This is a genomic window from Kocuria soli, assembly GCF_003797835.1.
Lineage (GTDB): Bacteria > Actinomycetota > Actinomycetes > Actinomycetales > Micrococcaceae > Kocuria > Kocuria soli.
In genome coordinates, this window is the sequence record NZ_RKMF01000007.1 from 1 (window position 1) to 57,671 (window position 57,671).

Below are 57,671 nucleotides of genomic sequence, written 5' to 3' on the forward strand. Positions count from 1 at the left end.
GGAGGAATCCGCGGGGCCGACTCATGAGTGACCTGGTTATGCCCCCACGGGCGGGAGCAGGGGGATCAGGCGTTGGGGCCCGTCATGGTGGTGACGTCCAACTTGGCGTCCAGCTGCTCCTCGGTGAGGTTGGTGCCGTCCACGTAGCCGAGCTCCACGGTGGCTTCGCGCACCGTCACCTTGTTCGCCACGGCGTGCTTGGCGATCTTGGCGGCGGCCTCGTACCCGATGGCCTTGTTCAGCGGGGTCACGATCGACGGCGAAGCCTCGGCCAGGAAACGGCAGCGCTCCTCATTGGCGGTGAGGCCATCGATCATCTTCTCCGCCATGACCGTGGAGGTGTTGGCGAGCAGACGAATGGACTCGAGTAGGTTGGCCGCCATCACGGGGATACCAACGTTGAGCTCGAACGCCCCGTTGGTCGAGGACAACGCAACGGTGGTGTCGTTGCCGATGACCTGCGCCGCCACCTGGATGGCCGCTTCACAGATCACCGGGTTGACCTTGCCCGGCATGATCGAGGACCCCGGCTGCAGGTCCGGAATCGCGATCTCGCCCAAACCCGTGTTGGGGCCGGAACCCATCCACCGCAGGTCGTTGTTGATCTTCATATAGGAGTAGGCGATGTTGCGCAGCTGCCCGGAGGCCTCGACCAGACCGTCACGGTTGGCCTGGGCCTCGAAGTGATTGCGGGCCTCCGTGATCGGCAGCCCGGTCTCTGCAGCCAGCAGTTCGATCACGCGGGCCGAGAACCCGGCGGGGGTGTTGATGCCCGTGCCCACCGCGGTGCCACCGAGGGGAACCTCGGCCACGCGGGGCAGGGACGCGTTGATGCGCTCGATCCCGTAGCGGACCTGCGCCGCGTAGCCGCCGAACTCCTGTCCGAGCGTCACCGGGGTGGCATCCATCAGGTGCGTACGCCCGGACTTCACGACGTCCTTGAACTCGGCAGCCTTCTTCTCGAGGGAGGTCGCCAGGGTTTCCATGGCCGGGATCAATTCGTGGGACAGCGCCGCGGTCACGGCCACGTGCACGGAGGTCGGGAAGACGTCGTTCGAGGACTGCGAGGCGTTGACGTGGTCGTTCGGGTGGACCTCGGTGCCGCTGGACTCCAACGCCTTGGTGGCCAGAGTCGCCAAGACCTCGTTGGTGTTCATGTTCGACGACGTGCCCGAACCGGTCTGGAACACATCGATCGGGAAGTGCTCGTCGTAATCGCCGGCGGCGACCAGGTCCGCAGCGTCCTGGATGGCCTGCGAGCGCTCGCCGTCGAGCACCTCGAGTTCCAGGTTCGCCTGCGCTGCCGCCTTCTTGACCTGCGCGAGCGCCTTGATGTGCTGGCGCTCCAGGGTCTTGCCGGAGATCGGGAAGTTCTCGACCGCGCGTTGGGTCTGGGCACGATAGAGGGCGTCCACCGGGACTTTGACCTCGCCCATGGTGTCGTGTTCGATGCGGAATTCAGCGTTGTTCTCAGCCATGGGGCCAGTCTATGGCCCGGACCACATGTGTGACGACGAATGGGCTTGCGCCGCTGCGCCCGGCTGCAGCGGAACCTACTGGTCGAGTTCCAGCCAGGACCCGTGGCCGTACACCAGCTCCGCCTGACCGTCGCTGAGGTGGTAGAACATCCCGACCAAGGCGACGTCGCCGCGGGAGACTGCTGCAGCGATCGTGCGTGACTGGTCCAGGATGCGCTCGGCGACCAACCGCACGTTTTCGACCACCATGTCGTTGACCGAGTGCTTGTGGGAGCGCTGACTGTCCAGGACGGCGGGGGTGATCCGCTCGATCAGGGAACGCTGGAAGCCACCCGGGAGATTGCCGTCCTCGACCGCGTTCTTGGTGGCTGTGACCGCACCGCAGGAGTCGTGGCCGAGGACCACGATCAACGGGACCTTGAGGACCTCGACCGAATACTCCAAGGTGCCCAGGACGGCGTCGGCAATGACCTGACCGGCGGTCCTGACCACGAATGCGTCGCCGAGGCCGAGGTCGAAGATGATCTCGGCGGCCAGCCGTGAGTCCGAGCACCCGAAGATGGTGGCGAACGGGTGCTGCGATTGCGTCAGGGATTCGCGGCGGCTGGCGTTCTGGTTGGGGTGCTGCGCGCTGTCGTCGACGAAGCGCGCGTTGCCGGCGCGCAACCTGTCCCAGGCCTCCCGGGGGGTGAGCTGCCGGTTCGTGCGGTCCTCGGCGATGTGCAGGTTCGTGGGTTCCTGCGCATTGGCTCCCTGACTCATGTGCTGCTCCTCAGACATCGTTTCCCTGGCTTTTGGGTTCGTGCGTTGGTGAGTTCCTGCGTGACGGTCTTGAGTCGCCGTCGTCGGTCAATTCTGTGTGGCCTCGGTGGCCTGGGCGTCCACCACTGCACCGGCCACGTGTGAGATCTCCTCTTCTGAGGCCGTGCCGGTCACGACCACGGTGCTGTCGTCGAGTTCGCCGACCCACGAACGGGTGATCTTACCGTCGTCGTCCTCCGCCTGGTAGGTGTCCCAGTCGATCCCGTGGGCTTCGCGGGTGCCGGTCTGCGGTGCCTGGCCGACCTGCTCGACCAGCCAGGTCGGGTTGGCCTGATCCGTCTGCACGAGCCCCACGAAGCGGGAGGACGGGGTGACCCATCCCGCTTCCCATCGGTCCACGTCATCGGCCGAACTGCCCTGCCACCTGGCGTAGTTCGGGCTGTAGCCGTCCCCGAGTTCGGGGGCCACCGGGGTGAACTCTGCGACGTCCGCGGCGTAGGAGGCCTCCTGCGCGACATCCACGTCCGGGCGGTAGGTCTGCCCGTCCGGGCGGGGCTGCAAGAGGAAGAACGGAAGGGTCAGCAGGACCAGGACGGCCATGGAGATGATCATTCCGCGGGCCGGGGCGTAGATCCGCTGGGCCTGCTTGGTCGTGATCTGGGGCGTGACCTGGGAGTCCCCGTCGGGGTGGGCGGTATCGCCGGACGTGCTCGTGGGCACATCGGGTTGCGCCGAGGGATCGTCGGAGGGCTCGGGGTTGTACTGACTCACGGGCTCCATTGTGCCCGTTCCGGCGGTAGTGTTCTCACCGTCGTCGTCGCGTCACCATCGGTCGTACCCGGGACCGCGGCAGTCTCGCCCGTTAGGCTGGTCACAAGGTCGACGACGACGTCGATGCTCCCATGCACTCGAAGGCGAGGAAACGCTGTGTCACAGCAGACAAAGTCCACCAACGCACCCGATCGCAACTTGGCTCTGGAACTGGTTCGAGTGACGGAGGCCGCTGCCATTGCCGCCGGCCACTGGGTGGGTGCGGGTGACAAGAACAGCGCCGACGGCGCCGCGGTGGATGCCATGCGTTCGTTCCTGTCCACGGTGGACTTCAACGGCACCGTGGTGATCGGCGAGGGCGAGAAGGACGAAGCCCCCATGCTCTTCAACGGCGAGCAGGTCGGCGAGGGCTCGGGTGCGAACTCGGACATTGCAGTGGACCCCATCGACGGCACGCGTCTGACCGCACTGGGCATGAACAACGCACTGTCCGTCATCGCGGTGGCCGACGGCGGTTCCATGTTCGATCCCTCCGCCGTGTTCTACATGGAGAAGCTCGTGGTCGGGCCCGAAGCCGCCGATTTCGTGGACCTGCGACTGCCGGTCAAGCAGAATCTGCACCTGGTCGCCCGCGCCAAGGGAGTACCTGTCAACCAGCTGACCGTGTGCGTCCTGGACCGTCCGCGGCACGCCGATCTGGTGGAGGACATTCGCAAGACCGGTGCGCGCACCCGGATGATCCTGGACGGCGATGTCGCGGGCGCCATTGCCGCGTGCCGCGAAGGCACCGGCGTGGACGTGATGATGGGCACCGGCGGCACACCGGAAGGCATTGTCACCGCCTGCGCCGTCAAGGCGACCGGCGGCGTGATCCAGGGGCGGTTGGCCCCGATGAACGACGAGGAACGGGAGAAGGCCGCTGCCGCGGGTCTGGATGTCGACCAAGTCCTCACGACCAACGACCTGGTCACCAGCGACAACTGCTTCTTCGCAGCCACCGGCATCACCGACGGCGACCTCCTGCGCGGCGTGCGCTACCAGGGCCGTCGTATCACCACGCAGTCCCTGGTCATGCGCTCGCATTCCGGGACCGTGCGTGTGGTCGAGGCTGAACACGTCGCCTCCAAGTGGGAGAAGTACGCCCGGCACTGAGCCGATACTCCTGCGAACCACGCCCTGAAGGGCCCTTTCCCGTGGCGCGAATGTGAACACATTCGCGCCACGGGCGTACAGCCACACGGGCCGCATAGACTGTGCAGACAGAATGTTCATGGTTTCCGGGAACATTTCGGGTTCGCCCCGGAACGGGACCATCCCTCCGCTCAAAGGAATTCGCGCGCCGTGGCTCTGACCGTCAGTTCCAGCCTCAACCAGAAGACTTGGGATGCCACCGTCCGCGTGACGGGCGGTCACCCCAATCAGCTCTGGGGAATCGGCGCGGTCCAACAATCGGCCGAAGGGGAAAAACTCACGGTGGACCGCATTCTGGTGCGGGACGCCGACGAGCGCATGGTCGGTTACGGGCAGCTGCAGATCCGCCGTGACAACGGCCGCGTGGTGGTGGAGGGCAACCAGGTCCACGTCAACCGGGCCGCGATGGTCCCCGGTTTCATGGAAACCGTGGCGGGATACGTGGAGGACCGCTACGGCGCCGAGCGGATCACCCTCGAGGTGGACGCACAGGGAGCTCAACCGCTCAACGATGCCTTGGAGGAACGCGGCTGGAAGCGGCAGGACCAGGTCGAGGAATCCGAGGTGGGACCCAAACGCCTGCGAGTTCCGTTGGGGGTCACGGAGAAAGCCCTGTCCTCGAGACTGTCCGCGCAAACGCTGGACCGTTGCCGCGCGGGACTCAAGGTTTCCGATGTCACCGTCCGGGAAATCACGGCGAATTCCGGCGGGGTGCGCGCCGTCGGTTTGAAAACCGGTCAGATCAATCACCTGCTCAAGGACCTGGGTCAGGATTCCCTGCTGCTGGTCGCCGCGCAGGAACGCCCCGACGAACAACCCGAAGCCCTGGGATACCTGTGGTTCGTTCACACGGTGGGCTTGGCCATGCTCTACCGCGTGGGTTTCACCAGGAAGGCCCGGGAGCTCGGCATCGATGACGCCCTGCTGCTCACGGGTGCCGTGGAACTCCAGAAGCGCGGCGTGCAGCGCATGGACGGCGGGAACTCCCGGGACAAGGACGTTCCCACCGTGGTCCGTGAGATGGCGGATCACGAGCGCAGCGTGCTGGGGACGTGGCGCAAGGACCTGGTTGAGGCCCCGGAGGCCGCACCGGCCCCCGCGGACGCCCCGACCAAGAAGCGTGGCCTGTTCGGGCGGCGGAAGAAGCAGCCCGAACCCGCACCCGTCGTGGAACAGGTCGAGCAGCCCGAGCCACGCCGCGTGGACGAAGTGCGCCAGCAGGTCAGCCAGGATCTCGGCATCGAGATGACCGGAATGACGCCGCCGCAATCGGAGGCACCGGATCCGGTTCCGGCGCAGGTGAGTGAATCCGGCGGGGCCCGGGCTGAGGAAGGATCCGCTCCTGCGGCTGCAACCGGCGCCGCGGTGGGTGCTACGGCGGCCGCCGATGCGGCGTCGACGTCCACTGCGGACAAGAACGGCGAAGCGGTCTCTCAGCGCCCTGAAACGGCCTCCGAGGAAACCTCCGAGGGTGAGCCGAAGATGTCCAAGGCCGCTCGACGCAAGCAACGCCGCCAGGAGAAGCGTGCCGCGAAGGCAGATCCAGAGCCGCAGTCCGAGGCTTCGGCACCCGCTGCCGCGGTCAGCACGGGGGACGACGACACCGCGACCGCTTACGCGGTCCAGGACACCCCCGACGCCGGTGACCGCGCGACGGACGCGGAACCGACGAGCGAACGATCCGAGGGGCAGGAAACGACCCAGGGCGTCGACTCAGAGGAACCGGGGGAGCCAGCCACCGACGAAGAGACGGGTTTGACCCCCGATGAGCCCGTGGTTGCTGGAGAGCTGCGGGACGACGAGCCCCATGAGAACACACCTCGGGACGGTGAGGCTGAGAAGGCCCCGACCGAGGACGAGGCGCAGCAGGACGATGCGCCTCTGGAGGACGAGCCCGCCGAACCTGTAGAGGACCCCGCCCGCGTGGAGGCCCGTGCCAGGGCCGATCAAGAACGTCAGGACCGGCCCGAACACAAGGATGGCGACGCCGTCGCACGCACGGCGGATTCGCTGTCCGGGCCGGAGCCCAAGAAGTCCCGGGGACCGTTGGCCTTCGGGAAGCGTCTCTACTCGGAGAGCCTGGAAGCGTTCAAGGACGCCGCCGGCCGTTGAGGTCCGTGAGCTGACCACAGGCGAGGGCCCCAGTGCAACGCGTGAGCGCGTGCACCGGGGCCCTCGGCGATCAGGAGGACCTGCGCTTGGTGACCGAGCGTGCCTTCTGCTTGAGGCCGGAGAGGGCGCCGGGAGCCTTCTCCCTGAGCCCGGCGACCAGTGCGGGCGCCTTGGTCTTGGCCGTTGACACGGATTCCCGGGCGCCGCGGATGCCCATGTAGGCCGCGTACTTGGCGGGTGAGACCGGCAGGTCCCAGGTCCCGGGGTAGGCCACGGGCTCCCCGCCGAACTCCTGCTTGAACTTGGTGAAGCCGTACCACTCATGCTCGGGCCCCGCGCCTTCCGGTGCGGTGCCGAACAGGTCGAAGTGCTTGAGGCCCTTCTCCCTGGCGTCCACGATCATGCGGACCACCAGCGCGCTTCCGGCCGAGAGCTTCCGGTGGGTGGAGTCCATGGCGGCGTGCGCATAGGTGCGGGTGTCGTCCGAGTCGTAGGCGAAGGCGGCCCCGATCGGTTCGCCGTCCAACCGGGCGATGTAGAGAACGCCCGCGCCCTGTGGTACGAGCACCTCGGCGGCGGTGCGGAGGTAGTCGTCCTGCTGGCGGTTGAAGTTCTTCCGCTCGGCCGTCTGGTCCAGGTACTTCAGCAGAACGGCCACGTCCTGGGGGTCCGTGGACGGTGTGAAGGTCACGCCCTTCTTGTGGATGTTGCGGTGCAGATTGCGCTTGGTGGACTTCATGTCCTTGAGGATCGCGTCCTCGTCCCGGTCCAGGTCGATGATCTGGGTGTGGCCCGGCTGCACCTGACGGGGCGCGATTTTCAGGCCACGACGACGCAGCGCGGCCTCCGGGGTTTCCAAACCGTCCTGGATCTGGGCGAAGGCCGGTTCGACCCGCACGAACCAGCACCCGTGTTCATGAGCTGCGGCCTTGAGCGAATCCAGGGCAGCGTCGAAGGCCTGCGGTGAATCGGCGATCGGCCCGTAGGGGGTGTAGAGGTACCGGCCGGTCGAGTTGCCTTCCACGGTCGCCTGCCAGGAGAATCCCTGACCCTCACCGTGGAGCACCGTGTGCCCCAGCGCGGTCTGGAAGTCGGCCCATGCTTTGCTCTGCAGAATGTTCGTCACAGTGGCTACTGTACCGGCGTCGCACGACGCCCCCCGGACAGCTCAACGGGTCAGGGGACCGAGCAGGTGCCGTTCTCCGAGAGCTCTGTCGGGGCGGTCGTGCCTTCGGTCTCCGTGCGCGTCACGGGCAGTGCCTGCGACCCCAGACCGCCGCCCAAGGCCAGGGTGGTGCCGGCTGAATCGGTTCCCTGTGCCGTGGTGGAGGCGGCACCGGCCGGTGCGGGCTGGGCGTCCTCGGAGCCATCGGCGTTGGCCAACATTTCGGCCACGTCCGCGTGGAGCAGGTCGTAGTCCGGGTAGGTCGGGAACATCGCGTCGTAGTAAGGCGGCCCCGCTGCGTATCCGACCAACTCGTAGTCCTGGGCCTGAACGGCGAGGTCCACGAAGGACCCGATTGAGGACTGTGGGATGTCGGTGCGTACGACTTGGGTTCCGGCGGCGGCCATCTCCTCGAACTTGGCGACCACGTTGACGGGGTTCAGCTGCTTGAGCATGGCGGTCTGGACGCACCGTTGGCGGGCCTGCCGGTCGTAGTCGGACGCACCTTCGCGGGACCGCGCGTACCAGAGGGCGTGGTAGCCGTCCAGATGCTGCACGCCGGGTTCGATGTACCCGTCGATGGGATTGGGGAGCCCAGTCAGTTCGTTCGTGCCACCGCCGATGGGAACCTGCCCCCCGACGTCGATCGTGATCCCGCCCATCGCATCGATCAGCTGTTCGAAACCGGCCATGTCGATCATCGCGTAACCCTGCACATCGATGCCCAGAGCACCGGAGGCGGCATCCATCATGGCCTCCGCACCGGGGTCTTCGGCATCACCGTAGACATCGGCATGGTTCTCCGTGACGTCCGTGTAGACGGCATTCAACAGACATTCGTCGCCGCAGTTGTACCCGTCCGGGTACACGTCGTGCATGGGGGAGTCTTCGGGGAACGGCACGTTCTGCAGGTTGCGGGGCAAGGAGATGGTCACAGTCTGACCGGACTTGGCGTCGATGCTCAGGATCGTCATGGAGTCCGGGCGCAGACCCACCCGGTCCGCACCCGCGTCGGCGCCCATGAGCATGATGTTGTACCGGCCGTCCACGGGCCGGAAGGGCAGCCCGCCGCCGAAGATCTCGCCCACTGTCGAACGGGTCACGTTGAGCAGGTGTGCTGTGTACCCCAGCCCACCGGAGGTGACCACCATGGCCACGATCGTGCTCACGATCGCCACCGTGCGCGCTTTGGAACTCAGCAGTCCCGGTCGTGCCAGGCGCAGAGCGTCCAGGAACAGCAGTCCCCAGCCGATGGCGAGGGCCACCAGACAGATCGACACCACGGGAGAGGTCAGCCCGTTCGTGGCCAGGAAGATCAGGGGTGTCCGCCAGAACAGGGCCGACAGCAGGACCAGCAGCAACAGGACCCAGCACACGACCGTGACCGTGAGGGCGATTCGCCCCAGTCGCCGGTTTCCAGCGCTCACCTGGGCAGACCCGGGAACCAACAGTGTGCCGCCGAGCAGGAGGGCGGCGCGCTTGTTTCGTGCCTGAGGGGAGGTGAACCGCGGGTTGATCAAGGCGTCGTGCCAGGAAGCCACCCGGTTGAAGCGAGGGATGTTCTCGTCGGCCCCGACCTCACCCAAGACGTCGTCGTACTGCTCGTCGTATTCGTCGTACCGGTCGTCGTGTTCGCCGTACGAGTCGTCGTCAACGGCGTCGTACGGGTCGTCGTAGCGTCCGTAGGGTTCCTCGAACCGGAGGTCGTCCGGGTGCCGTGAGGCGCGACCGGAACGGCCCTGGTACTCGCTGTTACGGGATTCGTGGGGTCCTGTCACGTGGTTATGCGCCTGTTGCTCGGGGAAGGTCTGCTGGGGAAAGCTTGCTCGGGGAAGGCTTCTGGATCACGACGCCGAGTCAGTCCGCGAGTCGCTCACGCAAGGCAGCGCCCTTTGAGTGCGCGGCCTCTTTGAGTTCGGTGGCAAACCGCTGGAGCGCGGCGCGCAGGTCCGCGGCGTCGTCGTCGGTGCCGGCCGCCAGGATGCGCGCGGCCAGCAGGCCGGCATTGCGTGCGCCGCCGATGGCCACGGTGGCCACGGGAATGCCAGCCGGCATCTGGGCGATCGATAGCAGCGAATCCAGCCCGTCAAGGGTCTTGAGCGGGACCGGCACGCCGATCACGGGCAGCACGGTGGTGGAGGCCAACATTCCGGGCAGGTGGGCCGCGCCGCCGGCGCCGGCGATGATGACCCGCAATTCACGTTCCGCGGCTGTGGTCCCGTAGTCGATCATTTCGTGGGGCATGCGGTGGGCGGAGACGACGTCGACCTCGCACGGCACGCCGAGTTCGCCCAGGATTTCGACGGCGGCCTCCATCACGGGCCAGTCCGAGTCGGATCCCATGACAACGCCCACAACGGGCTGGCTGTCGTCCATCGCAATCTCCTCCAAGCCCGGACGCATGCGCCGGTTCACCGTGGGCGTTTTCGCAGCGAGTTCTCAGACCGGGGCAGAACGTCCCGGCATCCGGGGTTCACGGTACCCCCACCGGCTGGACGTCAGCCGACAGGACTCGCGTCCGTGGCCCCGTCGCGGAGCATGTCCGCCGCCGCCCGTGCCCGTGCACGCAGGACCGCGAAGGTCTGTCCCACCCGGTCCTGGTGGTGTTGTCCGGGCTCTGCGTCCGGACCGGGGGCGGCTTCCGATCCGACCTCGGAGTCCGTGTTCGTGGCGGTTGTGTTGACGTGGCCGACCTTGCGTCCCGGGCGGACGCCCTTGCCGTAGAGGTGAACCTTTGCCTCCGGGACACTGCTCATCACACGGGTGAAGCCACTGAAGAGGTCGGCGTTCTGACCACCCAGCACGTTCTTCATGACGGTGGCCCTGCCCAGCAGCCCGGTGTCACCCAACGGCAGATCCAGGACGGCGCGGAGGTGCTGTTCGAACTGGCCGGTCACGGCTCCGTCCATGCTCCAGTGACCCGAATTGTGGGGGCGCATGGCCAGCTCGTTGACCAGGAATCCGCGGCCCGGGACGTCGAAGAGTTCCACGGCCATCACGCCGGTGACCCCGAGTTCCGTGGCCAACGTGCGGGCCGCGGACTCCGCAGCCCGTTCCACCTCCGGGTCCAGGTCGGGGGCGGGGGCCAGCACCTCGTCGCACACGCCGTCGACCTGGATGGATTCGACCACCGGCCAGCTGCGGACCTCACCCGAAGGGGTTCGGGCCACCAGGGCGGAGAGCTCGCGGGTGAAGGGGACCGCCTCCTCGGCGAGCAGGTGGTCGAATCCGGACTCGGCAAACCAGGCGGCAGCCGTTCCGTTCCTGGCCTCCGATTCCGACGGGACAACCAGCACACCCTTGCCGTCATAGCCGCCACGCGGCGTCTTGAGCACGATCGGCCAGGTGCCGTCGGCGAAGCTCACGAGATCTTCGACACTCTTGACGGCCGCCCACCGCGGATTCGGCAACCCGAGCTTCTCGACGGCACGCCGCATGACGATCTTGTCCTGCGCGTGGACCAGGGCAGCGGGCCGGGGTTCGACGGCCACGCCGGCAGTCAGCAGTGCCTCCAGGTGTTCGTTCGGGACGTGTTCGTGGTCGAAGGTGATCACGTCCACTCCGTCGGCGAAGGACAAGAGGGTCGCCAGGTCGCGGTAGTCGCCCACCGTGTGGGAAGCGGCCGCCGGGATCGCGCAACTGTCCGGCGCCTCCGCGAGAACGCGCAACTCGACACCGAGTTCGGTGGCGGCGGGGCCCATCATCCTGGCCAGTTGACCGCCGCCGATCACGCCGACGACGGGTCCGGTGACCGGTGCCGGGGACGGGATGCGGCCGTTGGTGGACAACGGATCCGAGGTGGGTGCAGTGACGTCGGGGGTCTGGTGCGCGTGGCTCACCGCACCAGGGTAATGCTCAGGTGAGCGCTTATGATGGGCGCACGCGCAGGTCACGTAACCCTGCTTGCGCGCGGCTGAAGCGATCCACCCAGCCGACAAGCGCGATCCGCGCAATGACCCCTCGGAGTCCGGACCCCATGATCAATCGTTTCAAAGCTGCCTGGCACCTTTTCGTTGCCGAATTGATGAAGTTCGGCACCGTTGGGGGACTGGCCTTCGTGGTCAACGCCGGCGTGGTCTGGATCTTGATGCACACCGTGTTTCAGGAGGGAGGGCACGTCAAGGCCAAAGCGATCGCGACGATCGTGGCCACGCTGTTCTCGTGGTTGGCCAACCGGTACTGGACCTTCCGAGACAAGCGGCAGTCCGACACCAAACGAGAGCTCATCCAGTTCCTGATCGCCAATGCGATCGGGATGGTCATCGAGCTCGCGTGCGTGGGCGTGAGCTATTACGTGTTGCATCTCACCAGCCCCACGGCCTCCTTCGTGTCGGGAACCATTGTGGGCACGGCGCTGGGGACGATCTTCCGGTACTTCGCGTACCGGTTCTGGGTCTACGCGGTCAAGCTGGACGACGAGCCCGGTTTCGCGCCGTCAACGGCCTCCGAAATGGCTGCCATCACGGGCAGGCTTCCGGTCATCAAAACCAAGGCGGGGGAGAAGTACGGCGCCCGCATGTCCGAGGAACGGGGTGCGGACACGCAGACTCCCGGGGGACCTAGCGCCAGCTGAAACCCACGCGCTCGGAAGTCATGATCCGGTCGATGTCCGGGTCCTTCCGGTCCGTGAACACAGCCGTGGTGCCGGTCGTCCAGGCTGCCAGCAGCTGAGCGATGCTGCGCGCCGACCACTGGGTTGCCTCCAGACGGACCGCGGTCACGGGGGCGTCGTCGAGGTCGCGGGATTGCGCCGCGACCTCGTCAAAGAGTTCCCGTCGCGACCACGTCCGGCCCTCGGTACGCAACGCCGGGGCATCGGCGCCCAAGGGCGGCACTCCACTCCAGTGGTCTCCGTGCGCTCGGATCTCGGCGCAGTAGTCCAAGGCGGCCTCGGGCAACCGCTCCTCCGGCAGGGAAAGAGCCAGGGCCGGGTAGGCGAGCACCAGGACCTCCTCGGGCGTTCCCCACTGGTTCAGCATCTCGACCTTGGCCAGGGCCGATCCAGGTGCATCCGCGGGGGTGTCTCCGTCCAGGAGGGCCACCACCTGTACGTCGGACTGTACGTGGGAGATCTCGGGCACAGGAGTGCCCTGACCCGCACGGCCTGTCTCCTGAGGGGAGGCCCCGGGGTCCAGATCCGCGAACACGACGACGGCGCCAACGCGCCAGGCAGCGGCCAGGACCACCGCTGTGCGCCAGTGAGTGGTGTTGTCCACCACCACTGTGACTCCGGCCATGAGTCCCAGGTCGTCGACGAAGAGGTTCGCCGTCTTGGACACCCAGTTCTCGAACACCCGACCGGAGAGCTCCACCCGTCCGCCGTCGGTCCCGTAGAAGACCAGCACCGGAGTGGGTTGCACGGCCATCGCGTCCAGAAGTTGTGTGACGTCCTGCGGGGCGGAACCGCTTCCGCTAGGGATCAAGGGCATGAGATGACTTCCTGGGCGGGTCCGATGAAGGTCAACAATCGTGACGTGACCTGCGACGATTTCTGGAGGTTGGATCCCCGTCATGGCGTGGCGACACGCCGAGAGCGCGATCCGAAGCTCGGGTTCGGGCTTGACGTTACGGGGCTTACAAGCGTGTAATTAACGCTGTGGCGGGGCGCCGTACAGGCCTGCGCCGGCCCTCGGAGCCCCCCGAAGCGCTGACGACGAGAGTCTAGGTCAGTGTGTCCCCGAGTGGTACCGGGCGAGTTCTTGTGTGACCGCCCGAGCATTGACCGCACCGACGGTGCGGCATGAGACACGCGGCATGACTGGCCGATCGACCGGAAGGAACGCTATGGGAGAGCCCGCCTACCAGAACGCCGAGGTGGCACAGACCGCGCGGCGACGGCGGGGCAGCCGTTCCGTTCCCCAGGACTGGTTCCTGGACCCCGTGGATCCCGATGCCGCTGAGCGGCTGACCGGGGCCCGAACCTCCACCTCCGTCGCGGAGTCCTACGAGGAGGCTCCTGGTGCCGCCGGCGTTCCCGGTTCCATCTGGCAGGCCGTGGCCGGTGTCTACGGCGTCGACGGCGACGAAGGCGAGCTGGCCTGGCAGACGGACGCCCTGTGCGCCCAGACCGATCCCGAAGCGTTCTTCCCCGAGAAGGGCGGATCCACGCGTGACGCCAAGCGTGTCTGCGAGGCCTGCCCGGTTCGTTCGGAGTGCCTGGACTACGCCATGGCGCACGACGAGAAGTTCGGCATCTGGGGCGGTCTGTCCGAACGCGAGCGTCGGCGTCTGCGCCGCGCAGGGCGCTGACCAGGGAGCGTCCGACGGTGGCTGCATCGTCCTCTGAAGCGCCACTCGCGCGGTTGTGCTCCCGTCAAGGCTGCAAACGGGAAGCTGTCTCGACCCTCACCTACGTCTACTCCGACTCCACCGCCGTGGTGGGTCCACTGTCGGTGCACAACGAGCCCCACGCGTATGACCTCTGCGGTCAGCACGCGCAACGACTAACGGCTCCTCGGGGGTGGGAGATTCTCCGCGTGGAGATTCCGGAGACACGCGATCCGGAACCGGTAGCGGGCCATGCCACAGCGGTTCCCCTCCCCATAACGCGCGCGGTGTCCACACCGGAGCCCGACCACGGATCGGCACCCGATGCTGCCGATGCAGCCCCATCTGTTGAATCTGTTCAATCCACTGAATCCGCCGACGACTTGGGGACCGGCCCGTTGGCCGAGGTCCGCGCGCTCAAGGTCAGCACTGCCCCGGAGTGCCCCGTCCAGACGGGTGCACCCGCACCCGCGCAGGCCGCTGAGAGCCCGTCCCCATCGGCGGACACGGCCCACGAATTCTCGGGCGAGGACCTCGAGGACGAGGAGCACTCGTTGGTCAATGAGATCTTCGCTTCCGAGCACGCCGAGTCAGACCCCGTGACCGCGGACCAGCCGAAAGCCATGCGCATCCCGCACCTCCGGCGTCGCTCCAAGCGGGGATGAACCGAAAGGGCAGTGTGGGGTGGGGTCGGTCCCGCGTCTGGAGCGGCCGACGCCCTACCATGGCAACGCCCCCACACCACCGTCGGCTCCACGGGCCGTGCGCGTTCGGAAAGACCCGCCCATGAGTGTCACCCCCAGCCAGTTCGGCCAGTCAGACCCCCCTGAGGACAGCGCTCCCGCTGCCCGTCTGCACCGTGGCGACGGCGTCTCCTCGCTGTCCCCCGCCCTGCGGGAGGTGCTGCGCTGTCCCATGACGCGTGCCAACTTGATCCAGGTGGACGAGCACCACCTGATGAGTGAGCGGCCATTCCGTGAGGGTGTCCACCCGGTGTTTCCCGTCGTGGACGGCATTCCCAATTTCCTGCCCATCGCCCGACGGTCCTGACCGTGCCTGAGACCCCCAGGACGAGAGCACGCAGCGAAGCCACGGAGGAGGATGTGACCGTTGACGACCACAGGTGATTCCGGCCCCCACCGAGCCGCACGAACTGAACCGGACCAGGGCAACGAGTGGTCCCGTCTCGGTCCCGCCGTTGCCCGCACGCAAGACGACGTGCGCTCGTCGGAGAGCCCTGCCGGACGATCGTCGTCGGCTCCCGCAGGGGCCGAGTCCAGCTCCACGAAGCGTGCTCCCGTTGCCGGTTCCACCAGCAGTCCGTGGGCTGACGGCAACGGTTCGACCAAGTCGTCAACGATGACCTCGAAAGGGCGCAGCTCGGGTCCCTGGCAGGTGCTCTCGCGTCTGATCGTAGGGCTGGCTGTGCCGCTGGGCCTCCTGGCACTCTCGGTCCGCCTGGTCGCCTCGCCCCTCTTCCTGTGGATCGAGTACCACCGTCCCGGATTCCCCTCGGACGAGTACGGCTTCGATGCCGGCGAGCGGATGAGTCTAGGGTCCCAGGGCGTCGACTACATCCTGAACTGGGCGCCGCCGTCGTTCCTGGGGGACGTGCGCACCGCCAACGGGGTTCCCTGGTTCACCAGCGACGAGGTCTCGCACATGACCGACGTCAAGGGGGTCCTGCAGGTCGGGTTGGGCCTGGCCCTGGTCACGGTCCTGTTGGCCGCGCTGTTCTGGTTGCTCCGGCACCGCAAGGACGCCACCGGGCTCATCCGGGCCGCTGTGTGGGGCGCGTGGGGAACCCTGCTGCTGTTGGCGGTCCTGGTGGTCCTGGCCGTCCTGGGGTGGAGCACGTTCTTCGCAGAGTTCCACTCCCTGTTCTTCGCCGACGGCACCTGGACGTTCAGTGCCTCCGACACCCTGATTCGCCTGTACCCCACGCAGTTCTGGATCGACGCCGCAGCCTCCGTCGCGGCGTTGACGGTGCTGGGGTGCCTGGTGGTGATCGTCAGCGGGTACCGCAGCCTGCGGCGTCGTCGGAAAGCGGTGACGCCGCAGCGGTGACCGCCCGCTGGTGAGCCCCCGAGCAGATCCGGGCCAGATCCCGGGTCAGGTGTGCCGGTCAGATCCAGTTGGGGAACCACATGCGCTGATGCCATGCCTCGTACGGGATGACCTGAGCGGTCCAGATCGGCCAGAAGTAGGCGGCGACTGCCAGCACGAGTACCAGCCACGTGCCCACGACCGACCAGGACAGGATGCGGTACAGCCTGGGGGAGCCACGGTCCGGGAGGATCACGCTCAGACCCCCGGCAAGGACCAGCACCATGAACGGCAGGTACGGCAACGCGTAGAAGTAGAACTGGGTGCGCTCGGGGTATGCGAACCAGGGCAACCACCCGACGGCGATCAGGGCCAGCGGGGAGAGGACCCGCCAGTCGAACCGCCACTTGCGTGACACGAGGACCAAGATGAGCACGGCGGCCGCCGCTGGCATGAAGGACCACCAGATCACCGGGTTGCCGAGATTCAGGATCGCCTGTGAACAGGCAGCGGCCTCGCAACCGTGCTGTCCCCGCTCCAGGGACTCGTAGAAGTAGGACGTCGGGCGGCCCAGGATCGGCCATTGCGCGGGGCCCGCCATGTAGGTGTGGCCCGAGTCCAACCCGATGTGGAACTCGTATGCGGCCTTGTGATACTCCCACAGGGACCGTAGAGACTCCGGAAGCCACTGGGCACCCTCGCCGGGGTGTTCGGCGGCCCAGTTCCGGTCGTAGCCGCCCGAGGTCCGCAGCCAACCGAGCCAGGTGGACAGGTAGGTCAGGAGGGCGACGGGAATCATGGACACGAACGCAAACAGACCGTCCAGGACCACGCCACCCGGCAGCCACAGGCGGATGCCGGCGGCGCGCCGCGCACCGAGGTCCCACAGCACCGTGATCACGCCCAGGGCCGCCACGTAGTAGAGCGCGTTCCACTTGACGCCGACGGCCAGACCGCAGGAGATCCCCGCGGCGATGCGCCACCACCGCACACCGAGCCACGCCCCGAATCCGTGGCTACGCCCGTCAATCGTGTCCGATGCCCCCGATGGACTGCTTCGCTGGAGTTTCCGGATCAGGCGCCGACGTCCGTCGATCCGGTCCAGCAGCAGGAAAACAAAGGCCAACAGGACGAAGAAGGCCAGGAAGATGTCCAGCAGGGCCAGCCGGGAGTGGGTCAGGTGCAGCCCGTCCACGGCCAGCAACGTCCCGGCCACTGCGGCCACCACGGGCGAACGGAACATGAGCAACGCCGCGACGACGACCAGCGCGATCATGGCCGTGCCGAACACCGCGGGGAAGAACCGCCACCCGAAAGCATCTCCCGGCCCGAACAGGAGCATGCCCCAGCCGATGAGCCACTTGCCCACGGGAGGGTGCACCACGAACGAGGCCTTCCCATCGGGCGTGGGGACGACGCCGAGCGCGAATGAGTCATCGGCGTCGTCCGGCCACTCCTGTTCGTAACCGGAAGTGGCCAGGGCCCAGCCGTCCTTGACGTAGTACGTCTCGTCGAAGGCGATTTCCTGCGGACGGGCCAGTTGGTAGAACCGCATGAACCCACCCAGCAACACGGGAAGGAGCGGAAGGAGCCACATCCACGCCGCCACGGGGGGCCAGGAGGGAAGCAGCCGTTCCCGAAGGTCCGCCTCGGTGTCACCGGAGCCACGGACAGGGGTCCATGCACGCGCGACGGACGATCCTGGGGCAGGGGACTGGGTGTATCGGGGGGAAGTGGTCACGGCGGTCATGGTAGGTGAATCGCCACGGGAAGCGCTGGGGGACCGGCCTAGAGTGGGGTTCGTGACGACTTCTGCGGCATCTCCCGTGAATCCCCTCCCCGCCGGTGCATTGGTTCTGGCGGGCACACCCATCGGCAACCTCAACGACGCCTCGCCCCGGTTGCGTGACGCCCTGGCCGGTGCCGACGTCGTCGCCGCCGAGGACACACGACGAGCTCGCAAACTGGCATCGGGTCTCGACGTCGTGATCCGGGGGCGGCTGGTGGCCCACCACGAACACAACGAGGTCGCTTCCGCTGCCGAGCTCCTGGAGGCCGTGCGCTCCGGCGCCACGGTGCTGGTGGTCTCCGATGCAGGCATGCCCACGGTGTCCGATCCCGGATACCGGGTGGCCGCCGCTGCCGCCGCCGAAGGGCTGACCGTCACCGTGCTGCCAGGGCCCTCGGCCGTCCTGAGCGCCTTGGCCGTCTCGGGCCTGCCGAGCGACAGGTTCGTGTTCGAAGGATTCCTGCCCCGCAAGGCCGGACAGCGTGCCGAACGGCTGAGGGAGCTCGACGGCGAGCGGCGCACCATGGTCTTCTACGAGGCCCCACACCGCCTCGGTGCCATGATCGAGGCCCTGGCCCTTGGTTTCGGTGCCGACCGGCGTGCCGTCATCGCCCGTGAGCTGACCAAACTGCACGAAGAAGTGCTCCGCGGGAGCCTGGGTGAACTCCACGAGCGGGTGGAAACCGAGGGCATCCGGGGCGAGATCGTCGTCGTGGTCGAGGGAGCCCCTGCGCCCCCACCCGAGCGGGCCGAGGACCTGGTGGGCGAGGTGGAGGCGAAGGTTGCCGAGGGGACGCGTCTCAAGGAGGCCGCCGGTGCGGTGGCTGCGGCCCACGGGGTCTCCAAACGGGAACTCTACGAGTCCGTGCTCGCCGCCCGCGATGCCTGACCTCCGGTGGTGACCCGCCTGTCCGAGCGTCCGCTGCCGGGACCGCCTGGCCCGCGTGCCCCGGGTCGCTAGGCTTGGGCGGGTGAGTCACCCACGCACCAACGCAACCCTCTGGCCCGACCCCGCTGATCGTCCCGCGACCCTGCCCGGTGCGACACCGGAGGCCTACCGTCCCGAGCACTACGGTTCGACCGGGTCGACGGACGGGGACCGCCCCGAGCAGCAGCCCAGTGGGCCGGGAACCAACCGGAGGGACGAGAAGTCCGAGTCCGGCCACACCCGGGACCTCACGTTCCCCGTCGCGCCGGAGCCCCTTCCGGTGCCGATCGTGGACAACCACACGCACATCGACATGCAGGACGGCCGGGTACACATCGGCCTGCGCGACATCCTGGACACCGCGGAGGACCTGGGCGTTCGCGGCGTCATCCAGGTCGGCTGTGACCTGGACGCCGCACGCTGGTCCGTGCAGGCGGCGGAGGCGGACCCGCGGGTTCTGGCGGCCGTGGCCTTGCACCCCAACGAGATCCCCGCGTTGGCGGAGGCCGGTGCGTTGGACGACGCCATGGCCGAGATCACCCGATTGGCCGGCCACGAACGGGTGCGGGCCGTGGGAGAGACCGGGCTGGACTACTTCCGGACCCGCAAGACCCGACGGCACCATCAACACGACGCCTTCCGGGAACACATCCGCCTGGCCAAGTCACTGGGCAAGGCGATGCAGATCCATGACCGCGACGCCCACGAGGACGTCGTGCGGATCCTCCTGGAGGAGGGCGCCCCCGAACGCACGGTGTTCCACTGTTTCTCCGGCGACGCCGAACTCGCCCGGATCTGCAACCAACACGGTTGGTACATGTCGTTCTCCGGAACCGTGACCTTCAAGAACTCCCACGACCTGCAGGAGGCCCTGTCCGTGGCCCGGCCTGAACTGGTCATGGTCGAAACGGACGCGCCGTTCCTGACGCCGCACCCCTACCGGGGCCGCCCCAACGCCCCGTACCTGGTGGTGCAGACCGCGCGTTGGATCGCCGAGCACCTACAGACCCCGCTCGAGGAGTTTTGCGCACGGGTGGACACGACCGTTCGCGAGGTCTACGGACAACACTGACCCAGGTCCGCCCCTAGAATTGATCGCGTGAACCACCCCGAAAGCCCCGCCCCGCAGCCATTGCTCGGCCCGACCGAGATCCGGGATCTGGCGGAGCAGCTGGGGATCCGCCCCACCAAGACCTTGGGGCAGAACTTCGTGATCGACCCCAACACCATCCGGCGCATCGTGGCGGCCGCGCAATTGCACCGCGGGCAGGACGACGACGGCGCCGCGGCCGCTCCCGGGGACACCGTCCTGGAAGTCGGCCCGGGCCTGGGGTCGCTGACCCTGGGACTGCTGGACGCCGCCGAGCACGTGGTCGCGGTCGAGATCGACCCGCCGCTGGCCGAGCAGCTCCCGAGCACGGTGGCCAGGTTCCGGCCCGAGCGAACCGGGGCGATCGACGTCGTGCGCGCGGACGCCATGACGGTCACCGAACTCCCCAGGACCCCCGACGCCCTGGTGGCCAACCTGCCGTACAACGTTGCCGTTCCGGTCCTGTTGCACCTGCTGGGGAGGTTTCCGTCGATCGGGCACGGTCTGGTCATGGTCCAGGACGAGGTCGCCAACCGCCTGGCCGCAAGCCCCGGTTCGAAGGTGTACGGAGTCCCCTCCGTCAAGGCGTCCTGGTTCGCGGAGGTCACCAAGGCCGGCGTGATCGGGACCCAGGTCTTCTGGCCGGCGCCACGGATCAGTTCGGGATTGGTGCGCTTCGTGCGTCGTGCGCAGCCGGTGGCCGAAATCGGGGCCGGAGACGCCATGAGCCTGACCGGAAGCCGCGCGGAGGTGGCCGACAGGGAGGCCGTGTTCACGGTTGTGGACGCGGCATTCGCCCAACGGCGCAAGACCCTGCGCGCCGCTCTGGCCGGCTGGGCGGGATCCGGAGCGGAGGCCGAGACCGTGCTGGACGCCGCGGGTGTGCCGCCCACGGAACGCGGGGAGAAACTGGATGTCGGGCAGTTCGCGGCGATCGCGGCTGCGGGGGTGCGGCGAGGGATCCTCCCCGCGGAAGGGCAGTACCGGGCATGAGCAGGCAGCGGTGGGGGAGACAACACCGAAACCACGCGTCGAACGAGAACGGCGGCGGACTGCGTCCGGCGCAGCCGCGGACGCAGGCAGAGGCACAACCACGGGCAGAGACGCAGACGCGAGTGCGGACATCGGACTCCGGCAACGGCACGCAGACCGGGTCCGTGACGGCAGCGCAGCGGGCCGTCACGGGCGAGCCGCCGTCGTCGCGGATGGAGGCACCGGGCAAGGTCAACCTCTTCCTGGCCGTGGGGCCGACCAGGGCCGACGGCTATCACTCGCTGGCGACCCTCTACGCGGCCGTGGATGTGCGGGAAGCGGTCACGGTGAGCTTTGCCCCCGATCTTCCGGAGGGCCACATCGACTGCACGCTGGAGGTGGTCCCCGGCTCCCTGGTGGACCAGCAGGTGGAGCGCGGAAGCTTCGATCCGGTGTCGGTGCCGATGGATGAGTCGAACCTTGCCGTCCGGGCAGCCAGGACCGTGATCGAGCGTGCCGGCGGGCTCCCGGGCGGGGTTCGTGTCCACATCGAAAAGGCCGTGCCGGTGGCCGGTGGCATGGGCGGTGGCTCGGCCGATGCCGCAGCAGCGATCAAAGCCGCGGTGGAGCTGGTCTTCGCCGTCACCGGCCGCGAGACGTTGGTCTCCGACAGCCTGGAGATTGCGCGCGGCCTGGGGGCCGATGTGCCGTTCGCCATGACCGGTGGGGCCGCCATCGGCACCGGGACGGGCGCGGAGCTGTCTCCCGTTCCGGTCAGCTCGCCGTGGCCTGCGGTCCTGATCGCGGACGACGGCGCACTGTCCACGCCGTCCGTGTTCTCCCGGCTGGATGCGTTGCGTGAACAGGGGCAGGCGGTCACCCCCCGGGACGAGGATCTCCAGGTGCCGGACGAATTGCTGGGGGCGCTCGCGGGCGATCCGGGCAGCGACAGCTCGGCGTTGTCCCTGCTGCGCAACGACCTGCAGACACCGGCGCTGGACCTTGCCCCGCACTTGGTTCCTCGGCTCGAGGAACTACGGATGGCGGGGTCCATCCCGATCGTCTCCGGTTCCGGCCCCACGCTGATCGCGTTGACCCGCGATCACGAGTCCGCCCGTATTCTGGCGGCCCACCTCCGCGAGGTCGGCGCGCATGCGGTACCCGTCGTTCTCGGCTGAACCGGGCCAGCCGACTCGTGCGCTGGCGTGACGTCCCACGTCAGAACCGCTTTACGTGGGGAAGGTCATAGCCTCCAACGGTCGTCAGGGAGCGCCCGTGCCGATAGTTTTGAGAGCAGTCAAGCGACGCCGACCGCGTGTCGAGAGCCCGGTCCGTCGTCGTCGGTCCTGAACCGACGTTGCTTCGCCCATGGGGATGGGCGAGCGTTGGGGCCCGCGCAGCACGGTTTGCGGGCCCGGCACACATGAGCACGCCAAGGGGGAAGGCCGACCGTGGCCCAGAATCACAGCGCCCATGAAACAACCGTGTCCGCCGGTCGGATGTCGAGCTCGTCCTCCGGTGCCGGTCGTGAACAGTGGATGGACACCGTCAAGGGGGCGGCCATTGTGCTGGTGGTCTTCGGCCACAGCATTGGGGTGCTGACCCAGTGGGGCTGGGACGTTTTCGGCGGGTGGTCTCAGATCAACGTCCTGATGGGGCAGTGGCGCATGCCCGTGTTCATGCTTGTGGCGGGCTTTTTCGTAACGCGCTCCATGACCAAGTACGGGAAACGGTTCTGGCGTCTGCGGCCCCTCAACATGGTGTGGCTCTACGTCTTCTGGACCGCCGTGTACTTCGTGGCCTATCCCGTGATCGGGGCGATTTCACGGGGCCGGACCGCGGGGGAAATGTTCGCTCTGATCGTTGAGAAGACTCTCCTGTTCGACAGCTACCTCTGGTTCCTCCTGGCGTTGGCGATCTACTACGCCGTCCAGGGGCTCTTGGGGACCAAACCGGTCCCCTGGGCCGTGGCACTGGCCTTCCTGGTGTTCCTGTACTTCGTCCCGGGCATGGTGGACGAAGTCTCCTGGGGCACCAATCAGCTCGGAACCAACTGGCTGTTCTTCCTGGTCGGCGCCTGGTGGAGCCAGAACATCCGGTCCTGGGTGGCGCAGATCAAGCCCTGGCAGGGCGTCATGTGGTGCGTGGTCTGCCTGGCGGCCATCCTGCTGTGGATGCCGACCCGCGACGTGCCCGTCCTGCAGCACTTCGGAGGCATTCTCCCGCCACTGACCGCCGTGCCCGCGGGCCTGTGGGTCCTTTCTCGACTGGACGGCAAGCCCGGGATGGGATGGGCCCGGTACGTAGGTACCCGGAGCCTGTCCGTCTACGTCTTGCACCCCATCGTGCTGCAGCTCTTGATCGCTGCACTGAGCGTTGTGGTGCTCGACCCGACGACGAGCGCGCTCGCCACACCCGTGACCTGGATCGGTGTGCCCGTGCTCATGGTGATCGCCCTCCTGATCTGTCTGGTGATCCAGCGACTGACCGACCGCGTCCCCTACGTCTGGGGCCTCCCTGCGCCCAGGACCGCACCCAAGCGGATCACGGGCGAGGAGGTGACCGCTCAGACCAACGCCAACCGGTAGGCCGACTCCGCCACGGTCAGGCCGGCCCGGGCGGCCGAGGCGCCGCGACGTCGTCCTGCCACCCCGATCAGGGAGAGCAGTACCCCGGCGGTGCGCACCCGGAGCCCGACGGGGTCCACGACTTCGTCGAAGGCGTCCAAGTAGGCCTTGACCACGGACGGGACCGAGGACGGATCGCTCGGATCGATCGCGAGCAACCAGGTGTGCGCCACGAAGCAGGCCAGATCGTCCGCAAGCAGTCCGGGTCCCACTGCATCCAGGTCCAGCAGCCCGGTGATCGGGCCGAGCGCCGGATCGACCGGGTTGGGCCCCAGGATGAGGTTGCCCGGATGGAAGTCACCGTGGACGGGAACCGGGCCGTCGTCGTCCACGTCCTGGCCGCTGCGCACGAACACCTCGACGGCCTCGGCAAGGGTCTGGACCCGGACGCCTTCCTCTGGGAGGGCGGCCTGTGCGGACCGGGCGTAGTCGAGGGCACGATCGCTCCACGCCGCCCGCCGGGGAAAGTCCGCGACCGCAGAGGGGAACCGGTCCAACAGTGCCAAAAGGTGTTCCGGGGCCACGACGCCGGTCCCCTCTTCGCGGATCGGGCCCACGGCGGTTGGTCCCGGCAGATGAGAGAGCACCACAGCACCGTCGCCGGAACGTGCCAGGGGGCGCGGAACAGGGACGTGGTGATTCGCCAGCACCGTGTGGCGCACCACCAGATCCGCCTCCCGCGCAGCCCGTACCACCTTGACGTAGGCGGTTGTCAGGAAATCTGCGTCGGTGAGCCGGAGGACGGCCCGCCGCGTGGGGCGGTAGGTCACGGGAACGGATCGCAGGTCGGATCGGGACACCAGGCGCGCCGTCGGATCTGCGGCCTGGCGCAACCCCGGGAGCCACGGGTCGTCCGGCCACAACCAGGAGGCGAAACGGCAACCGTTCCAGTCCAGGGTGACCACGGCAGCGTCGTCGGGAAGGGCGGCTGTGCTCAGACAGACCAGGACCTCGTTCTCGTCCAGACCGAGGTGCCGGGGGAGGCCCACGGCGGGCGAGGACAGTTCGACGGCGAAGACCCCGGTCACACCGGCCCCGGGTCGGTGGTTGAGTTGCACCAGGCGCCAGCTCCCCGCCCCGAGTCCGTGGCCAGTGCGTTGGTATGGGGCCAGATCGAGCGCGTCCAGAACCTTGGACAGTGCCCGGTCCGCTTGCGTGTCCGTCAACAATTCGATCGCACGAGTTTCCTCTGACGGAGATTGCGGGGACATGCGCACATCCTTGCAGGCTTGCGCAAGGATGTGCGTCGCACGGTCGTAAAGTCGACGAAGAAACAGGCCTGGACTCCGGGCCCAGGTGTTGGTGGCTGTCATGGACGGGGAGGTTGCCGTGCGCGGTGACGAGTACGAGCGCGTTGTCTATGCCGGGTCAGGGCTGGAGGAGCTGGGACGCGGGGCCACCGGGCCAACGATCCTGGAACTCCTGGAATCCTGGTGGGCCCAGGCCGTTGCGGACCCCCGGGTGGGGGAACCCTCGGCGGCCTCCTTGGCGACCTACGACGACGCCACCGACCTGCCAGACAACCGCATCCTGTTGATCAAGGACTTCGACGCCCACGGGCTGCGGTTCTTCACCAACCGTGATTCCGCCAAGGGGCACCAACTCGCGGCCACACCCAATGCGGCCCTGGTCATGCTGTGGCACCCGATGTTCCGGCAGGTGCGCTTCCGCGGGCACGTGGAACAGACCGACCCGGCGGAGGACCTGGAGTACTGGTCCTCCCGACCACACGCCTCCCAGGTGGCCTCCTGGTCCTCCCGACAGTCAGCCCCGGTGGACCGGCGCGAGGACGTCACCGCGGGATTCGAATCAGCCGAGGCCCGGTTCCTGGACGTGGACGTGCCCCTGCCGGAGACCTGGGGCGGATACCGGCTGCGGCCCGTGGAGGTCGAGTTCTGGGTGGGTATGCCCGCCCGCCTGCACGACCGTGTCCTGTGGCGCAGCACCGACGGCACCCCGCATCCGTTGGACTCGTCTGAGCGCTGGACGCTGCAACGTCTCCAACCCTGAGTCTCAGCGGTCGGCGACGGGCGTGGTTCGAACCGCCACCGACAGTGCAGCTGCGAGTACGCACAGAGCGGCGCCGCGGAAGGTGTAGTAGGCCACCAGGAGCAACCGGGGATCGAACTTGTCCGTGAGCCATCCGGAGAAGATGGTCCCGATCACGTCGAAGACCCCCACGGCCGCCAGCAGCCCGGCCGCCGTGGTGGAGGCCATCCCGTGGTCATGGGCGGAGGGGATGAAGTGGATGCCGATCAGCCCGTTCGTCGTTGCCCCGCAGATTGCAAAAGCCAGGGCCAGGGCCCAGAAAGCACGGTGCCGGACACCGTAGGTCAGGCCCTCCAGGGCCCGGGCCACGGCACCACCGTGCTGCCGGCGCGGCGCGACGTAGACGTCCGGGTCCACCCCGAACGGTTGGACGCCGCGGTCCTCCGGGTAGTCACGGACAACGGCCCACACCAGCGGGACGACGACGATCGCCGTCGCCGCGATCAGCAGTGATGCAGCGCGCCAGCCGAGATGCTCCGCCAACGCCGCCACGGGCGGGAGGATCACCAACTGGCCCGTCGCGGAACCGGCCGTGAGAACGCCCATGACCAGTCCGCGGCGGCGCACGAACCAGCGTCCGGCCACGGTGGCCGCCAGCACGAGCGCCATGGAGCCGGTACCGGAACCGATCAACAGACCCCAGAAGGCGATGAGCTGCCAGGCATCGGTCATGAACACACTCCCGGCCGCACCAAGGGCGATCAGGCCCAGGGCGGTGGAGATCACCTGGCGCATGCCGAAGCGGTCCATCAGAGCGGCCGCGAACGGCGCCACCAGCCCGTAGAGCAGCAGGTTCACGCTCACGGCCACGGACATGCTGCCCATGCTCCAGTCGAACTCGGTCTGCAACGGAATCATGAGCGCCCCGGGTGCCGCGCGGAAGCCTGCTGCGCCGAACAGGGCCAGGAAAGCGACCGCGGCCACCCACCACGCCGGGTGGACGGAGCGCAGCTTCTCAGAGCGTGACGTCACGGCCCAGATCCTCGCACACGTCAACGGTCCCGCCCTCTCCGTGCGTCACGATGAGGGCGGGACCTTTCGGGTCGGACAACCGCGGGCGGCCGTCGGCTGCGTTTGCCTCAGTCCGTGGTCAGGAAGACCTTGGTGGCGCGGCGTTCGTCCATGGCCTTGTAACCTTCGGCCGCTTCCTCGAGGGGGAGGGTGAGGTCGAAGACCTTGCCCGGGTCGATCTTGCGGTCCCAGATCAACTGGATGAGTTCGGGCAGGAACCGGCGGACGGGGGCGGGGCCGCCGAGCGTGTGGATTCCCGCGAAGAACAGCTGGATACCGGGGATGGTCACGTCGTAGTTCACACCGACGTAGCCCAGGTGGCCACCGCCGCGGGTGGCGCCCACGGCCTGCATGAAGGACTCCTGGGTTCCCACGGCCTCGATGACCGAGTGGGCACCCAGTCCGTCGGTGAGCTCATTGATCTTGGCCACGCCGTCGTCCCCGCGCTCCTCCACGATGTCCGTGGCGCCGTAGTAGCGGGCCAGTTCCTGGCGCTGCGGGTGGCGGGACATCGCGATGATCCGTTCCGCACCCAGCTGCTTGGCGGCCAGGATGGCCATGAGGCCTACCGCGCCGTCACCGACGACGGCGACCGTCTTCCCGGGTCCGACCTCCGCGCCGACGGCTGCGAACCACCCCGTGCCGAGCACGTCGGAGGCCGCCAGGAGCGACGGCACGATCTCGGCGTCGGGCTCGCCCGGGGTCTTGACCAGGGTGCCGTCGGCCAACGGAATGCGAGCCTTCTCGGCCTGGGTTCCGATGCCGCCGTGCACGAACTCGGCGTGGACGCACTTGGACTGGAATCCCGACTGGCAGATCTCACACGTGTTGTCCGAGATGACGAAGGAACCGACCACGTAATCGCCCGGTGCGATGGTGGTGACCTCGGAACCGACCTCCTCGACCACGCCCACGTACTCGTGCCCCATCTTGAGGTGGTCTGCCGGCTCGATGCCCCGGTACGGCCACAGGTCCGAACCGCAGATGCACGTCGCCTTGATCGAGATGACCGCGTCCGTGGGGTCGACGATCGTGGGGTCCTCGCGGTCCACGACCGTGACGACCCCGGGCTTTTCCATGATGACTCCGCGCACGGTGTCCTCCTTCGCGTTCGACTGTGCCACCAGTATCGGCGCCCACGTTCTATGAAACGATCCGGAACTGGCTTCAGGGGAGGTTCTGTCACAACCCCCCACACGAACCCGTAACGTCCTGTTTACGGCGTGAGGGTTGTCGGATGCAGTGACGGGAGCCCGGGCGGGTTATCTTCTTCACCTGCGGGTTCCACAAGATTTTGCTGTGAGTTGCTGGTGAACCCCGAAGACCTAGGAAAGAGGTGGGGTCATGTCGAAGCTCGACACCCAGGCCGTCGCGATGATCGAAGGTGGAGATCACGACGGTGAACTGCACCGCGTGATCGGTCCCAAACTGCTGTTGCTCCTGATCATGGGTGACATCATCGGCGCCGGAATCTTCGCGATCACGGGACGAGTCGCCGGTCAGGTGGGCGGCATGGCCTGGCTCCCGTTCCTGCTCGCGTTCGTGATCGCCACGCTCACCGCGTTCTCCTACCTGGAGCTGGTGACCAAGTACCCGTACGCGGCCGGTGCGGCGTTGTACACGCACAAGGCCTTCGGCATTCACTTCGTGACGTTCATCGTGGCGTTCACCGTGGCCAGCTCGGGCATCACCAGCGCCGCCACCTCGGCCACGCTAGTGGGCAAGAACCTGCTGATCGGCGTGAGCCAGTACATCGACGGCATCCCGCAGACCGCCACCGCCACCATGTTCATGGCCATGGGCATCATGGTGGTGCTGGCCACCATCAACCTGCGTGGTGTGGGCGAGAGCGTGAAGTTCAACGTGGTGCTAACTGTTGTGACCCTGGCGGTCATGGCCGTGATCATCGTGATCGGTTGCATTGCGATCGCCCAGGGCGAGGGTGATCCCGGGCGCTTGGTGGTCTTCGAGACCCCGCAGGACCGCAGTGTGTTCGGCGCTGTCTCCATGGCCACGGCGATCGCCTTCTTCGCGATGGTGGGCTTCGAGGACTCGGTCAACCTGGTCGAGGAGACCAAGAACCCCAAGAAGATCTTCCCCAAGATCATGCTCACCGGCCTGGGACTGTGCGCGATCATCTACATGCTCGTGGCCGCCACCGTGATCATGGTCGTCCCCGCGGGCGACATCGCGAACCCCAAGAATCCCGACGCCGGCATCCTGCTGGACGTCGTCCGGATCGGCGCTCCCGGGATCCCCGTGGACGCGATCTTCCCGTTCCTGACCGTCTTCGCCGTGGTCAACACCGCCTTGATCAACATGCTCATGGCCAGCCGCCTGCTCTACGGGTTGGCCCGGCAGGAGGTGCTCCCGAAGGTCTTGGGCAAGGTCCTGCCCAAGCGGAAGTCCCCGTGGGTGGCCATCATCTTCAGCACCCTGCTGGCCATCGGCTTGATCGCCTACGTGAACCAGAACTCGGAGAGCGGCATCGTGTCCGCGCTGGGCAGCACCACCGCGCTGCTGTTGCTGTGCGTGTTCGCCGTGGTCAACGTCGCCGTCCTGGTGCTGCGGCGCGACCCCACACCGGAGGGCGGATTCCGCACTCCCACCGTGTTGCCCGTCCTGGGCGCACTGTTCTCGCTGTTCCTGGCCGGCCCCTGGGCTCGTTCCCGGGAGGAATGGCTGCAGTATGAAATCGCCGGTGGTCTGTTGGTCATCGGAGTCGCGCTGTGGCTCGTCGCCTGGGTGGCCAACCTGCTGCGCAGCCCGGAGAAGGAACCGACCGAGGAGATCACCCGGTTCTGATCCTTCCCGCTCACAAGCTCATGTCTGCGTGGAGACGGTGCGCCTACGAGGCCGACTCCACACAGACATAAGGGTGTTTTCGTAGGGCTTGGGTAGGGCTTGGGATCAGAGCTGTTCGGAGAGCTCGAGCCAGCGTTCCTCGAGTTCCGTGTTCTCGTCCTCGAATTCACGCAGCTGCTCCGTGAGTTTGCCGAGGCCTTCGAAGTCGGACTGGTCGTGAGCGGCCATCTCCGTGTGCTTGGCCTCGATGAGGCCCGCGAGTTTCTCCATGCGCCGCTCGATCGCCCCGACCTCCTTCTGAGCCGCGCGAGCTTCAGCCCCCGAGAGCTTCGGGTCGTCGGAAGCGGAATCGGAGGCCGCGGACGCGGCAGCCAGCGGGTTCGACGCCGCCGCGCCCGTGTCAGTCGCGGCCGCGAGCCGGAGGTATTCGTCCACCCCACCGGGCAGGTGGCGGAACCTCCCGTCCAACAAGGCGTACTGCTGATCGGTGACGCGCTCCAGCAGATACCGGTCGTGGGAGACCACCAGCAACGTGCCCGGCCAGGTGTCCAGCAGGTCCTCCATGGCCGCGAGCATGTCCGTGTCCAGGTCGTTCGTGGGCTCGTCCAGCACCAGCACGTTCGGTTCGTCCAACAGGATCATGAGCAACTGCAGTCGGCGCTTCTGCCCGCCGGAGAGATCCCGGACCGGAGTGGACAACTGCGCGCTGGTGAATCCCAGGCGTTCCAGCAACTGACCCGGAGTCATCTCCTTTCCGTCGGCCACGTAGGAGGTCTTCTTCCGCCCGACGACGTCCGAGACCCGGTCGTCCGCCACCTCCTCCAGCTCCCGCAGCTGCTGGGTCAGCACCGCCACCTTGACGGTCTTGCCGCGCACCACTCGCCCCGCGGTGGGTTCGAGTTCACCCGTGACCACCTGCAACAGGGTGGACTTGCCCGCACCGTTGCGACCCAGGATCCCCGTGCGCTCGCCGGGGGCGATCTGCCAGGTGACGCCGTCGAGCACGGTGCGCGGCTCGGTCGAGGCCACCGATTCGCCGTCGGGGGAGTACCCCTCGCGGGAGCCCATATAGGTGACCGAGATGTCTTCCAGGTCCACCACGCGCTTGCCCAGCCGGGTGACCGCCATCTTGGACAGGGCCACGGTGTCCCGCGGCGGCGGGACATCTGCGATCAGTTCGTTGGCGGCGTCGATCCGGAACTTCGGTTTGGAAGTGCGTGCGGGTGCGCCGCGGCGCAACCAGGCCAGCTCCTTCTTCATCAGGTTCTGCCGCTTGGCCTCGGCCACCGCGGCCTGACGGTCGCGCTCCACGCGCTGCAGCACGTAGGCGGCGTACCCGCCTTCGAAGGGCTCCACGATCCGGTCGTGGACCTCCCAGGTGGAGGTCGAGATCTCGTCCAGGAACCACCGGTCGTGGGTCACGACCACCAACCCACCTTGGTTCTTGGACCAGCGCTTGTTGAGGTGTTGGGCCAGCCACGCGATACCCTCCACGTCCAGGTGGTTAGTGGGCTCGTCCAGGAACAGGACGTCCCATTCCTGGGCCAACAGGGCTGCCAGTGCGGTGCGTCGTCGTTGTCCGCCGGAGAGCTCGCCCACGGGCTTTTTCCAGTCCAGATCCGCCACCAGGCCACCGATGACGTCGCGGACCTTGGCGTCGCCCGCCCACTCGTGTTCGTCGCGATTCCCGACGACGGCCTGCCCCACGGTCTGGGTCGGGTCCAACACGTCCGCCTGATCGAGCATGCCGATCCGGGTGCCGGAGCGAGAGGTCACACGGCCTTCATCGGGGTCGAGTCGCCCCGCGAGAATCTTCATGAGCGTGGACTTGCCGTCGCCGTTGCGGCCGACGATCCCGATGCGGTCGCCGCCGTCGATACCCACCGTCACACCCTCCAGGACGGTGCGGGTGGGGAAGGACAGGTGCAGGTTCTCGCCGTTCAACAAATGAGCCACCAGACAAGGGTACGGACTGCGCGCAAGGGAAAAGTCCGGTGCGGCCCGAATGATAGGGTGACTGACCGTGCACTTCGTGCACCGTCACGGAAGTCACCCCGGGAATTGACGGTCCCTTCACCGGGCTGACCACGGGGATTCCCGTGACGCTCCGCCTTGGTGTAATTGGCAGCACCCCGGCCTTTGGAGCCGTGGAGTCTAGGTTCGAACCCTAGAGGCGGAACGAATCGACACCAGTCGATGCCCGCCACCCGGCGCAGTTCTGCGGACGGGGCGCGGGCCAGTCGATCACGAGGAGCAGCCAGATCGTGACCAGCACCGACGCCGAGCAGGGCCCCGAGTACAACGCAGGGGAGGGCATCGCGCAACCGGCCGCTGTCATCGTCCTGGCTGCGGGTCAGGGCACCCGGATGAAGTCCAAACTGCCCAAGATCATGCACGAGATCGGTGGCCGGTCCATGGTGGGGCACGCGCTGGCCGCGGCCCGCACCCTGGACCCCCAGCGACTGGTCGTCGTGGTTCGCCACGACCGTGACCGCGTGGCCCAGCACGTCCTGGACTTCGACCCCCAGGCCCTGATCGCCGACCAGTCCGACGTCCCCGGAACGGGATCGGCCGTCCTGGCCGGGCTGCAGAAGCTCGACGAGAACGCCCCGGTCGAAGGCACCGTGGTGGTCACCTACGGTGACGTTCCGCTGCTGACCGCGGACACCCTGCGGGACCTGGTGGCCCACCACGATTCCCGCGGCAACGCCGTCACCGTGCTGACCGCCATCCACCCGGAGCCGGGCAAGTACGGCCGGATCCTGCGCGACGCGGACGGTTCCTTCGCCGACATCCGCGAGTTCAAGGACGCCAACCAGGCCGAACGGGCCGTGGCCGAGGTCAACTCCGGGATTTTCGCCTTCGACGCCACCGTCCTGCGTGACGCGCTGGACAAGGTCGACGTCAACAACGCCCAGGGTGAGATGTACCTGACGGACGTCCCCGCGATCGCCCGCGCCGAAGGCGGGCTTGTGGACGCCCTGACCATGGGCGACTACATGGAGTTGGAGGGCGCCAACGACCGCGTCCAGCTTGCCGAGCTGGGTCGCTACCTCAACCGGCGCACGGTCGAGTCCCACATGCGCAACGGGGTGAGCGTGATCGACCCCGCGACCACCTGGATCGGCTCGGACGTGGCCATCGCCGCCGATGCCGTGATCCACCCCAACACCCAGCTGCACGGCATCACCTCCGTGGGCGAGGACGCCGTGGTGGGCCCGGAGACCACGTTGACCAACGTGCGGGTGGGGCGCGGCGCCATCGTCGTGCGTACCCACGGATCCGACTCCACTCTCGGCGAAGGCTCCAGCGTCGGACCCTTCGCCTATCTCCGTCCGGGAACGGAGTTGGGTGCCGGCGGCAAGATCGGCACGTACGTGGAGACCAAGAACGCGCAGATCGGCGCGGGCTCCAAGGTCCCGCACCTGTCCTACGTGGGGGATGCCACCATCGGTGAGCACTCCAACATCGGGGCCGCAAGCGTTTTCGTGAACTACGACGGCGTGAACAAGCACCGGACCACAATCGGAAACCACGTCCGCATGGGGTCGGACAACATGTACGTTGCTCCCGTGACGGTCGGCGACGGTGCCTACTCGGGTGCTTCGACCACCGTGCGCAAGGACGTTCCGGCGGGGGCGTTGGCACTGACCGAAGGCCGTCAGGTCATCGTGGAGAACTGGGTGCTGGACAACCGCGCGGGAACCGCAGCAGCCGACGCAGCCCAGGCCGCCCAGGATTCGACCACCAGCCACAGCGATGCTCGAGAAAGCGAGTCACGATGACCGGGATCCTCAACTCAGGTGACAACCGTATGGTCCTGCTCTCCGGCAGGGCCCACCTGCAGCTGGCAGAAGACGTGGCCCGTGAACTGGGGACCGATCTGGTGCCCACGGATGCCTATGACTTCGCCAACGGTGAGACCTACGTCCGGTTCGGGGAGTCGGTGCGCGGCGCCGATGCGTTCCTGATCCAGTCCCACCCCGCGCCGATCAACCAGTGGATCATGGAGCAGCTGCTCATGCTGGATGCCCTCAAGCGGGCGTCGGCGCGTTCGATCACCGTGGTTGCCCCGTTCTACCCGTACGCGCGGCAGGACAAGAAGCACCGTGGCCGTGAGCCCATCTCCGCCCGTCTGATCTCGGACCTGTACAAGACCGCGGGCGCGGACCGGTTGATGTCGGTGGATCTGCACACGGCCCAGATCCAGGGCTTCTTCGACGGGCCCGTGGACCACCTCATGGCCATCCCGATCCTGGCTGATTACGTGAAGTCCATGGTGGGCGACGACGAGATCACCGTGGTCTCCCCGGACACCGGTCGCGTGCGCGTGGCTGAGATGTGGGCCGAGCTGCTGGGCCACACGCCACTGGCCTTCGTGCACAAGACCCGTGACATCACCCGCCCGAACCAGGCAGAGTCCAAGGAGGTCGTGGGCCAGATCGAGGGCCGGACCTGTGTGCTGATCGACGACATGATCGACACCGCGGGAACCATCTCCGGTGCGGTCAAGGTCCTGCGGGAGCACGGCGCGAAGGACGTCATCATCGCGGCCACGCACGCTGTGTTCTCCGACCCCGCGGTCGAGCGGTTGTCCAACTGCGGGGCGCGTTCCGTCGTCGTGACGGACACTCTGCCGGTGCCGGAGGAGCACCGGTTCGAGAACCTGGAGGTGCTCTCCATCGCGCCGCTGCTGGCGCGCGCGATCCAGGAAGTGTTCGAGGACGGGTCGGTCACGAGCCTGTTCAACGGCCACTCCTGATCGACACGAGAGCTTGCGACACGGAAAAGTGCCGATCCAGTCACTGGATCGGCACTTTTCCGTGTCGAAAGCTGCTCAGACCACCCTGCGGTCAGCGTTGGAGGTACCGCTGGATGAAGGCGGCCATCGCGTCCCGGTTGGTGGTCTCCAGTGGGCGGTAGGTGCCGTCGGACCAGCCCTTGGACACCCCCGACGCTGCCATCCAACGGATCGCCTCCGAATGAGCCTGGCCCGCTGACACGTCGGTGAAGCTCGCCGCGGAGCCGACTGCGGGAGATCCGGCCATGCGGTGGAACAGAGCGGCCGTGGCGTCACGCGTGATGTCATCGTTGGGCCGGAACGTTCCGTCAGGCCAGCCTTCGAGCAGGCCCTGGGACCTGGCCCAGGTGATCTGCTTGTAGAACGGGTGGCTCGTGGACACGTCGCGGAACGGGGAGACCGCTGGGGGCGTGAAAGCGGGGGATCCTGAGACCCGGTACGCGACGGCGGCCATGGCGTCCCGGTCGATCGGGGAGTGCGGGCGGAAGGTTCCATCGGACCAGCCCGTCAGGTAGCCCCGGTTCTTGACCCAGGAGATCGCGGAAGCGTGCTGTTGGGCGGCGGACACGTCTACGAACGGGCCGGGTGCCGCGGCCGGCTTGGGTGTGGACGTGGGTGCGGCCTTGACCGGGGCGGACTGGGTGGTGGTCGATCCGGTCACCGAACTGCGGGTGTCCGCAGGTTTGCCGCCGTTGGCGTATCCGCCACCGTTGACCACGGAGACGATGCGCCACGGTTGACCCGTCCGCGCCAGGCTCCCGTCCGCCAAGGTGACGCCGATGCCCACCACGGTCACCTTGGGATCCAGCAGCACGGCGTTGTGCGACGGGGAGCCCTTCCACCAGTTGACCAGCGCCACGGGATTGACGCTGTACTCCAGGGCCGTGATCTCCCGTTTGGTGGTCGCTCCGCCGAACCTCGAGTCGGAGAGGAAGTTGTTGGAGTGGTTGAAGTTCTCGTCACGCACCACTCGGTTGGATTCGTCCTGGGAGATTCCGCTGAGCGTGGGGGAGTACTTGACCGGCGCCAGCCCGCGGGAGGCGCGGTACTTGTTGATCTCCGTGAGGATCGTCTGCCGATGTCCGTCACGTGTTGCCTGTGAGGTGCTGACGATGTCCCCTTGGGCGGCGTGGGCCGGCGTCGTGGAGAGCAGGGGGCCCGTGACGACGGCGGCCGCGGACACCACGGCCGCGGCCAGCCAGAGGCGTGCGGGCCTGGGTGAGGCCGGGGCTGCGGCGGAGGACTGGGTGGCGCGCGGCGGCTGGGCAGGCACGATGGGCATGAGCGGTTGTTCCTTTCGGGCACAGGTTGAGATTCAACCCAGGAGAGGAAGGCCGCTGACGCGTTCCGGGCTGTCACCGAATTCGATGTTGTGGTTGTTGTGGTTGTTGTGGGCGGGTGGATGAGGTGGATCCGGACGGCGTGGTCGGTCGGGCTGTTGGGCCCGACCGACCACGGTCCGATTCCTGGCGACCGGGTGATCGCCAGGGGGTCAGTTGACGTAGCGGTAGAGGAAGGCGGCCATGGCGTCACGGTTGGTGGCGTTCAACGGCCGGTAGGTCCCGTCCGGCCAGCCCGTGGTGATGCCCTGGTTCGCGAACCAGTGGATCTCCTTGTAGAACTGTTGGCCGGGGCGGACGTCGGCGAACGACGACGTGGCCGGTGCCGTGTAGGCGGGCGAACCGTCCAGGCGGTAGAACAGGGCCGCCGTCGCATTACGCGTGATGTCCGCGTTGGGTCGGAAGGTCCCGTCCGGCCAGCCCTTGAGCAGGCCCTTTGAGCGGGCCCATGCGATCTCCTTGTAGAACTGGTGGGTGGTGGGGACGTCGGAGTACGGCGACCGGGCGGGCGGGGTGTAGGCCGGTGAACCCACCATGCGGTAGGTGACGGCAGCCATCGCGTCCCGGTCGATGTTCTCGGTCGGGCGGAAGGTCCCGTCGGGCCATCCCTTCAGATAACCCCTGTCCTTGGCCCACCTGATTTCCGTGACGAACTGGTTGGTCGCGGACACGTCCTTGAACGGTGCGGTCACGCCCGTGCCGGAGCTCCCACCCAGGGGTTTGTAGTTGGCGTTGCGGGCGAAGTCCTGCAGCTGTGACCATGAGCCGCCGTAGACGTTCGAGTCCCCGGAGAACGGGCCCGCCTCCGAGTACTGCCAGATGTCGTACGTGCTCCACCCGTTGGGCATGGGCCCGGGCGAGGTCGTCCAGTTGGCCAGGTGCAACGGGTGGTTGTTGAACATGTCCGTGTTGCCCGTGCACTGCTCCCACCAGTCCGTGGTGGTGTAGATGGCGGGGAGCCGGCCGGTGCGCTGCTTGTAGCGATCGGAGAAGCTCTTGATCCAGGCGCGCATCTCCTGCTGGGTGAGGTCGTAGCAGATGTTGCCGTAGGCCGGATACGGGTTGTACTCGATGTCCAACAGGCCCGGCAGCGTGCGCCCGTCCGCCGACCACCCGCCGCCGTTGTTCACGAAGTAATCCGCCTGGGCCGCACCCGTGGAGGTCTTGGTGGGAACGGCGAAGTGATAGGCGCCGCGGATCATTCCACTCTGGTAGGACCCGATGTACTGCTCGTCGAAGCTCGGCGACCGGTAGGAGGTGCCCTCGGTGGCCTTGATGTAGGCGAACCGGGAGCCCATGGCGTACTCGCCGGTCCAGTTCACGGACGGTTGCCAGGAGGACACGTCCATGCCCTGGATGCCCGCGGGCTGCCAGGCTCCGCCCACGGTGACCATCGACATCGCCCCGGCCGGGCCCATGGCCGCCGGGGTCGCGGCGCCGTCGTCGGCCGTTGCGGATGTGGAAGGGGAGGAGGTGGATGGTGAGGAAGTGGACGGGGGCGGCGTCGACCCGGTGGCAGGCGCGTCCTGCGGGGAGTCGGTCTCCTCGCGGATCTGGTCCATGGTTTCGGCGGAGTCCTCCGATAGGTGGCCCGCAGAATCAAGACTCTTCTGGTACATGCCCATGGTTGCTCCGGGGCTGTCGTCGCCGGTCGTGGGAGGTGCGTCCGGGAGTTCCGGTGCGTCGTAGGAGGCCACCGCGCCGGGGTCGTAGGACACGACATCGCCGTCGGTGAGGGTGAGTTCTCCCTGGGGAGTTCCTTCCTGGCTTACGTATTCGTTGACCACGGACGGGGTTGGGGCCTCTTTTGCATTGGCCGGGGCAGAGGTGGAGATGGCCAGTGTGGTGAGGATCAGGGACAGGGTGACAGCGGTCGCGGTGGCAGAGCCCCGCGACGAGTGATTGGTGTGGATCACGCGTACGCCTATTCTTCGGGGGTCATCCGGCGTCTGGGGGAGGGGAAGCTGGAAGCCGAACCGCTGCGAGTATAGCGTGATCATTTCGTTATGTTGCGGTCCTGCCCGGTTGGAACCCCTGGTGACCAGGGGTTCCAACCGGGCAGGACCGGCAGGGTGGATTCGGGCGGGTGGTTGGCGTACGGACGCGGCTGTCAGTACGCGCCCGACGGCGCGAAGACCGCCTTGACCGTCCGCAGCAGGATCAAGGTGTCTTCCAGCACGGACCAGTTCTCCACGTAATACAGGTCCAGGCGCACCGACTGGTCCCAGTCCAGGTCCGAGCGTCCCGAGACCTGCCACAGTCCGGTGATCCCGGGCTTGACCCGCAGCCGCCGGTGAACATAGTCCTCGTACTTGTCCACCTCGGACTCCAACGGCGGGCGGGGGCCCACCAGGGACATCTCGCCCTTGAGGACATTCACGAACTGCGGTAGCTCGTCCAGGCTGTACCGGCGGAGGACCTTGCCGGGCTTCGTCACCCGGGGGTCGTCCTTCATCTTGAACAGCACGTCGCCCTGGGATTCGTTGGCGGCCAGCAGGGCCGCCTTGCGTTCCTCCGCGTCCGTGTACATGGAGCGGAACTTCAGCATCTTGAACCGTGATCCGTCCAGTCCCACGCGCTCCTGGCCGAAGAACACCGGGCCACGGTCATGTGCCTTGATCATGGCTGCCACGGCGATCATGACGGGGGACAGCACGAGCAGCGCGAACATCGAGCCCAGGATGTCCATGCCGCGCTTGATGATTCGTCGTGACCGGGAAAGATGCGGTGTGGAGACGTGGATGAACGGAAGACCTGCCAGGTGCTGGGTGTGGATGCGCGGGCCGGCGATGTCCGTGAGGCCCGTGTTCATGATCAGGCGGATGCGGGCGTCGGCCAGGTACCAGCTCAGGTGCCGGATCTCCGCAGAGCTCAACGGCGAGTTGTTGGTGAGTACCAGGGCCTGGACGCGGTTGCGATGCGCGGCCTCGAGGATTCCCGCCACGGTGGGGCGTTCGCCGACGGGGAGGGTGTTGCGGATCTCGATGTCCTTCAACTTGGCCGGAATCGGTTGCTTCCCCTTGGGGTAGTAAGCGACCACCGGTGCCAGGCCGGCTTCCACGTGGTCCTGCAACGACTGCACCGTCTCCAGGGTGCCGCGTTGGCGGCCCACGACCATGGTTCTGGACATGGCCGAGCGATTACGACGACGGCGGAACAGCAAGCTGGTGCGTAGGCCCCAGCGTCCGAGAACCAGGAAGACCAGCCCAAGGGGGAGGGCGATCATCACGTACCCGCGGGCGAAGGGCAGGGACAGGGCGAACGAGATGATCGCGATCGCACTGTAGAAGATCAACGTCGCGGTGGAGACCTCGCGCGACTCCTCCACGCCGTACCCGATCAGGCGGATGGCCCGGGCCCCGCGCAGGTCGAGCCAGGCCCACCAGGTGATGCCCAGGACAAGGCCGACGAACCAGTAGCTCACGGTCATTCCGTGCCATTCGAGATCGCCGCCGCCCCTGGACCCATCGGCCCCGAAGCGTCCGAGCTGGGCCAGCAGCAGCGTCGCGATGATGGCGACGGCGTCGACCAGGCGCATGGACCACACGTAGGCGGAGCGCCAGTCGTCACGGGGCTTGATGGGCGACTCCGGCACGGAAGGGGTCTCGCCCGGAATTACTTCCGGACCGCTGGGGTCCAGGATCCGGACCGGACCGGTGCTGGGTTGCGCCTGGGTGCCGTCGCTCTCGGCGGGCATCCGGGCGGGTGCCGGGCCGCGTTGGGCGTCACGGTCGTGACGAGCGGCTCCGGTGGCCCGATGCCGGGCACTCATGCCGTCCACCGAGGAGTCGGTGATACTGGCCATCGTGTTGTTCCTCCCCCTCATGAGGTCAACCTTTGTGAAGTCAACCGTTCAAGACGATTCAGGGTGTCGATCCTCGACACCGCATCGGGGCGTCATTGCCGGGTGTGCCGACACAGCCGGAGAGCGGGCGGGCAGCACGGAAACGGGTTCGTCGTCGCGCGCTGGACCGTTGCATTCGGCTGAAAGCCCCAAGAGCCGCCCGTGTCCAACCGGGCGACTGTGGCCGGGCGACGAAACCAGCGCGATCCCCATCGCGGTTAGGGCGTCCGTCGCTTGACCCAGCTCTTTTTATCCTACGAGCAACGACCCACTATAGGCGTCCCCAGATGTGTCCAAAACATGGACCTGTGGACCAAGTGGTGGGTGTCACAGCAGGTCGCGGCGCTGTGGTGCTCTCGTGCTAAAGTCGTTGGGTTGCCGAGGCGAGGGGAAGTCCGCGCGTGCGCGTCACGCCGCAGGAGGACCCGTTATCGACGAGGCTGGCTTGGAAATCGCACGAGTTCCCGTCGCATTCCGCCCCGCGGAAGCACGCTTCCGCGCTTCATGCGGGGCAACGACGAGATCACCGTGTTGAGGCAATGAGTCGGTCGCCCTGGGCCGGCGCAACACATTTGTCATTGCTCATCAACACGAGGAGTCCACCACCATGGTCGACGTCATCCGCATCCCCGGCGAGGTCCGCACCGATTTCGGCAAGGGCTACGCCCGCCGCATCCGCGCGAACGATCAGATTCCGGCCGTCATCTACGGCCACGGCCACGACCCCATCCACGTGTCTCTCCCGGGCCACGAGATGATGCTGGTCGCACGTAACTCCAACGCCGTCATCGAGGTCCTGGCCGACGGAGAGCACCTGTGCATGCTCAAGGACGTCCAGCGTCACCCGATCCGCCCGGAGATCCTCCACATCGACCTGCTGACGGTCAAGCGCGGAGAAAAGGTCGAGGTGGACGTTCCCCTGGTCCTCACCGGCGAGGTCGCCCCGACCGCCATGTACAACCAGGAAGAGACCTCCTTGACCGTCCTGGTGGACGCCCTCAAGGTGCCCGAGCAGTTCGAGGTCTCGATCGAAGGCCGTGAGCCCAACGAGCACGTCCTGGCCAGCGACGTCGAGCTCCCGGCCGGCGTTGAGCTGGTCACCGACGCCGAGATGCTGGTGGTCAACGTTTCCGAGCCCGTCGAGCAGGACCTGGGCGAGGAAGAGGAGACCGGCGAAGAGACCGAGGGCGAGGAAGCCGAGGGCGCTACCGAGGAATCCTCCGAGGAGTCCTCCGACGACGAGTGAGCGCATCTCCCCGATGCGCCTGACGGCACCCGAACCGGTCTGCGGTTCGGGTGCCGTCACCCGTTGACGGTCCGGGCGGCGCCCGGTGGCGGATGAACGCAACGCACTGAATGGGATGAGGCAATGACGGATCGGTGGATCGTGGCGGGCCTGGGCAACCCCGGACCGCAGTACGAACGCACCCGACACAACGTCGGACACATGGTCGTGGACGAATTGGCGGCTCGCACGGGGGAGAAGTTCTCCGTGCACAAGCAGTCGCGCGCCCAGATCGCGGAGACCCGGCTACGGCCGGGCGGCCCGCGAGTGGTGCTGGTCAAACCCCTGACGTACATGAACGTCTCCGGTGCTCCGGTGGTCAACATCCTGAAGTTCTTCGGCGCCGCCCCGGATCACCTGATCGTGGTGCACGACGAACTCGACATCGATTTCGACACCGTCAAACTCAAACGCGGTGGGGGCGAAGGCGGGCACAACGGGCTGCGGGACATCTCCAAGGTCCTGGGCACCAAGGACTACCTGCGGGTCCGGGTGGGAGTGGGACGCCCTCCGGGTCGGATGGACACCGCGGCGTTCGTCCTCAAGCCCTTCACCACCACGGAGGCCACTGCCCTCCCGTTGTTGCTGGACACCGCCGCGGACGCGGTCGAGAAGATCATCGACGACGGACTGACCGCCGCGCAGAACAGCGTCCACGCCCGCTGACCGTTCACCGGACGCAATGACGACGTGTGACCCGTGGTTTTCCGGCACTGGACTACCGTGGAAGCCACGCTTCGCCCGCGTGCACCCCGGTGGCGGTCGCGCGGACACCCCCACTGCCACACCCGCAACACCCGCATCGCGCCACCGCCGCAGCGCAGATCCCCCAGGAGGTCCCTCGTGCACTCCGACAGCAGCCCTGATCGACCCGCTCCCGTCGTCGTTCCCTCCGTCGTTCCCGCTCCCGGTGAGCCGGCCGGGGTGTTGGACGACGAACAGGCACGGGAACTGGCGGCGCGGTTCCCCGTCCTCCGCCGCACGGTCGGGGACAAGCCGTTGGTGTACCTGGACTCGGGTGCCACGTCCCAGCGGCCGGAGGCCGTTCTGTCCGCGGAACAGACCTTCCTGACGCAGTCCTACGCCGCGGTGCACCGCGGGGCGCACACGCTCGCCGTCGAAGCCACCGACGCCTTCGAGGACGCCCGGCGCACCGTGGCGCAGTTCGTGGGCGCGGAGGAACGCGAGGTGGTCTGGACCTCCAATGCCACCGAGGCGATCAACCTGGTCACCTACGCCATGTCCAACGCCACCGCGGGAAGCAACGGGGCAGGACCTGACTCCCGACGCTTCGCGTTGGCCCCGGGAGACGAAATCCTGGTGACCGAATCGGAGCACCACGCCAACCTGGTGCCTTGGCAGGAACTGTGCGCGCGCACCGGCGCGACCCTGCGCTGGGTCCCCGTGGACGACGACGGACTGCTGCGCATGGACACCCTGGACGACCTCGTGGGTGAACGGACCAAGGTCATCGCCTTCACCCACGTCTCGAACGTCACGGGGGCGGTCAACAACGTCGCCGCGTTCGTGGCCGCCGCCAAACGCGTGGGCGCCCTCACCGTGCTGGACGCCTGCCAGTCGGTCCCGCATCTTCCGGTGGACTTCCATGCCCTGGACGTGGACTTCGCCGCGTTCTCGGGCCACAAGATGCTGGGCCCCACGGGCATCGGGGTGCTCTACGGACGTGGTGAACTCCTGGATTCGCTGCCCACCTTCCTCACGGGCGGATCGATGATCACCTCCGTGACCATGGAACGCAGCGAGTACCTCCCCGCCCCCACCCGGTTCGAGGCCGGGACCCAGCGCATCTCCCAGGCCGTGGCCCTCGCGGCGGCGGTCCGGTTCCTCACCGACGTCGGAATGGACAAGGTGGCCGCGTGGGAGGCGCACCTGGGTCAACGGCTCGCCGTCGGTGTCTCGCAATTGCCCGGGGTTCGCCTGGTCGGCCCCCGGCCGGGGCAGGAGAGGGTGGGCCTGGCCTCCGTGTCGGTCGAAGGCGTGCACTCCCACGACGTCGGGCAGCTGCTCGACGTCGCCGGTGTGGCCGTGCGGGTCGGACACCACTGCGCCCAGCCGCTGCACCGGCGGCTGGGCCTGACCGCGACCACCCGGGCGAGCACCTACCTCTACAACACGACCGACGACGTCGACCGGTTCCTGGAAGAACTCTCCGGGGTGCGGCGCTACTTCCGCGTGGACGACTGAAGGAGCTGAACCACCATGAGCGCACTGGATCAGATGTACCAGGACGTCATCCTCGATCATTCCAAGCGCCGGATCGGCGAAGGTCTGGCGGCGCCGGACGAATCACCCCTGGAAGGTGAGACCGCCGCCGGATGTCATCACGAATACAACCCGACCTGCGGTGACGAGATCCTGGTGCGCGTGGGCGTGGACGGCGACCGGATTTCGTCCCTGAGCTGGCAGGGCGACGGGTGCTCGATCTCCATGGCGGCGGCCTCCGTGCTCTCGGAGATGGCCCCGGGTACCGACCTGGGCACCCTGCGGATCCAGATCGAAGAGTTCCGGGAGATGCTGCGCTCGCGCGGAAACCACGAACCCGATGAGGAACTGCTCGGGGACGCCGTCGCATTCGTGGGGGTTTCCCGCTTCGTGGCGCGCGTGAAATGCGCCGCGCTGGCCTGGGTGGCCACCGAAGCGGCGTTGACCAAGGCGCTCGCGGAGTCCGCATGAGCACCTCCGAGCGAGCCGGTCGGGCACGCCTGCCCAACCGGGTCGCGCTGGTCGAGGAACTCGTCGCGCTGGGTCGCCGGGAATCCTACGGACTCAACGTGCTCCTGACCGGCCCCCAGGGCATCGGCAAATCGGTCCTGATGGAGGAGGTCGTGGACCAGCTGCAGTCCACCTCACGGATCGTGCGGTGGGAGGACATGGACGAGCCCATGGGCGCTGATTCGGCCGTGGACCGTTACCTTCGGTACCGCTCCCGGTTGGCCGCGGATTCAAACGACCGACCCACGGTCGTCGTCGTGGACGACGTGAACACGGTGGCCGAGGCCGACAGGCGAGCCCTCACGGAGCTGGTCCGGAACCAGGAGATCGGCCTGCTGGTGACGGCAACGGCGGTCCGGTTGGCAGGTCGCGCACTGGGCACGTTGTGGCGGGACGGAATGCTCCACGAACGTCGGGTACCGGAACTCGATGTCACCGACGTCATGGAGCTGGGCCGCTTCCTGCTGCAACGCAGGGTGCCGTTCACGGAAGCCACCGCGGTGCTGAGGGCCTCGGCTGGAATTCCCGGGCACGCCGTGGCTGCGCTGGGTCATCTGGACGCCACTCCTGGGCCACCGCGTTCGCTCGCGCACGGTCCCGACGTCAGCGGGAACCAGGAGCGCATTCTGCGCATCCTGGCCCGGGTCCGTGACTTCGCGGCGGTCATCCTGGTCGACCTGTACGGGGCCGAGGACCTGGACGCCCTGCGGGACACCGACGTCCTGCGCCTCACGGGTTCGGGGGTGGCCAGAGCGGTGTGCATCGCGAACCCCTGGGTGGCGGACACCGTTGCCGCCACCACCCCGCCCGAGATCGACCGGGAACTCTGCGAGAGCCTGACGCCGTATCTGACCGACGTCCGGTTGAGTGCCGGAGCCGCCGCGGACCTGCTCCTGTGGCGCCATGACCTGGGGCTCGCGTTGGACGAGTCGCGGGTGGCGCAACTGGCCGAGGAAGCGGCCGAGAACGCGGACTACGGAACGGTCCACGCTCTCATCGAGGCCCTGGGCAACGAATCGGCACCATTGCGCGGCCTGCACACCCTGGCTCTGGCCAGCCTGGGGCGCATCGACGCCGCCACCGAACTCGCACGGCCCTTGTTGGAGGCCGACGCGGACGCGCAGGCCAAGGGCCTGACCACCCGTGAGGTCGAAGCGCTCTACGTCCTGGCGGCCATGAGCACACAGTCCAGGCGTGAGCCCGGTGAATTCGAGCAGCTCCTGGAGACCGCGCAACGCCAGCACAGGAAACTCGTTCAAGACTCGGACGACCCCCAGTCGCTGGCCCAGGCCAAGGCGCTGCGGGAGGCTGCGCTGACCGGCCGGTGGGTCATGGACGACTTCCTGGGGGAGTACACGGACCTGGCGGACTCGGTGAGTCGCGTGTCCGCGGGCAGCAGGGTGGACCGCACCACCCGCGCCCTCATGGTCGGGATGACGGCGAAAGCCAGCGCCATCGCCGGGCGCCCGTTGGACGGGCAGGCGCAGCTGGCCCGCGCTGTTCGAGTCGACACCTCGGCCCGCAACGCGAATCTGGCGCGACGCCACACGGTGGACGCCGCGATGCTCGCCGGCATCCTGGCGGGGGAGTGGCCGGTGATCCTCCAAGAGGCGTGGCGGGGGGACGATGCCTTCGCCCACAACCCTGGCTGGGTTCGCCACAACCTGGTGCTCGGGGCGGTGCTCCTGCTCTCGGGTCGGCCCCGCAAGGCGCTGCAGCACCTCTCCGAGGGCCTGCGGGACAGCGAGTCCGACAACGACTTCCCGGTGCCGCAGCTGGTGGTGAGCGCCACCGCGTGCGCCTACGCGTGGATCGGTCAATCGGACTCGGCCAAGGCCCTGCTCCGGCTGGTCGAGACCATGGATGTCCAGGAGTCATATTTCTACCGAGCCGTCGGTGACTACTTCCGCGGACTGGCGGAACTGCTGCTGGGGGACGTGGCCGATGGTGTGCAGCGGTGGCGGTCCCGGGCCGACGACGCCGTGGCGCGCGGAGCCGACGGCCTGGCACTGGTCTTTCTGCAAGCTCTGGCCAGGGCCGGTTCCGAGCTGGCCGTGCAGGATCTCCTCACCGTCTCCGCGCGGTGCCAGGGCGCCTGGGCGGAGACCCTCGGAGCACTTGCCCAGGCACTGGACGGGCAGCGGATCACGGACATGCGCGCCGCATTGCGCGGAGCCGTTGCCATGGGGGATCTCGGGCTCGCAGGGTTCCTCGAACGCCTCGTCGGCGAACGTGGCAACACCACGACAGCGGGGCCCGTCGTCGCTTTTCCCGACGACGAACTCGGGGGCGATGACGCCGGGGTGACGGACACCCCGTCGTTGGTCATGGCTGCCGTTCTCACGACCCGGGAACGGGAGGTCGCCGATCTGGCGGCGGCCGGGTTGACCAACCAGGCCATCGCCGAGGAGGTGGGCTTGTCCCGCCGCACCGTCGAAGGTCACATGCGGCAGGTGCTGCGCAAGCTCGCACTGTCACGGCGTACCGAACTGGTGGACGCGTGGAGAGTGGGGACTGCGTGAACCCTTCGAACACGACGATCGACCGCAGCAGAGGACCTGGGCACCGCAACGTGTTGCCCAAGCCCACGGCGGATGGTGACCGCAGTGCCAGACACCGGGGACTTCGAGCCCGTCTGCAGCCGACGCACCTGGTGGCCTCCCGGGCCCAGGCCGTGGAGGCGGCCGTGAACGACCTGCGGGACGGTGCGTGCATGGGCGTCGTGATCCACGGCGTCTTCGGGGCCGGAACCTCCACGGTTGCGCGGGCCGTCCTGGCGGAACTCGTGGGGGCCGTACCCATCCTGCGCGCCGAACACCAGCCGGAGGGCACCATCGACTCCCCGCTGGGTGGGCTTGCATTCATGGTGGCCGCCCTGGCGCAGGACCGGGGGCTTCCCGAAGCGCCGCTCCACGACCCCGCGGCGGCACTGGACCTGGTGGCCGGGGTCTGCCGCGAGCGACGAAGCGCAACCGGGCCCACGCCCGTCATGGTCATCCAGGATCTGCATCGCATGCCCCCGGCTGCCCAGCAGATGGTCTCCGCGCTGCTGGGCGCGGGGCTGGTGAAGGTCATTCTGGTCGCGTCCACGGCCTCGGCTACCCATGCAGCCGGGGATCTCCTCCCCGTGCTGCGCCGGGGGCTGCTGCGCGCACACACCCTGTCCGCCCTTGACGGCGACGGTGTGCGGGAGCTCATGGAACAAGAACTCGGTGGTGTGGTTCCGTCACTCACCGCGCAGTGGACCACGATGCTCACGGCGGGTGTTCCGCGCCTCGTGATCTCCTACCTGGACCGGGCCCGCGAGGACGGACTCTTGGTCTTCGACGACGGTCTGTGGCACTTCACGGGGCCCGTGGAAGGTGTTTCCGACGAACTGCGCGAGGTCGTGGCGGTGCAACTGGCCCAGCTGACCGCCGCGCAGCGGGAGGCACTGTTCGTCGTCGTCCTGGCCGAGCGGATCGAGATGAACCCCCGCGTCAACGGCGCCCTGGGTGAGGACCTGGAGGCCCTGCTGGAATCCGGGATGGTGCAGAGCCGTTTCGAGGGCCAGCGGTGGAGCCTGCTTCCCAGTTGTGAGCACTTCGCCGAGGCCGTCCGGCAACACCTTCCCCCGGGGTTGGCGGTCCACCTGGGCGCGCAGCACGACTCCGTTCTCGACGGCGGGCTCGGCCCGGAAACCCGCGCCGCGTGGGCCGTGAACACGGGGACGGCGGTGGACAGCGGTGAACTCGTCTCCCTGGCGGCAGCGGCCAATGACAGGCTCTGGGCCGATTACGCCCTCCGCACGGTGGAGGGCCCCATGGACACCGCCCGGCAGTCCGCCGCTGATCTCGAACGGCTCCGGGCCCGCATCAAGCTGCGCCACCACCTGGAGGCGGGGGCGATTGCCGCGGCCATCGACACCTCCGCGCTGGACACGAGGCAGCTTCGTCTCCTCATGACCTGCGAGGGGATCCTCCTGGGCGCTGGCGAACTGCCGTACTCTCCCGCGACGTGGGCGAGCCGCTGGGAGCAGCTGTCACGCAGTGCGTTGGCCGCGAGAGACGACGCGGGAGACGACGCGGCGGGTGACGCGGCAGATGACCCCGGAGACGGTGCCGAAGACGGCTCGTCGGCGGAGGACGAGCGGTTCTTCGAACACTGCGCCGAGCTGGTCCAGCTCTGGGCGGACTGGGGACGTTTCGGCCAGGAGGACCGCCCGGAGGTCTGGGAACACGCTTGCCACAGTGACGTCCCCGAGATCGCCATGCTGGGACTGTGCCTCTCCGGGCGCCACCTGACCCGGCGCGCCGACCTGAATGCCTCCGCCGAGGCATGGTCGAGGGCGCTCCTGCTGGCCGAGGACCGGCCCGGGCTGCTGGGCGTGTTCACGGATTCGGCGCGCATCGGAAGACTCTGGGCGGGGGCACTCAGCGGTGACCCCGTGACCCCGCTGAGTGCACTGCCCAACACATGGGGCCCGGAGGACTCGGCCCCGTACCTTGCCCTGGCCGGCCACTACTACGCGGCCACGGGCATGCACCACCTCATCCGCGGCACGGCGGATTCCGCTCACGGCTACTTCCGGGCTGCCGTGGCGTGTTCGCGCGACGACACGGCACCGCACCTCCTGGCTATGTGTCGGCGCGCCCTGGAACTGACCACGTTCCTCACCACCGGACGACTCGCGGAACGGGAGGACCTGCCGGAACCCACGGACCCGTCCCTGCCGGACGCAGACCTGCTTCCGCTGCGATGGGCCGCGGCACTGTTCGACGCCGTGGCGCGCACTGCTCAGGACAACGCAGCGGACCTCAGCACGATCCTGGGGGTCCTGGAGTCGGCCACGGCCGACGGTGAAGTGGTCACCGCGCACTTCGCGCTCGCCCAGATCATGCAGACGGGCGAGGACGCCTTCATCCGAAAGCTCCTGGAGGTCTCACACGGCACCAGCGGGCTCTACCAGGAACTGGTCCACCGCATCTGCCGGGCTGTTCTGTCCGTGGACGTGGAGGAGCTGGTCACCGTCGGTCTCCAGTGCCACGCCGCTGGAATCGACGGCCTAGCGGGGGACGCGCTGGAACGCTCCTTGGTGTTGTTGAGCCCGTACGCGCCGAAGGCTGTGGTCACCGCGGTCACGGAGGCCGCCGACGCGGCGTTCAAGGCCACGGGCCGGTACATGCGTCCCCGCTCGGCCGCAGGAGGGCGACGGAACGCGACCCTGACCGCTCGGGAGCAACAGGTCGCCGAACTGGTCGCGCAGGGGCTCACGAATGCCCAGGTGGCTGCGGAGCTGGGGCTCGGGCGGCGCACCGTGGAAGGCCACGTGTACCGCCTGTTCGACAAACTGGGGATTTCTCAGCGCGGCGAGGTCGAGGACGCCCTCAGAGGCTGACGTTCCCCGTGGTGCCGCTCTTCAGAAACCGAGGCGCTCAGGCGTCGTAGGTGTCGACCTCGTGTCCGGCCGCGCGCAACGCACCGTAGTGACGGTTGCGAATCAGCAGCAGGCAGCCGCCCACGAGTGCGGCGATCATCGAGCCGGTCAAGATACCCACCTTGGCGTGGTCGTCGTGAGCGGAGCCCGTCCCGAAGGACAGATCGGCGATGAGCAGCGACACGGTGAATCCGATGCCCGCCACGATCGCGAGCCCCAGGAGATCGATCCACGAGTAGTCGGAGTCCTTGCTGGCAGGGGTGAATCGGTCCATGAGCCAGGAAGATCCGAAGATTCCAACAGCCTTGCCGAAGAACAGACCCAAGATGATCCCGACTGCCACGGGGTCGCCCAAGGAGTCCTTGAACCCGGACCATCCACCCACCGCCACACCCGCGGAGAAGAACGCGAACACGGGAACGGCGATGGCATTCGCGAACGGCCGGAAACGGTGCTCGAGCTCGGGGGCCAGACCCAGAACTGGCGCCTCATCTGTGATCAGGCGCGGAGGAACCCGGAACACCGGGGTGGCGAATCCGAGCAGAACCCCGGCGATGGTTGCGTGCACCCCACCGTTGTAAATCAACAACCAGGTGACAACGGCCAATGGAAGCAGGACTGCCCACGCGGCCCATTTCTTGGTCATGAAGAAGTCCGTGAAACGGTGCGTGATCACCCAGTACACGGCTGCGGTCATCAGTGCGCCACCCAGGGACAGCAGGTTGATGCCGTGACTGTAGAAGATTGCGATGATCATGATCGCGATCAGGTCGTCCACGACGGCCAGGGTCAGCAGGAACGTCCGCATGGCGACGGGCAGCTTTGACCCGACCACGGCCAGGACCGACACGGCGAAGGCGATGTCCGTGGCGGTGGGGATCGCCCAACCGTGCATGGTGGCGGGATCTGCCCGGTTCATCGTGTTGACGCCCACGAAGATCAGAGCCGGCAGCGCGACTCCGGCGACGGCTGCCACGATCGGCAGGGCCGCGCGTCGTGGATTGCGCAGCTCGCCGTCCACGAACTCTGCCTTGAGCTCAAGGCCGATCAGGAAGAAGAAGATCGCCAATAATCCGTCGGCGGCCCACTCACCCACCGTGTGCATGAGTCCGGGAACTGCCTCCGTGCCGATCTCGTAGTCACGGACCTGGAAGTAGAGGTCGGCCAAGGGCGAGTTCGCCAGGACGAGAGCGGCCACCATAGCGCCGAGCAGCAGTGCACCGCCCACGAGGTCCTTCCGGAGGAAGGCTCCGAGAGCGCTTTCCGAGGTGGCGTGTTGGGTCGGTGCATCGGACACGGGACGTCCTCCTGAAGCGTGGTGCGAGCGAGTCAGTCTACGCGGGGTTGGATCCACGAAGGGCCATGGAACCGGCCGGGTGACGGCAAACTTCCCGGCCGGTCCAGGCGGGGGCATCGGTGGTTACCTGGGCTCTCGTTCGTGCGGAATCAGTGCGAGGCGATCCAAGCGTTGGCTTCGCGGGCCTGCAGGGACAGCGCCTTGCCCACGTACGGTTCGGCGGCGGCGGAGATCTTGGCGCCCAGGATCGGGATCTTGGTGGTCAGGGTCATTTCCACGGCAACGTCGGTCTTGTCACCGGAGGCGGTCAGACGCTGACTGCCCTGGCCGGAGGCCGGCATGCCGCCCACCGTGATCTCCGTGCGGATGCTGCGTGACCCGTCCGCCTCCGGGGCGTCCCACGAATCCACCTGGGTGATGGTCAGGCCGTCCTTGATGACCTTCTTTGCGATGTCGGGCAGCTTCTCGGAACCCATCTTGCGGACCGTGGTCACGGTGAACGGACCGGACGGGTCCCCGTCCACGGTCTGGGAAGCCAGCGTGGCACCACCGCGTTCGGCGACGTGCCGGTTGAAGGATTCGTCGAGGAAAGTGGCCACCACCTTGTCGACCGGTGCATTGACGGTTTGTTGCGCGGAAACAGCCATGGGTTCCTCCTTGGATAAGGGGGTCGGGGTTGGCGCCGGGTCCGATCACCGGCTCGACCATCGTAGTTGTTGCGGGTCATGACGTTGTGGTCACCTGGTGGGGGATGAAGGAACGAAACTGATGCGAGGATGGCGGGACGCAACCCACGGAGGCCAAGTGATGCATGACAAGACCAAACGAGCTCGCCGCGATGCGAAATTGCTGGCTGGCCTGACCGGCAGCCTCGGCGTCCTGCACTTCCTCAAGCCCAAGCCATTCGACTCCCTAATTCCGCGCGCCCTGCCCGGTTCGCCGCGCTTCTGGACGCTCGCCAGCGGGGTCGCCGAACTCGTGATCACCGGCGGCCTGCTGGTACCCCAGGCCCGCCGTGCCGCAGGCCGAGCCGCGACGGTGCTGTACCTCGGCGTCTTCCCCGGGAACGTTCAGATGGCCTGGAACTGGCGCCACAAGTCGTGGCCATGGCAGCTCGTCTCATTGGGTCGCCTGCCGTTGCAGGCCGACCTCATAGTCCGCGCCGAGCGTGTCCATCGCGACTCATGACGCAGCTGGACGGCTGCGCCTCGCCGACCCCCCCTCTGAGGTGATGCACCCGGGGCTCAACCGGTCGGTCACCTCCACAGGGGTGGAGGGAAGCCACGGTCCTAAACGGCATGGCGACCCCCCCATTGCTCCGTAGCCGCGCCTGTGGCGAGGTTCACGCCCCAGGCGCGCGTCTTTTCGCGGTGTGGGTTCAAGTGGGGTCATGGGCGCATAATGGGCAGGTTCGCAAATACATACACTTGCCGGGGGCCGGACACGGATTGGTGTCGCGACCCTCGGCAGCGGGTGGATCATCGGCCGGAACATGACGCGGGTGCGCAGGGCACGGGGATGCGTGAGCGCCACTCAGAGAGAAACCACAGGGGACACCTACATGGCTTTGCCCAATCGTGTATCGGGGGCGATCGACCGCACCCGATCCGGCGCGCAGCACTCCACCCCGGGCGGCCCGGAGGCCGGGCGGGGTGGTCATCGACGCCGTGTCCTGCACGTCGTCGAGGCCTTCGGTGGCGGCGTCGCGGCCGCCGTGCGGGACTACGTACGTGCGCTGCCCGAGTGTGAACACCACCTGGTGTGCCGGTTGCGTCCGGAGGCGGACACGCTGGAACCGGAGTGGATCGACGAGTTCGCCTCGATCCACCGGATCGACGGCGGCCACATGGGAGCCACCAAGTTCGTGCGCGCCACCCTGGCGCAGCTCCGCCCCGACGTCGTCCACGCCCACAGCAGCTATGCGGGAGTGTGGGCGCGGACCGCGCTGGTCGGCATCGACGGCGTCCGTTGCGTCTACACCCCCCACGCCTGGGCCTTCGACCGGGAGGACAAATCCGCGGCCGAACGTCGCACCTACCGCAGCGTCGAGCGCGCGCTGAGCCGCCGTACGGACGTGCTGGCCGGGTGCTCGCGCGCGGAGAACCAGGAAGCCCGTAAGTGGGGGAGCAAGCTCAAGACTGTCTACGTGCCCAACGTGGCGCCCGATCCGCAGCGTGAGATCACCGGCGCTCCGATCCAGGAATGGACGGATCCCCGCGGGCCGTTGGTCGTGGGGTCGGGGCGGTTGACCATGCAGAAGGACCCCGAGTGGTTCGCGCAGCTCATCGCCGCCCTTCGTGCCTCGGGAGAGTCAGTGCGTGCACTGTGGGTCGGTGGCGGCGACGACGCCCTCCAGGCCTCCTTGGAAGCGCAGGACATCGAAGTGACCGGCTGGGTGGATCCGGGCACCGTACTGGAGCATCTGGCCCAGGCGGACCTGTACGTGCACACGGCGCGCTGGGAAGGGTTCCCCATCACCGTGCTGGAGGCAGCCCGGTTGGACCGGCCGATGGCTGTGCGCGGAATTCGCGCGTTCGACGACATCGGCATGCCGTTAGTGCTCCAGGAACCCGCGGAGATCGTGCAGCACTGGGGGCGACTCAAGGATCCACAGGCCCGCTCGACCGTGGTGGCCGAGCAGCATGCAGCCCTGTGGGAGAACACGCGCTCCATGCAGCGCGAACGCCTGGCGGAGGCCTACGGGATCGAGCTGCTGCCCACCGGGGCCCTGGGGATCGACCTGATCGTGGCACCGGCGCAATCATGACCGTCGCGGGGATCGGATGTGATCTGCAGGCGCACCAGCCGGTGCGGGCGGCATGGTCGCGCCACGGCGACCGGTATCTGCGAACCGTGTTCTCCCCGCTCGAACGCCGTAGCGCCTCCGCCGACGTGCCACTCATGGCGCTGCGGTTCGCCGTGAAGGAATCGGTGGCCAAGGCACTGCAGGTCCGGTCCGATCAGCCGCTGCCCTGGCGCGAGATCTCCGTGCTCGGTGCGCGGTCGGCTGAACCCGCCGGCCCCGAGCCGGCAGCGCAGGTGTGGCAGGTCCACCTGACCGGAGCCGCCCGTAGCTATGCACGGACCGCCGGGATCACGCACTGGCTGGTCGAGGCCGACCCAGGTGACACATGTGACACGGCAATCGCAACCGTGCTCGCGCTGGCTGGTGCGAAATCATCGATTCAGGCCATGATGGAGACTCGACGTGGTGACTGCACCGCCGTCGAGAGCCACCGGACAACCGACCTCGGGGGAGGTCGGACGGCCGTGGCAGACATGCCGGGCGGGGTACCGGAACGCACAACGGCCGATGCGCCGAGGTTGGGGGAAACACACATGAGTCAGGAACAGACCGACGCCGTGAACGACGCCGTGGAGACCGTTCGCCAGGTCGTGGCGCAGCACGCGCACCTGAGCACCGACGCCGCAACGCTGGCAGAAACCGACAGCCTGTACGGGGCGGGCATGACCTCGCACGCCTCCGTCAACGTCATGTTGGGGGTCGAGGACGCGTTTGACATCGAGTTCCCCGAGGAGATGTTGACCAAGGAGACCTTCGAGTCCCTGAACTCCATCGCCGCCGCCGTCGCGCAACTGCAGGACGAGCAGTGATGAGCGTGCGCAGCGAACTGGGCACGTCCGCCAAGGTGATCGACGAACACGAGGTTCCGTCAGGCACCACCATCGTCCGTGAACTGGCCGAGGACACCGCGGCCGACTGGTCGGAGCGCATCGCCTCCGTGGTTGCCGTGGCCGCGCAGTTCGCGGCTGCCGTGGACGCCGAGGGCCGGTTTCCGCACGAAGCCATCGGTGAGTGCCGCGCCCAGCGAATCTTCGGTGCTGCGGTCCCGTCCGCCAACGGTGGCGCCGGTCGTTCGATTGGTGAGATCTGCGAACTGGTCGAGGAACTCGGACGCGTGTGCGCCTCGACCGCGGCGATCGTGGCCATGCACTTCAGCCAGGAGCTCTGCCTCACCCGGCACGTGGACCTGAGCCAGGACTCACCGCTGACCGAGCTCACGCAGCGGGTGGTCACCGAGCAGTGGCTGATCGCGTCCTCCACCACCGAGAAGAACATCGGTGGGGACACCCGAACCTCCTCCTGTGCGGTGGTGGACAACGGCGACGGCACCGTGTCCGTCCGTAAGTCTGCACCGGTGATCTCCTACGCCCGGTACGCCGACGCCGTGTTCGTGACCGCCCGGTCCACGCCGGAGGCACCGTCCTCCGAGCAGTCGCTCGTGGCCGTGCCCAAGGCCAATCTGGAGCTGGACCGGACCTCCGAATGGGATGCGCTGGGTCTGCGCGGCACGATGTCCGAGGGCTTTGAACTGGCCGCCACCGTCCCGGCCGAGTACGTACTCCCGGTGGATTTCGCCACGATCTCCGCTCGCACCATGCTGCCCGGTTCCCATACGCTTTGGGCCTCCTCGTGGCTCGGACTGGCTTCCAACGCCGGAGACGTTGCGCGCAAGTTCGTGCAGAAGAAGGCCCGCGCCACCCCGGGGCAGCTGCCGCCCGGTGGGCTGCGCCTGGCCGAACTCGAGATCGACCTGCAGCGGATGACGGACGTCGTGCGCACCAACGTGCAGCGCTTCGACGACCACGCCGAGGACCCGGAGGAACTGTCCTCCATGTCCTTCGCGATCGCCATGAACACCCTCAAGGTGTCCACCTCGGAACTGGTGCGCAAGATCGTGGCGGACGCCATGGTCATCGTGGGCATCGCCTCCTACTCCAACGTGGGCCCCCTGTCCCTGGCCCGGCCGTTGCGCGACGCGATGGGCCCGTCCCTTCAGGTCAACAATGACCGCATCCTCCACAACACCGCGACCCTCCAAATGGTCTCGAGGGGCAGACGATGACGCCGACCGAACCCACCGACTCGACCCCGACCGAACCGAACCCGACCGACCAGACCGAAGCCGACCCGACGGCCGAAGCCGAGGTTGCCTTCGAGCGTGAACTGCTCGAGGCGCAGTGGCTGCTGCCCACGCTCGGACCGGGCGTGACCGGCACGGGGGTGGCCATGGAAGCCGTGATCCGGGGCCTGGAAGTCCTGGCCCGGCAACGGGTCGAGGAGCACCTGGACCGTCCGGGGGCCGTCCGCGCGGTGCGATTCCCACCGGTCAACGGGCGCTCGATGCTGGAACGCACCGACTACGTGGCCAGCTTCCCCCAGCTGCTCGGCACGATCGACGTCTTCACCGGTGACACGAAGGCCCACCGGAGACTCCTGGCGGACCGGGAAGCGGGGCTGCCCTGGGACGGGCACCTCCACACCAGCGACTACGCGCTGGTACCCGCGGCCTGCCACCCGCTCTATGCGTGGCTGTCGATGACCGGGAACACCGCTCCCGCGCACGGTGAGCCCAACGGCGACGGTGGGGGGCAGCCGGAGACCCGGGCGGTTGTCGACGGCACCGTCTGGGCGCTCACGGGCGATTGCTTCCGCAACGAACCCTCGCCGGACCCGATGCGGCTGGTGAGCTTCCGCATGCTCGAGTTCGTCCTCCTCGGAACCCCGGAGCAGGCTCTGGCCCATCGGGGCGCCATGCTCGAGCTGGGCTCGCAGCTGCTGCGTGACCTCGGCCTGACCGTGAGCGTGGAAGGGGCCAACGATCCCTTCTTCGGCCGAGCCGGGGTCATGCTGGCCAAGGGCCAACGGGCGGCGGAACTCAAGTTCGAGATCACCACCCAGGTCTACGCGGGGCGGGACACCGCGATCGCTTCCGGCAACTGCCACGAGGAGCACTTCGGTGCGGAGTTCGGGTTGGCCACGGACGACGGCGCCGTCGCCCACTCCGCCTGCTTCGGGTTCGGCCTCGAGCGGATCGCCCTGGCCCTGGCCCGCAGGCACGGCACGGACCTGACCACCTGGCCCGCGCGGACTCGCGACCTGCTGGGATTGGAACAGGCGTGACGGGCACGGACACGGGATCGACGGCGGGCCCCGCCCGCGCCGTCGACGGGACCGGGGCAACGGCCCCGGTCACGGTGTCCGCCCCCGGACTCACGCCGGAGGGCTTCTCGCGGCATACCCTCCACGGGGACGAGTCCGTGTGGTCCAACACCAACTGCTACCTGGACGTGTGGATCGAGCTGCTGCACGGTCTGGGGCGCCGCCCCGAACCGCTGTTCGCGGCGGCGGTTGCGGCGGACACCCAGGTCGAACAGTTCGAGTTCCTCAAGACCGACCACCGGGACCTGGAGGAGGTTCACGGCATCCGGGTCGGGGAGTACGACGTGTGGACCACCCTGGTCGATCACGTTCGCACCCAGATGCAGGCCGGGAACCTCATGATCGTGGAGGCGGACGCTCACTGGCTTCCCGACACCCGCGGGGTGTCCTACGGGCTGGAGCACACCAAGACCTCGATCGTCCCGCTGCACCTGGACGTGACGGCGCAGCACCTGGTCTACCTGCACAACGAGGGACTGCACGAACTCCGGGGTGAGGACTTCGACTTCGTCTTGGGGGAGCGCCGCAGCGAGGGGATCGTGCCCGCGCCCTACGTCGAACTCGTGCGGCTGGACCGCTTGGTCCCGGCGGACGACTCGCGTGCGCGCGAGGACACCATGCGACTGCTGGCCCACCACGCAGGCCGCGCCCCGGACCACAACCCGGCTCTGGCGCTCATGGACGTCCTGCGCTCCCGCTTCGACTGGCTCCAGGGCGCGGGCATGGACGGATATCACGCCCTGTGCTTCGAAACCACCCGCCAACTGGGCGTGGTGGCCCTCCTGGCCGCCGCCGCCGTGCGATTCAGCCAGGTGCCCGAACTGCAGTCGGCCGCAGATTCCTGGGAGACCGTCAGCAGGGAGGCCAAGGCCCTCCAGTTCCAGCTGGCTCGCGTGGCCCGCGGACGTACGTCCAAGTCGCTGGAATCCACCATGACCACGATCACCGATCAGTGGGACGACGCAGCGGCCACGTTGCGCCGCTGGGCCGGCTGACATGCTCACGGGTACCGACCACATTCGTGATCACCTGCCGCGGGACGGTTGGTACCTGTACCGGACTGCCCCCGGGGCGGTTTCCTGGCGAGGGGACCTGAACTGGGACACGCGGTCCGCGCCCGCGCAACCGCCCGCCTCCCAGGTCCGGGGTGACTCCGTTGCGCTTTCTGCCGCCCCCGAATCGGACGACGACGCCGTGGAAGGGGAGCACGGGAGGCTCGCCGACCGGGTGGCCGCCGCCGCGGATCATGTTCTGGCGGCGACCGTGCCCGGAACCGCGGCCGGTGCCTGGCGGGACGCTGAGCTCCCGTCCGCCACGTTCCAGGCGGATGCGCACGACTGGTGGTGGACGACCACCGTGAACCTTCCACAGGACCCACAGGACCCACAGGACCCACTGGATCCGCAGGACTCGCAGGACCCACAGGAGTCACCGGGCCAACGGGCCTACCGGTTGGAACTGCGGGGCGTGGCCACCGTGAGCGAGGTCTTCTGGGACGGCCGCCGCGTGGCGGCATCGGTCTCGGGCCTGGACGACATCGTGGCCAATCTGACCGCGCGACCCGGTGAGCACGAACTGGCCATCGTGTGCCGCGCGCTCGAACTGGTCCCCGTGCCTCGAAAGCCGCGCCCCCGATGGCGCTCGACCCTGGTCTCAGACTCCTCCCTCCGCTGGCGTCGGACGCCGCTGATCGGGCGTATCCCGTGGGCCGGGACAGCCGTCGTCGTGGGCCCGTGGGGAGAATCCTCCCTGCGCGCTGTGCCCCACCACGGGGTGTCCGTGACCGCGGTCCGAACTGAGCTGAGCGAAACCGACGGCGGCCCGGCCACGGTGCACGTCGACCTCACCGCCGACCGGGCCACGACACTCACCGTGCGGTGTGCGGGGGCGGAGCACACGGCCACGCTCGCGGCCGGGCAGCACCGAG

General features: G+C 67.7%; 47 protein-coding genes, 1 tRNA gene and 1 pseudogene (1 of these 49 running past the window's edge). 31 read left to right on the forward strand and 18 right to left on the reverse strand.

Annotated elements, in window-relative coordinates; translation table 11 throughout:
- Positions 1–65: 65 nt before the first annotated feature.
- From EDL96_RS06685 to EDL96_RS06695, 3 genes are all read right to left on the reverse strand, one after another.
- Positions 66–1,478 (reverse strand): class II fumarate hydratase, encoded by a 1,413-nt coding sequence (locus EDL96_RS06685; protein WP_123825026.1) that lies wholly within the window; start codon positions 1,476–1,478, stop codon positions 66–68.
- A gap of 75 nt (positions 1,479–1,553) precedes the next feature.
- Positions 1,554–2,240, reverse strand: coding sequence for a carbonic anhydrase (locus EDL96_RS06690; protein ID WP_123825027.1), 687 nt, complete (start codon positions 2,238–2,240; stop codon positions 1,554–1,556).
- Between the two features lie 87 nt (positions 2,241–2,327).
- A complete protein-coding gene (locus EDL96_RS06695) occupies positions 2,328–3,011 on the reverse strand; it encodes a DUF4245 domain-containing protein (RefSeq protein ID WP_158609520.1) in 684 nt (227 codons plus the stop codon).
- A 156-nt stretch (positions 3,012–3,167) separates the two neighbouring features.
- On the opposite strand from EDL96_RS06695, the gene glpX reads away from it, so the two are divergent.
- Positions 3,168–4,163: a class II fructose-bisphosphatase gene (glpX, locus tag EDL96_RS06700; RefSeq protein WP_233568733.1), complete on the forward strand. Its 996-nt coding sequence runs from the start codon at positions 3,168–3,170 to the stop codon at positions 4,161–4,163.
- A gap of 189 nt (positions 4,164–4,352) precedes the next feature.
- Positions 4,353–6,314 (forward strand): hypothetical protein, encoded by a 1,962-nt coding sequence (locus EDL96_RS06705; protein WP_123825030.1) that lies wholly within the window; start codon positions 4,353–4,355, stop codon positions 6,312–6,314.
- Positions 6,315–6,384: 70 nt separating this feature from the next.
- Here EDL96_RS06705 and EDL96_RS06710 read toward each other — a convergent pair whose 3' ends face one another.
- From EDL96_RS06710 to EDL96_RS06725, 4 genes are all read right to left on the reverse strand, one after another.
- Entirely contained in the window at positions 6,385–7,440 is a 1,056-nt protein-coding gene (locus tag EDL96_RS06710; RefSeq protein WP_123825031.1) for a lipid II:glycine glycyltransferase FemX, read from the reverse strand.
- 50 nt (positions 7,441–7,490) lie between these two features.
- Positions 7,491–9,257 (reverse strand): LCP family protein, encoded by a 1,767-nt coding sequence (locus tag EDL96_RS06715; protein ID WP_233568734.1) that lies wholly within the window; start codon positions 9,255–9,257, stop codon positions 7,491–7,493.
- Positions 9,258–9,336: 79 nt separating this feature from the next.
- Positions 9,337–9,855 (reverse strand): 5-(carboxyamino)imidazole ribonucleotide mutase, encoded by a 519-nt coding sequence (purE, locus tag EDL96_RS06720; protein ID WP_123825032.1) that lies wholly within the window; start codon positions 9,853–9,855, stop codon positions 9,337–9,339.
- Between the two features lie 122 nt (positions 9,856–9,977).
- A complete protein-coding gene (locus EDL96_RS06725) occupies positions 9,978–11,183 on the reverse strand; it encodes a 5-(carboxyamino)imidazole ribonucleotide synthase (protein WP_233568750.1) in 1,206 nt (401 codons plus the stop codon).
- Between the two features lie 272 nt (positions 11,184–11,455).
- On the opposite strand from EDL96_RS06725, the gene EDL96_RS06730 reads away from it, so the two are divergent.
- On the forward strand, positions 11,456–12,052 hold the full coding sequence (locus EDL96_RS06730; protein ID WP_123825034.1) for a GtrA family protein: 597 nt from the start codon (positions 11,456–11,458) through the stop codon (positions 12,050–12,052).
- Here the strand turns inward: EDL96_RS06730 and EDL96_RS06735 are convergent.
- A complete protein-coding gene (locus tag EDL96_RS06735; RefSeq protein ID WP_123825035.1) occupies positions 12,039–12,908 on the reverse strand; it encodes a TIGR03089 family protein in 870 nt (289 codons plus the stop codon). The two genes, EDL96_RS06730 and EDL96_RS06735, sit on opposite strands and share 14 nt — an antisense overlap.
- A 355-nt stretch (positions 12,909–13,263) precedes the next feature.
- Between EDL96_RS06735 and EDL96_RS13710 the strand changes: the two genes are divergently transcribed.
- The 5 genes and pseudogenes from EDL96_RS13710 to EDL96_RS06755 all read left to right on the forward strand — a co-directional run bounded on the left by EDL96_RS13710 (position 13,264) and on the right by EDL96_RS06755 (position 15,813).
- Positions 13,264–13,728 (forward strand): WhiB family transcriptional regulator, encoded by a 465-nt coding sequence (locus EDL96_RS13710; protein WP_123825036.1) that lies wholly within the window; start codon positions 13,264–13,266, stop codon positions 13,726–13,728.
- A gap of 17 nt (positions 13,729–13,745) precedes the next feature.
- Positions 13,746–13,982 (forward strand): annotated as a pseudogene (locus EDL96_RS13935) (DUF3499 domain-containing protein); the annotation flags it as partial.
- Between the two features lie 162 nt (positions 13,983–14,144).
- Positions 14,145–14,411 (forward strand): hypothetical protein, encoded by a 267-nt coding sequence (locus EDL96_RS13940; RefSeq protein WP_233568757.1) that lies wholly within the window; start codon positions 14,145–14,147, stop codon positions 14,409–14,411.
- Between the two features lie 121 nt (positions 14,412–14,532).
- Positions 14,533–14,796, forward strand: coding sequence for a Trm112 family protein (locus EDL96_RS06750; protein WP_123825038.1), 264 nt, complete (start codon positions 14,533–14,535; stop codon positions 14,794–14,796).
- Positions 14,797–14,856: 60 nt separating this feature from the next.
- Entirely contained in the window at positions 14,857–15,813 is a 957-nt protein-coding gene (locus EDL96_RS06755) for a TIGR01906 family membrane protein (RefSeq protein ID WP_233568735.1), read from the forward strand.
- A gap of 58 nt (positions 15,814–15,871) precedes the next feature.
- On the opposite strand, the gene EDL96_RS06760 is transcribed toward EDL96_RS06755, so the two are convergent.
- Positions 15,872–17,542, reverse strand: coding sequence for a dolichyl-phosphate-mannose--protein mannosyltransferase (locus tag EDL96_RS06760; RefSeq protein ID WP_123825039.1), 1,671 nt, complete (start codon positions 17,540–17,542; stop codon positions 15,872–15,874).
- A 52-nt stretch (positions 17,543–17,594) separates the two neighbouring features.
- On the opposite strand from EDL96_RS06760, the gene rsmI reads away from it, so the two are divergent.
- The 5 genes from rsmI (at position 17,595) to EDL96_RS06785 (ending at position 23,159) form a co-directional block, all read left to right on the forward strand.
- Complete coding sequence (rsmI, locus tag EDL96_RS06765) at positions 17,595–18,470, forward strand: 16S rRNA (cytidine(1402)-2'-O)-methyltransferase (RefSeq protein ID WP_233568737.1); 876 nt, start codon at positions 17,595–17,597, stop codon at positions 18,468–18,470.
- A gap of 82 nt (positions 18,471–18,552) precedes the next feature.
- Entirely contained in the window at positions 18,553–19,581 is a 1,029-nt protein-coding gene (locus EDL96_RS06770; protein WP_123825041.1) for a TatD family hydrolase, read from the forward strand.
- A gap of 27 nt (positions 19,582–19,608) precedes the next feature.
- Entirely contained in the window at positions 19,609–20,592 is a 984-nt protein-coding gene (gene rsmA, locus EDL96_RS06775; RefSeq protein ID WP_123825042.1) for a 16S rRNA (adenine(1518)-N(6)/adenine(1519)-N(6))-dimethyltransferase RsmA, read from the forward strand.
- Between the two features lie 164 nt (positions 20,593–20,756).
- Positions 20,757–21,749: a GHMP family kinase ATP-binding protein gene (locus EDL96_RS06780; protein ID WP_158609522.1), complete on the forward strand. Its 993-nt coding sequence runs from the start codon at positions 20,757–20,759 to the stop codon at positions 21,747–21,749.
- A gap of 273 nt (positions 21,750–22,022) precedes the next feature.
- A complete protein-coding gene (locus EDL96_RS06785; protein WP_123825044.1) occupies positions 22,023–23,159 on the forward strand; it encodes an acyltransferase family protein in 1,137 nt (378 codons plus the stop codon).
- Here EDL96_RS06785 and EDL96_RS06790 read toward each other — a convergent pair.
- Entirely contained in the window at positions 23,138–24,409 is a 1,272-nt protein-coding gene (locus tag EDL96_RS06790; protein WP_158609525.1) for an aminoglycoside phosphotransferase family protein, read from the reverse strand. The genes EDL96_RS06785 and EDL96_RS06790 overlap by 22 nt on opposite strands.
- Before the next feature lie 100 nt (positions 24,410–24,509).
- Between EDL96_RS06790 and pdxH the strand changes: the two genes are divergently transcribed.
- Positions 24,510–25,208 (forward strand): pyridoxamine 5'-phosphate oxidase, encoded by a 699-nt coding sequence (gene pdxH, locus EDL96_RS06795; RefSeq protein ID WP_123825046.1) that lies wholly within the window; start codon positions 24,510–24,512, stop codon positions 25,206–25,208.
- 3 nt (positions 25,209–25,211) lie between these two features.
- On the opposite strand, the gene EDL96_RS06800 is transcribed toward pdxH, so the two are convergent.
- Positions 25,212–26,219 (reverse strand): MFS transporter, encoded by a 1,008-nt coding sequence (locus EDL96_RS06800; RefSeq protein ID WP_325049539.1) that lies wholly within the window; start codon positions 26,217–26,219, stop codon positions 25,212–25,214.
- Between the two features lie 107 nt (positions 26,220–26,326).
- Positions 26,327–27,352 (reverse strand): zinc-dependent alcohol dehydrogenase family protein, encoded by a 1,026-nt coding sequence (locus EDL96_RS06805; RefSeq protein ID WP_199732557.1) that lies wholly within the window; start codon positions 27,350–27,352, stop codon positions 26,327–26,329.
- A 250-nt stretch (positions 27,353–27,602) separates the two neighbouring features.
- Between EDL96_RS06805 and EDL96_RS06810 the strand changes: the two genes are divergently transcribed.
- Positions 27,603–29,063: an APC family permease gene (locus EDL96_RS06810; RefSeq protein ID WP_123825047.1), complete on the forward strand. Its 1,461-nt coding sequence runs from the start codon at positions 27,603–27,605 to the stop codon at positions 29,061–29,063.
- Between the two features lie 105 nt (positions 29,064–29,168).
- Here the strand turns inward: EDL96_RS06810 and EDL96_RS06815 are convergent, their stop codons facing one another.
- Complete coding sequence (locus EDL96_RS06815) at positions 29,169–31,019, reverse strand: ABC-F family ATP-binding cassette domain-containing protein (RefSeq protein ID WP_123825048.1); 1,851 nt, start codon at positions 31,017–31,019, stop codon at positions 29,169–29,171.
- 150 nt (positions 31,020–31,169) lie between these two features.
- Here EDL96_RS06815 and EDL96_RS06820 point away from each other — a divergent pair.
- From EDL96_RS06820 to EDL96_RS06830, 3 genes are all read left to right on the forward strand, one after another.
- Positions 31,170–31,242: transfer RNA gene (locus EDL96_RS06820), tRNA-Gln, on the forward strand.
- An 85-nt stretch (positions 31,243–31,327) separates the two neighbouring features.
- Positions 31,328–32,848, forward strand: coding sequence for a bifunctional UDP-N-acetylglucosamine diphosphorylase/glucosamine-1-phosphate N-acetyltransferase GlmU (glmU, locus tag EDL96_RS06825; protein ID WP_267900143.1), 1,521 nt, complete (start codon positions 31,328–31,330; stop codon positions 32,846–32,848).
- Positions 32,845–33,825 (forward strand): ribose-phosphate diphosphokinase, encoded by a 981-nt coding sequence (locus EDL96_RS06830; RefSeq protein WP_123825049.1) that lies wholly within the window; start codon positions 32,845–32,847, stop codon positions 33,823–33,825. Before glmU ends, EDL96_RS06830 begins: the two co-directional genes overlap by 4 nt.
- 91 nt (positions 33,826–33,916) lie before the next feature.
- Here the strand turns inward: EDL96_RS06830 and EDL96_RS06835 are convergent, their stop codons facing one another.
- The 3 genes from EDL96_RS06835 to EDL96_RS06845 all read right to left on the reverse strand — a co-directional run bounded on the left by EDL96_RS06835 (position 33,917) and on the right by EDL96_RS06845 (position 39,009).
- Positions 33,917–35,146 carry a CAP and S-layer homology domain-containing protein gene (locus EDL96_RS06835; RefSeq protein WP_123825050.1) on the reverse strand — a complete coding sequence of 410 codons (1,230 nt, stop codon included), beginning with the start codon at positions 35,144–35,146 and terminating at the stop codon, positions 33,917–33,919.
- 210 nt (positions 35,147–35,356) lie between these two features.
- Positions 35,357–37,204 carry a GH25 family lysozyme gene (locus EDL96_RS06840; RefSeq protein ID WP_233568738.1) on the reverse strand — a complete coding sequence of 616 codons (1,848 nt, stop codon included), beginning with the start codon at positions 37,202–37,204 and terminating at the stop codon, positions 35,357–35,359.
- A gap of 110 nt (positions 37,205–37,314) precedes the next feature.
- Complete coding sequence (locus tag EDL96_RS06845; RefSeq protein ID WP_233568739.1) at positions 37,315–39,009, reverse strand: sugar transferase; 1,695 nt, start codon at positions 39,007–39,009, stop codon at positions 37,315–37,317.
- A 646-nt stretch (positions 39,010–39,655) separates the two neighbouring features.
- On the opposite strand from EDL96_RS06845, the gene EDL96_RS06850 reads away from it, so the two are divergent.
- The 6 genes from EDL96_RS06850 to EDL96_RS06875 all read left to right on the forward strand — a co-directional run bounded on the left by EDL96_RS06850 (position 39,656) and on the right by EDL96_RS06875 (position 48,443).
- Positions 39,656–40,294, forward strand: a complete 639-nt coding sequence (locus EDL96_RS06850; protein ID WP_123825051.1) for a 50S ribosomal protein L25/general stress protein Ctc — start codon at positions 39,656–39,658, stop codon at positions 40,292–40,294.
- A 123-nt stretch (positions 40,295–40,417) separates the two neighbouring features.
- Complete coding sequence (gene pth, locus EDL96_RS06855) at positions 40,418–40,999, forward strand: aminoacyl-tRNA hydrolase (protein WP_123825052.1); 582 nt, start codon at positions 40,418–40,420, stop codon at positions 40,997–40,999.
- A gap of 261 nt (positions 41,000–41,260) precedes the next feature.
- The gene (locus EDL96_RS06860) at positions 41,261–42,538 is read left to right on the forward strand and encodes a SufS family cysteine desulfurase (RefSeq protein ID WP_407656920.1); all 1,278 of its coding nucleotides are present in this window, start codon (positions 41,261–41,263) and stop codon (positions 42,536–42,538) included.
- A 15-nt stretch (positions 42,539–42,553) separates the two neighbouring features.
- A complete protein-coding gene (gene sufU / locus EDL96_RS06865; RefSeq protein WP_123825053.1) occupies positions 42,554–43,027 on the forward strand; it encodes a Fe-S cluster assembly sulfur transfer protein SufU in 474 nt (157 codons plus the stop codon).
- Entirely contained in the window at positions 43,024–45,588 is a 2,565-nt protein-coding gene (locus EDL96_RS06870) for a helix-turn-helix transcriptional regulator (protein WP_123825054.1), read from the forward strand. The genes sufU and EDL96_RS06870 overlap by 4 nt, the downstream gene beginning before the upstream one ends.
- A complete protein-coding gene (locus EDL96_RS06875) occupies positions 45,585–48,443 on the forward strand; it encodes a helix-turn-helix transcriptional regulator (protein ID WP_123825055.1) in 2,859 nt (952 codons plus the stop codon). The genes EDL96_RS06870 and EDL96_RS06875 overlap by 4 nt, the downstream gene beginning before the upstream one ends.
- A gap of 37 nt (positions 48,444–48,480) precedes the next feature.
- On the opposite strand, the gene nhaA is transcribed toward EDL96_RS06875, so the two are convergent.
- Both nhaA and EDL96_RS06885 read right to left on the reverse strand, forming a co-directional pair.
- Entirely contained in the window at positions 48,481–49,779 is a 1,299-nt protein-coding gene (nhaA, locus tag EDL96_RS06880) for a Na+/H+ antiporter NhaA (RefSeq protein WP_233568740.1), read from the reverse strand.
- 149 nt (positions 49,780–49,928) lie between these two features.
- Positions 49,929–50,426 carry a DUF2505 domain-containing protein gene (locus EDL96_RS06885; RefSeq protein ID WP_123825057.1) on the reverse strand — a complete coding sequence of 166 codons (498 nt, stop codon included), beginning with the start codon at positions 50,424–50,426 and terminating at the stop codon, positions 49,929–49,931.
- 160 nt (positions 50,427–50,586) lie between these two features.
- On the opposite strand from EDL96_RS06885, the gene EDL96_RS06890 reads away from it, so the two are divergent.
- The 7 genes from EDL96_RS06890 to EDL96_RS06920 form a co-directional block, all read left to right on the forward strand.
- Complete coding sequence (locus EDL96_RS06890; RefSeq protein WP_123825058.1) at positions 50,587–50,967, forward strand: DoxX family protein; 381 nt, start codon at positions 50,587–50,589, stop codon at positions 50,965–50,967.
- A 373-nt stretch (positions 50,968–51,340) separates the two neighbouring features.
- Entirely contained in the window at positions 51,341–52,546 is a 1,206-nt protein-coding gene (locus tag EDL96_RS06895; RefSeq protein ID WP_123825059.1) for a glycosyltransferase, read from the forward strand.
- Positions 52,543–53,394 (forward strand): acyl carrier protein, encoded by an 852-nt coding sequence (locus tag EDL96_RS06900; RefSeq protein WP_123825060.1) that lies wholly within the window; start codon positions 52,543–52,545, stop codon positions 53,392–53,394. Before EDL96_RS06895 ends, EDL96_RS06900 begins: the two co-directional genes overlap by 4 nt.
- Positions 53,394–54,647 carry an acyl-CoA dehydrogenase family protein gene (locus EDL96_RS06905; RefSeq protein ID WP_123825061.1) on the forward strand — a complete coding sequence of 418 codons (1,254 nt, stop codon included), beginning with the start codon at positions 53,394–53,396 and terminating at the stop codon, positions 54,645–54,647. Before EDL96_RS06900 ends, EDL96_RS06905 begins: the two co-directional genes overlap by 1 nt.
- The gene (locus EDL96_RS06910) at positions 54,644–55,705 is read left to right on the forward strand and encodes a class-II aminoacyl-tRNA synthetase family protein (RefSeq protein WP_123825062.1); all 1,062 of its coding nucleotides are present in this window, start codon (positions 54,644–54,646) and stop codon (positions 55,703–55,705) included. Before EDL96_RS06905 ends, EDL96_RS06910 begins: the two co-directional genes overlap by 4 nt.
- The gene (locus tag EDL96_RS06915; protein ID WP_158609526.1) at positions 55,702–56,739 is read left to right on the forward strand and encodes a DUF1839 family protein; all 1,038 of its coding nucleotides are present in this window, start codon (positions 55,702–55,704) and stop codon (positions 56,737–56,739) included. The genes EDL96_RS06910 and EDL96_RS06915 overlap by 4 nt, the downstream gene beginning before the upstream one ends.
- Before the next feature lies 1 nt (position 56,740).
- Positions 56,741–57,671, forward strand: the start of a protein-coding gene (locus EDL96_RS06920; RefSeq protein ID WP_267900144.1) for a glycoside hydrolase family 2 protein. The gene runs 1,856 nt beyond the window's last position; the window shows 931 of its 2,787 coding nt (coding positions 1–931); the start codon lies at positions 56,741–56,743; its stop codon lies off the right edge, out of view.

Bases quoted from the DNA above. Each gene is read 5' to 3' on its own strand.
- pdxH (WP_123825046.1), top strand. From the start codon at position 24,510: ATGGACGGGGAGGTTGCCGTGCGCGGTGACGAGTACGAGCGCGTTGTC.
- EDL96_RS06685 (WP_123825026.1), bottom strand. From the start codon at position 1,478: ATGGCTGAGAACAACGCTGAATTCCGCATCGAACACGACACCATGGGC.
- EDL96_RS06750 (WP_123825038.1), top strand. From the start codon at position 14,533: ATGAGTGTCACCCCCAGCCAGTTCGGCCAGTCAGACCCCCCTGAGGAC.
- EDL96_RS06890 (WP_123825058.1), top strand. From the start codon at position 50,587: ATGCATGACAAGACCAAACGAGCTCGCCGCGATGCGAAATTGCTGGCT.
- EDL96_RS13710 (WP_123825036.1), top strand. From the start codon at position 13,264: ATGGGAGAGCCCGCCTACCAGAACGCCGAGGTGGCACAGACCGCGCGG.
- EDL96_RS06905 (WP_123825061.1), top strand. From the start codon at position 53,394: ATGAGCGTGCGCAGCGAACTGGGCACGTCCGCCAAGGTGATCGACGAA.
- EDL96_RS06690 (WP_123825027.1), bottom strand. From the start codon at position 2,240: ATGAGTCAGGGAGCCAATGCGCAGGAACCCACGAACCTGCACATCGCC.
- EDL96_RS06790 (WP_158609525.1), bottom strand. From the start codon at position 24,409: ATGTCCCCGCAATCTCCGTCAGAGGAAACTCGTGCGATCGAATTGTTG.
- purE (WP_123825032.1), bottom strand. From the start codon at position 9,855: ATGGACGACAGCCAGCCCGTTGTGGGCGTTGTCATGGGATCCGACTCG.
- EDL96_RS06835 (WP_123825050.1), bottom strand. From the start codon at position 35,146: ATGCCCATCGTGCCTGCCCAGCCGCCGCGCGCCACCCAGTCCTCCGCC.
- EDL96_RS06910 (WP_123825062.1), top strand. From the start codon at position 54,644: ATGACGCCGACCGAACCCACCGACTCGACCCCGACCGAACCGAACCCG.
- EDL96_RS06870 (WP_123825054.1), top strand. From the start codon at position 43,024: ATGAGCACCTCCGAGCGAGCCGGTCGGGCACGCCTGCCCAACCGGGTC.
- EDL96_RS06840 (WP_233568738.1), bottom strand. From the start codon at position 37,204: ATGATCACGCTATACTCGCAGCGGTTCGGCTTCCAGCTTCCCCTCCCC.
- EDL96_RS06845 (WP_233568739.1), bottom strand. From the start codon at position 39,009: ATGGCCAGTATCACCGACTCCTCGGTGGACGGCATGAGTGCCCGGCAT.
- EDL96_RS06885 (WP_123825057.1), bottom strand. From the start codon at position 50,426: ATGGCTGTTTCCGCGCAACAAACCGTCAATGCACCGGTCGACAAGGTG.
- EDL96_RS06850 (WP_123825051.1), top strand. From the start codon at position 39,656: ATGGTCGACGTCATCCGCATCCCCGGCGAGGTCCGCACCGATTTCGGC.
- EDL96_RS06895 (WP_123825059.1), top strand. From the start codon at position 51,341: ATGGCTTTGCCCAATCGTGTATCGGGGGCGATCGACCGCACCCGATCC.
- EDL96_RS06735 (WP_123825035.1), bottom strand. From the start codon at position 12,908: ATGCCCTTGATCCCTAGCGGAAGCGGTTCCGCCCCGCAGGACGTCACA.
- EDL96_RS06830 (WP_123825049.1), top strand. From the start codon at position 32,845: ATGACCGGGATCCTCAACTCAGGTGACAACCGTATGGTCCTGCTCTCC.
- EDL96_RS06725 (WP_233568750.1), bottom strand. From the start codon at position 11,183: ATGATGGGCCCCGCCGCCACCGAACTCGGTGTCGAGTTGCGCGTTCTC.
- pth (WP_123825052.1), top strand. From the start codon at position 40,418: ATGACGGATCGGTGGATCGTGGCGGGCCTGGGCAACCCCGGACCGCAG.
- EDL96_RS06730 (WP_123825034.1), top strand. From the start codon at position 11,456: ATGATCAATCGTTTCAAAGCTGCCTGGCACCTTTTCGTTGCCGAATTG.
- EDL96_RS06810 (WP_123825047.1), top strand. From the start codon at position 27,603: ATGTCGAAGCTCGACACCCAGGCCGTCGCGATGATCGAAGGTGGAGAT.
- sufU (WP_123825053.1), top strand. From the start codon at position 42,554: ATGAGCGCACTGGATCAGATGTACCAGGACGTCATCCTCGATCATTCC.
- EDL96_RS06900 (WP_123825060.1), top strand. From the start codon at position 52,543: ATGACCGTCGCGGGGATCGGATGTGATCTGCAGGCGCACCAGCCGGTG.
- EDL96_RS06760 (WP_123825039.1), bottom strand. From the start codon at position 17,542: ATGACCGCCGTGACCACTTCCCCCCGATACACCCAGTCCCCTGCCCCA.